49 protein-coding genes and 5 pseudogenes are annotated in these 57,671 nt (G+C 61.7%); 23 read left to right on the top strand and 31 right to left on the bottom strand.

Annotated features, from left to right (window positions below; genetic code table 11):
* Positions 1-60: 60 nt before the first annotated feature.
* The 5 genes from aroK to pilM form a co-directional block, all read right to left on the bottom strand.
* Positions 61-579, bottom strand: coding sequence for a shikimate kinase AroK (aroK, locus tag MUM_RS0109125; RefSeq protein WP_003209345.1), 519 nt, complete (start codon positions 577-579; stop codon positions 61-63).
* Between the two features lie 4 nt (positions 580-583).
* The gene (locus MUM_RS0109120; protein WP_010169207.1) at positions 584-1,921 is read right to left on the bottom strand and encodes a type IV pilus secretin PilQ; all 1,338 of its coding nucleotides are present in this window, start codon (positions 1,919-1,921) and stop codon (positions 584-586) included.
* A gap of 69 nt (positions 1,922-1,990) precedes the next feature.
* On the bottom strand, positions 1,991-3,007 hold the full coding sequence (locus MUM_RS0109115; RefSeq protein ID WP_029615818.1) for a pilus assembly protein PilP: 1,017 nt from the start codon (positions 3,005-3,007) through the stop codon (positions 1,991-1,993).
* The gene (locus tag MUM_RS0109110; RefSeq protein ID WP_010169205.1) at positions 3,004-3,555 is read right to left on the bottom strand and encodes a PilN domain-containing protein; all 552 of its coding nucleotides are present in this window, start codon (positions 3,553-3,555) and stop codon (positions 3,004-3,006) included. Before MUM_RS0109110 ends, MUM_RS0109115 begins: the two co-directional genes overlap by 4 nt.
* The gene (gene pilM, locus MUM_RS0109105; protein WP_010169204.1) at positions 3,555-4,208 is read right to left on the bottom strand and encodes a type IV pilus biogenesis protein PilM; all 654 of its coding nucleotides are present in this window, start codon (positions 4,206-4,208) and stop codon (positions 3,555-3,557) included. The genes MUM_RS0109110 and pilM overlap by 1 nt, the downstream gene beginning before the upstream one ends.
* A 220-nt stretch (positions 4,209-4,428) precedes the next feature.
* On the opposite strand from pilM, the gene MUM_RS0109100 reads away from it, so the two are divergent.
* The gene (locus tag MUM_RS0109100) at positions 4,429-6,885 is read left to right on the top strand and encodes a penicillin-binding protein 1A (RefSeq protein ID WP_442962334.1); all 2,457 of its coding nucleotides are present in this window, start codon (positions 4,429-4,431) and stop codon (positions 6,883-6,885) included.
* 71 nt (positions 6,886-6,956) lie between these two features.
* Here MUM_RS0109100 and MUM_RS0109095 read toward each other — a convergent pair whose 3' ends face one another.
* From MUM_RS0109095 to rpmE, 3 genes are all read right to left on the bottom strand, one after another.
* Positions 6,957-8,225: a malic enzyme-like NAD(P)-binding protein gene (locus tag MUM_RS0109095; protein WP_010169201.1), complete on the bottom strand. Its 1,269-nt coding sequence runs from the start codon at positions 8,223-8,225 to the stop codon at positions 6,957-6,959.
* 181 nt (positions 8,226-8,406) lie between these two features.
* A complete protein-coding gene (locus MUM_RS0109090) occupies positions 8,407-9,195 on the bottom strand; it encodes a thermonuclease family protein (RefSeq protein ID WP_032881857.1) in 789 nt (262 codons plus the stop codon).
* A 41-nt stretch (positions 9,196-9,236) separates the two neighbouring features.
* Positions 9,237-9,467: a 50S ribosomal protein L31 gene (gene rpmE / locus MUM_RS0109085; RefSeq protein WP_003209330.1), complete on the bottom strand. Its 231-nt coding sequence runs from the start codon at positions 9,465-9,467 to the stop codon at positions 9,237-9,239.
* Positions 9,468-9,764: 297 nt separating this feature from the next.
* On the opposite strand from rpmE, the gene MUM_RS0109080 reads away from it, so the two are divergent.
* The 10 genes from MUM_RS0109080 to MUM_RS0109035 all read left to right on the top strand — a co-directional run bounded on the left by MUM_RS0109080 (position 9,765) and on the right by MUM_RS0109035 (position 22,605).
* The gene (locus MUM_RS0109080) at positions 9,765-11,984 is read left to right on the top strand and encodes a primosomal protein N' (RefSeq protein WP_010169196.1); all 2,220 of its coding nucleotides are present in this window, start codon (positions 9,765-9,767) and stop codon (positions 11,982-11,984) included.
* A 215-nt stretch (positions 11,985-12,199) separates the two neighbouring features.
* On the top strand, positions 12,200-13,936 hold the full coding sequence (gene argS, locus MUM_RS0109075; RefSeq protein ID WP_010169195.1) for an arginine--tRNA ligase: 1,737 nt from the start codon (positions 12,200-12,202) through the stop codon (positions 13,934-13,936).
* A gap of 1 nt (position 13,937) precedes the next feature.
* Complete coding sequence (locus tag MUM_RS0109070; protein ID WP_010169192.1) at positions 13,938-14,642, top strand: SPOR domain-containing protein; 705 nt, start codon at positions 13,938-13,940, stop codon at positions 14,640-14,642.
* 275 nt (positions 14,643-14,917) lie between these two features.
* Entirely contained in the window at positions 14,918-15,448 is a 531-nt protein-coding gene (hslV, locus tag MUM_RS0109065; RefSeq protein ID WP_003209323.1) for an ATP-dependent protease subunit HslV, read from the top strand.
* A gap of 38 nt (positions 15,449-15,486) precedes the next feature.
* Positions 15,487-16,824: an ATP-dependent protease ATPase subunit HslU gene (gene hslU / locus MUM_RS0109060; RefSeq protein ID WP_010169189.1), complete on the top strand. Its 1,338-nt coding sequence runs from the start codon at positions 15,487-15,489 to the stop codon at positions 16,822-16,824.
* A 44-nt stretch (positions 16,825-16,868) separates the two neighbouring features.
* A complete protein-coding gene (locus MUM_RS0109055) occupies positions 16,869-17,246 on the top strand; it encodes a gamma-butyrobetaine hydroxylase-like domain-containing protein (protein ID WP_003209319.1) in 378 nt (125 codons plus the stop codon).
* A 249-nt stretch (positions 17,247-17,495) separates the two neighbouring features.
* A complete protein-coding gene (phaC, locus tag MUM_RS0109050; RefSeq protein WP_010169186.1) occupies positions 17,496-19,175 on the top strand; it encodes a class II poly(R)-hydroxyalkanoic acid synthase in 1,680 nt (559 codons plus the stop codon).
* Positions 19,176-19,327: 152 nt separating this feature from the next.
* On the top strand, positions 19,328-20,173 hold the full coding sequence (gene phaZ / locus MUM_RS0109045) for a poly(3-hydroxyalkanoate) depolymerase (protein WP_010169185.1): 846 nt from the start codon (positions 19,328-19,330) through the stop codon (positions 20,171-20,173).
* 101 nt (positions 20,174-20,274) lie between these two features.
* Positions 20,275-21,957 (top strand): class II poly(R)-hydroxyalkanoic acid synthase, encoded by a 1,683-nt coding sequence (gene phaC, locus MUM_RS0109040; protein WP_010169184.1) that lies wholly within the window; start codon positions 20,275-20,277, stop codon positions 21,955-21,957.
* A 27-nt stretch (positions 21,958-21,984) separates the two neighbouring features.
* Positions 21,985-22,605, top strand: a complete 621-nt coding sequence (locus MUM_RS0109035) for a TetR/AcrR family transcriptional regulator (RefSeq protein ID WP_010169183.1) — start codon at positions 21,985-21,987, stop codon at positions 22,603-22,605.
* Between the two features lie 243 nt (positions 22,606-22,848).
* On the opposite strand, the pseudogene MUM_RS0109030 reads toward MUM_RS0109035, so the two are convergent.
* The 3 genes and pseudogenes from MUM_RS0109030 to MUM_RS0109020 all read right to left on the bottom strand — a co-directional run.
* A pseudogene (locus MUM_RS0109030) lies at positions 22,849-23,724 on the bottom strand (phasin family protein); the annotation flags it as partial.
* A 12-nt stretch (positions 23,725-23,736) separates the two neighbouring features.
* Complete coding sequence (locus MUM_RS0109025) at positions 23,737-24,159, bottom strand: phasin family protein (protein ID WP_010169181.1); 423 nt, start codon at positions 24,157-24,159, stop codon at positions 23,737-23,739.
* A gap of 105 nt (positions 24,160-24,264) precedes the next feature.
* Positions 24,265-24,540, bottom strand: a complete 276-nt coding sequence (locus tag MUM_RS0109020; RefSeq protein ID WP_010169180.1) for a polyhydroxyalkanoic acid system family protein — start codon at positions 24,538-24,540, stop codon at positions 24,265-24,267.
* Between the two features lie 143 nt (positions 24,541-24,683).
* Here MUM_RS0109020 and ubiE point away from each other — a divergent pair, with 143 nt between their 5' ends.
* The 12 genes and pseudogenes from ubiE (at position 24,684) to MUM_RS0108965 (ending at position 34,792) form a co-directional block, all read left to right on the top strand.
* Positions 24,684-25,454, top strand: a complete 771-nt coding sequence (gene ubiE, locus MUM_RS0109015; protein WP_003209306.1) for a bifunctional demethylmenaquinone methyltransferase/2-methoxy-6-polyprenyl-1,4-benzoquinol methylase UbiE — start codon at positions 24,684-24,686, stop codon at positions 25,452-25,454.
* Complete coding sequence (locus MUM_RS0109010) at positions 25,454-26,077, top strand: ubiquinone biosynthesis accessory factor UbiJ (RefSeq protein WP_010169178.1); 624 nt, start codon at positions 25,454-25,456, stop codon at positions 26,075-26,077. The genes ubiE and MUM_RS0109010 overlap by 1 nt, the downstream gene beginning before the upstream one ends.
* The gene (gene ubiB / locus MUM_RS0109005; protein ID WP_010169175.1) at positions 26,074-27,678 is read left to right on the top strand and encodes a ubiquinone biosynthesis regulatory protein kinase UbiB; all 1,605 of its coding nucleotides are present in this window, start codon (positions 26,074-26,076) and stop codon (positions 27,676-27,678) included. Before MUM_RS0109010 ends, ubiB begins: the two co-directional genes overlap by 4 nt.
* 41 nt (positions 27,679-27,719) lie before the next feature.
* On the top strand, positions 27,720-28,112 hold the full coding sequence (gene hisI / locus MUM_RS0109000) for a phosphoribosyl-AMP cyclohydrolase (protein ID WP_010169173.1): 393 nt from the start codon (positions 27,720-27,722) through the stop codon (positions 28,110-28,112).
* A gap of 2 nt (positions 28,113-28,114) precedes the next feature.
* The gene (locus MUM_RS0108995) at positions 28,115-28,447 is read left to right on the top strand and encodes a phosphoribosyl-ATP diphosphatase (protein ID WP_003209299.1); all 333 of its coding nucleotides are present in this window, start codon (positions 28,115-28,117) and stop codon (positions 28,445-28,447) included.
* A 25-nt stretch (positions 28,448-28,472) separates the two neighbouring features.
* Positions 28,473-28,751, top strand: coding sequence for a twin-arginine translocase TatA/TatE family subunit (locus MUM_RS0108990; protein WP_003209298.1), 279 nt, complete (start codon positions 28,473-28,475; stop codon positions 28,749-28,751).
* A gap of 10 nt (positions 28,752-28,761) precedes the next feature.
* Positions 28,762-29,208: a Sec-independent protein translocase protein TatB gene (gene tatB, locus MUM_RS0108985; RefSeq protein WP_010169170.1), complete on the top strand. Its 447-nt coding sequence runs from the start codon at positions 28,762-28,764 to the stop codon at positions 29,206-29,208.
* Positions 29,205-29,996: a twin-arginine translocase subunit TatC gene (gene tatC / locus MUM_RS0108980; protein WP_003209295.1), complete on the top strand. Its 792-nt coding sequence runs from the start codon at positions 29,205-29,207 to the stop codon at positions 29,994-29,996. The genes tatB and tatC overlap by 4 nt, the downstream gene beginning before the upstream one ends.
* Positions 29,993-30,700, top strand: a complete 708-nt coding sequence (locus MUM_RS0108975; protein ID WP_010169166.1) for a 16S rRNA (uracil(1498)-N(3))-methyltransferase — start codon at positions 29,993-29,995, stop codon at positions 30,698-30,700. Before tatC ends, MUM_RS0108975 begins: the two co-directional genes overlap by 4 nt.
* A gap of 95 nt (positions 30,701-30,795) precedes the next feature.
* A pseudogene (locus MUM_RS1000000134955) lies at positions 30,796-31,854 on the top strand (methyl-accepting chemotaxis protein); the annotation flags it as partial.
* Positions 31,840-32,712, top strand: coding sequence for a methyl-accepting chemotaxis protein (locus MUM_RS1000000134950; protein WP_371317246.1), 873 nt, complete (start codon positions 31,840-31,842; stop codon positions 32,710-32,712). The pseudogene MUM_RS1000000134955 and the gene MUM_RS1000000134950, both read left to right, overlap by 15 nt.
* Positions 32,713-32,884: 172 nt before the next feature.
* Positions 32,885-34,792, top strand: a complete 1,908-nt coding sequence (locus tag MUM_RS0108965) for a methyl-accepting chemotaxis protein (RefSeq protein ID WP_010169162.1) — start codon at positions 32,885-32,887, stop codon at positions 34,790-34,792.
* Between the two features lie 155 nt (positions 34,793-34,947).
* On the opposite strand, the gene MUM_RS0108960 is transcribed toward MUM_RS0108965, so the two are convergent.
* The 20 genes and pseudogenes from MUM_RS0108960 to MUM_RS1000000133130 all read right to left on the bottom strand — a co-directional run.
* Positions 34,948-35,682 carry an amino acid ABC transporter ATP-binding protein gene (locus tag MUM_RS0108960; protein WP_010169160.1) on the bottom strand — a complete coding sequence of 245 codons (735 nt, stop codon included), beginning with the start codon at positions 35,680-35,682 and terminating at the stop codon, positions 34,948-34,950.
* Entirely contained in the window at positions 35,675-36,634 is a 960-nt protein-coding gene (locus MUM_RS0108955) for an amino acid ABC transporter permease (RefSeq protein WP_010169159.1), read from the bottom strand. The genes MUM_RS0108960 and MUM_RS0108955 overlap by 8 nt, the downstream gene beginning before the upstream one ends.
* Before the next feature lie 139 nt (positions 36,635-36,773).
* Entirely contained in the window at positions 36,774-37,571 is a 798-nt protein-coding gene (locus MUM_RS0108950; protein ID WP_010169158.1) for a transporter substrate-binding domain-containing protein, read from the bottom strand.
* A gap of 222 nt (positions 37,572-37,793) precedes the next feature.
* Positions 37,794-38,594 carry a transporter substrate-binding domain-containing protein gene (locus MUM_RS0108945; RefSeq protein ID WP_029615816.1) on the bottom strand — a complete coding sequence of 267 codons (801 nt, stop codon included), beginning with the start codon at positions 38,592-38,594 and terminating at the stop codon, positions 37,794-37,796.
* Positions 38,595-38,829: 235 nt separating this feature from the next.
* Positions 38,830-41,402 (bottom strand): annotated as a pseudogene (gene mdoH / locus MUM_RS0108940) (glucans biosynthesis glucosyltransferase MdoH); the annotation flags it as partial.
* Complete coding sequence (locus MUM_RS0108935; RefSeq protein WP_010169155.1) at positions 41,395-43,134, bottom strand: glucan biosynthesis protein G; 1,740 nt, start codon at positions 43,132-43,134, stop codon at positions 41,395-41,397. The gene MUM_RS0108935 and the pseudogene mdoH, both read right to left, overlap by 8 nt.
* Positions 43,135-43,401: 267 nt before the next feature.
* Positions 43,402-43,839: a D-aminoacyl-tRNA deacylase gene (gene dtd / locus MUM_RS0108930; protein WP_010169154.1), complete on the bottom strand. Its 438-nt coding sequence runs from the start codon at positions 43,837-43,839 to the stop codon at positions 43,402-43,404.
* A complete protein-coding gene (gene pip / locus MUM_RS0108925; RefSeq protein ID WP_010169152.1) occupies positions 43,836-44,807 on the bottom strand; it encodes a prolyl aminopeptidase in 972 nt (323 codons plus the stop codon). Before pip ends, dtd begins: the two co-directional genes overlap by 4 nt.
* A 103-nt stretch (positions 44,808-44,910) precedes the next feature.
* Positions 44,911-45,846, bottom strand: a complete 936-nt coding sequence (locus MUM_RS0108920) for an alpha/beta hydrolase (protein WP_010169149.1) — start codon at positions 45,844-45,846, stop codon at positions 44,911-44,913.
* Positions 45,847-46,019: 173 nt separating this feature from the next.
* Positions 46,020-46,967 (bottom strand): choline ABC transporter substrate-binding protein, encoded by a 948-nt coding sequence (locus MUM_RS0108915; protein ID WP_010169147.1) that lies wholly within the window; start codon positions 46,965-46,967, stop codon positions 46,020-46,022.
* Between the two features lie 249 nt (positions 46,968-47,216).
* Positions 47,217-48,017: an N-formylglutamate deformylase gene (hutG, locus tag MUM_RS0108910; RefSeq protein WP_010169145.1), complete on the bottom strand. Its 801-nt coding sequence runs from the start codon at positions 48,015-48,017 to the stop codon at positions 47,217-47,219.
* Between the two features lie 11 nt (positions 48,018-48,028).
* Entirely contained in the window at positions 48,029-49,234 is a 1,206-nt protein-coding gene (gene hutI / locus MUM_RS0108905) for an imidazolonepropionase (RefSeq protein ID WP_010169144.1), read from the bottom strand.
* A gap of 16 nt (positions 49,235-49,250) precedes the next feature.
* Positions 49,251-50,657 carry an amino acid permease gene (locus tag MUM_RS0108900; protein WP_010169142.1) on the bottom strand — a complete coding sequence of 469 codons (1,407 nt, stop codon included), beginning with the start codon at positions 50,655-50,657 and terminating at the stop codon, positions 49,251-49,253.
* 170 nt (positions 50,658-50,827) lie between these two features.
* Positions 50,828-52,366 carry a histidine ammonia-lyase gene (gene hutH / locus MUM_RS0108895; protein WP_085984627.1) on the bottom strand — a complete coding sequence of 513 codons (1,539 nt, stop codon included), beginning with the start codon at positions 52,364-52,366 and terminating at the stop codon, positions 50,828-50,830.
* 114 nt (positions 52,367-52,480) lie between these two features.
* Positions 52,481-54,004 (bottom strand): histidine ammonia-lyase, encoded by a 1,524-nt coding sequence (hutH, locus tag MUM_RS0108890; protein WP_010169140.1) that lies wholly within the window; start codon positions 54,002-54,004, stop codon positions 52,481-52,483.
* Positions 54,005-54,150: 146 nt separating this feature from the next.
* Positions 54,151-54,975, bottom strand: coding sequence for a quaternary amine ABC transporter ATP-binding protein (locus MUM_RS01000000132450; RefSeq protein WP_010169138.1), 825 nt, complete (start codon positions 54,973-54,975; stop codon positions 54,151-54,153).
* On the bottom strand, positions 54,972-55,823 hold the full coding sequence (locus MUM_RS0108880) for an ABC transporter permease (protein WP_003209260.1): 852 nt from the start codon (positions 55,821-55,823) through the stop codon (positions 54,972-54,974). The genes MUM_RS01000000132450 and MUM_RS0108880 overlap by 4 nt, the downstream gene beginning before the upstream one ends.
* A 71-nt stretch (positions 55,824-55,894) precedes the next feature.
* Positions 55,895-56,036, bottom strand: a pseudogene (locus MUM_RS1000000134045) (histidine ABC transporter substrate-binding protein); the annotation flags it as partial.
* On the bottom strand, positions 56,029-57,468 hold the full coding sequence (locus MUM_RS0108875) for a purine-cytosine permease family protein (protein WP_010169135.1): 1,440 nt from the start codon (positions 57,466-57,468) through the stop codon (positions 56,029-56,031). The gene MUM_RS0108875 and the pseudogene MUM_RS1000000134045, both read right to left, overlap by 8 nt.
* Before the next feature lie 43 nt (positions 57,469-57,511).
* Positions 57,512-57,658: pseudogene (locus MUM_RS1000000133130) on the bottom strand (hypothetical protein); the annotation flags it as partial.
* Between the last annotated feature and the right edge of the window lie 13 nt (positions 57,659-57,671).

Here is a 57,671-nt window from a genome sequence, read left to right as displayed (position 1 = left end):
TACGCCACAACTCGGACGGTCATGACGCGCCGCCGAGAATAGCGCATTTCGGCTCTGGCTTTAACGGGGTGGCAACTGCGCCAGGCGCTCAAGAATGTCGAGAACGACCATTCGTGGCGGCCGCTCATCGGTTTCCACCACCAGATCGGCGATTTCCCGATAAAGCGGGTCGCGCAGCGTCAGCAGGTCCCGCAGGGTTTTCGCCGGGTCGGCGGTGCGCAACAACGGGCGATTGCGATCGCGAGCGGTGCGGCCCACCTGCTGCTCGACAGAGGCATGCAGGTAAACCACGCGACCGCCGGCGTGCAGCGCCCGGCGATTCTCATCGCGCATCACCGCGCCGCCGCCGGTGGCCAATACCACGCCATCGCAGCCGCACAGCTCGGCAATCATCGCCTGCTCGCGGTCGCGAAAGCCCAGTTCGCCTTCCTTATCGAAGATCCACGGGATATTGGCGCCCGTGCGCAATTCAATTTCCTTGTCGGAATCTTTGAATGGCAGGCGCAGCTCTTTGGCCAGCAAACGGCCGATGGTGCTTTTTCCAGCCCCCATCGGTCCAACAAGAATCAAATTTCGCACAGAATCAACGACTCACAGCAATCGCCTGGTTATTCATAATACGCGGAGTCAGGAATACCAGCAGCTCGGATTTTTTCTCCGAAACCACATCCCGCCGGAAAAGGCGGCCAAGATACGGCACATCGCCCAAAAATGGCACTTTATCTACCACTCTGCTTTGAGTATTGGAGAAAACCCCGCCAATCACGATGGTCTCCCCGTCCTTGACCAACACCTTGGCGTTGACCTCGTTTTTCTTGATCGGCGGCACGTCGTTGAGCTTGTTCAGGTAGTCGGGCTCATCCTTGGTGACCTTGACCTCCATGATCACCCAACCATCCGGGGTAATTTGCGGGGTCACCTCCAGCGACAGCGAGGCCTCCTTGAACGACACCGAGGTGGCCCCGGTAGAACTGGACTCCTGATAGGGAATCTCGGTGCCCTTGAGGATTCGCGCGGTTTCCTTGTCGGAGGTGACCACCTTGGGCTGCGAGACAATTTCCCCGTTGCCGGTTTTTTCCATGGCAGTCAGTTCCAGGTCCAGCAGCAGGTTGTCGGTGATGAAGGCGACACCCAGGCCGGCGCTACCATTGACCGTACCCAGATCGACAAACGGTGAGCTGGGCGGACTTTCGGGCGGCTCGGCCCCGTCAGCCAGCGGCGCCCTGATCCCGCCGGCGCCCCAGTTCCCCCGGTTGGCCTGCCCGCCCCAGCGCACGCCGAGACTTTTGTCGTAATCCACGTTGGCCTCGACAATCCGCGCCTCGATCATCACCTGCCGCACCGGTATATCCAGCTGCGCCACTATCCGGCGCAGCTCCTCCAGGCGCTCCTGGGTCTGGTAGGCGATGATGTTGTTGGTGCGGTCATCCACCGCCACCGAGCCCCGCTCATCGGTTTCACCTTCCAGGCCCACGGCCGACTGGAACAGCTTGGCCAGGTCCGCCGCCTTGGCGTAGTTGACCTGCAGCAACTCGCGGCGCAGCGGTGCCAGCTCAGTCATTTGCTTGCGCGCCTCCAGCACCAGCAACTCCCGAGCGGCCAACTCCTCGGCCGGCGCGACCAGCAGCACGTTGGCCGTCACACGCTTATCCAACCCCTTGGTTTGCAGCACCAGGTCCAGAGCCTGGTCCCACGGTACGTCTTTGAGCCGCAAGGTGATCGAACCCTGCACCTCATCGCTGGCCACCAGATTGAGGCCGGCAACATCGGCAATCTGCTGCAGCACCGCACGCAGTTCGATGTTCTGGAAATTGAGGGACAGCTTGTCGCCAGTAAATGCAACCCGTGCGGTGCTCAGGGGCACGTTGCCAGGTGGCGGCAGGTGAATCAGGTCGATTCGATTGGGCACAGCCAGGACCATCGGTGCCGTGAACGCTATCCATAGCGCCACACCGAAGGACGAAAAAGTCCTTTTCATTGTTTGTTTCCGTTATGAGTTTACGTTCAGGGCAAGGGTTTGCGAGCGTTCCAGCCAAGCGCCCTGGCCATCCGGGAAAAGCTCGGCCAGCTCGACATGGGAGTCATGAATCGCGGTGATGCGCCCGTGGTCCGGGCCCAGGTAATCGCCGATTGCCAGGCGATGGATAGACGCGGCTCCACGCAGCAGCGCGAAGGTTTGCGTCTCCAGGGACAAGGTGCCGACCATCTCGAACTGCTCCACGGCGAGGCTTTCGAGCACGCCTCGGGGCCGGGCGAGATCCGGGCCCGCTACCGGTCGCCCAACGGGCCGCACACGCTGGCGAGAGGGCGACTGGAAAGGATCACGCAAGGACGCAAAATCGTAGGCAATTGGCGGCGGCGGACCGGATTCGACCAAAGCCTGCGATGACTCGCGCAAGTCATCACCCGCCTGCTGGTTGTGGCGATAAGTCTTGGCCACCAGGCTGAGGTGCAACAACGAGGGATTTGCGTGGCTTAGCGCCAGGTCATGCACCGTAACAATCCGGTGCAAGCCGGCCACACCGTTGATGAACGCCGCCAGATCAGGAAAAGCCCCGGTGACGCCAATCTGCATGGGCAGCTCGATATAGAGGGGCCGAGGCTGCTCATCCAGAAGTTCGATGCCCTCCAGTACCAGGCCATTGGCGGCACCCAGGCGGCTGATATCTTCAAGCAGGCCGGGCACTTCGGTATCGGCTGGCAACTGCCGCAACAGGTTGGCGAAACGGCCTTGCATCGTTTCCAGTGCGCGGGCCTGAGATTCCAGACCCGCCGCCTGGCTGGTCTTCAGCGCTACCTGCTGTTCAAGCCCCCCTTCCTGCACCTCTAGCTGGTGCAATTGCTCCCGTGACCCGCTCAAGTAGAAGGTGCTGCCCGCTATCCACAGCAGGCAAACAACCGCGCCACCCAGCAACGCCTTGGCAGGCAGGGGCCAGTTGGCGGCGTTTCGGTAGAGCTGGGCAATTTCAAGTTCCGTCAGCCTTGGCAAGCCTGACGCCCCTCTCATTGGCGCACCTCATCCGAATGACCATGGCGCACCGTCAGTTGAAAGCCGTTGTCCTCGCCGCCCTGCGCGCCCCGAACCCGTTGAAGCCTTGGCGCCTGCAAGTCATCCGCGGCCTCAAGGCCACGCATCAACTGAGCAATGTCCTGGTTCGACTCGGCAGTGCCACTGATCGAAACAGCACCACCGTCCACGCTCACCTCTCGCAACTGCACGCCGTCCGGCACGGCACGGGCCAACTGGTCCAGCAACTGGGCACCCTTCGAACGGTCGTCCTGCAAACCCTGCACGACCTTCATCCGCTCCATCAACTGCTGGCGCTGTTCATGCAACTCGTCGATGGCCTTGATCCGGGAGTCGAGCCCGGTGACACCCTGGCTCAACTGGCTGTTGCGAGCCATTTGCCGGTCAATCGCGCGATCGATCACCTGGTCTGCCAGCCATACCGCAGCCAGGGCCACAGCCGCAGCCCCCAACAAGAACACCAGGAAGTATTTGCGCCGCCGCTCATTCCGTTCTGCGCGCCAAGGCAGCAGGTTGATTCGTGTCATCAGTCGAAACTCCTCAGGGCCAACCCACAGGCCACTCCCATTCCCTGGGCATCCACGGCCCATCGCGCGCCATCGACACGACGGCCCGGCGTGATGCTGTCCGAAGCCTGCCTGCCCGCGCGAGCCAATGCAAATGCTTCGACATCCACTATCCGCGTCGCCAGCCCGGCCAGGGCCAAAACCGCCTCACGGGCCTCCACCTGCTCCTTGAGGCAGGCAACCAGCAGCACCTCGATTCGCTGCGGGTCATGGGCCGACGGGCCTTGCACCTGAAAGTCGATGGCCACATCTTCCAACGGATAAGGAATGTACTGGTCCGCTTCCACGTGGATTCGACGTGTCATTTCAGCCTCCGTGAGTCCCGCCTCCATCTCGATCACCCGGGTAATCACAGACGCCCCGGCCACCGCCACGGCGGCCTGCCTGAGTGATGTATGGGCCTGTGCCAGCGCCCGGGAAAGGGCCTGCGCGACGGCATCAAAATCGACCACGCTGCTGTCGACCACCGCATGGGCCGGCAACTGCTGCATGGCATAGGTCCGGACGCTGTAGCCGCCGCCTGAAACCTCCAGCTCCACCAACCTGACACCGGCGTCGTTGATATCGACGCCGAGCACGGCATCGGCTTTTCGCCTGAAAAATCCCTTTCGCATAAAACTCCCCAAAACTTTCCCTGTCTTACGGACTGATTGTTGCCAGGCTTCATGCATTCGGTCGGCTTGTACGAGCGGCGCGAATGACGCCCGAAGCCGAAAAATGCTTTAATGCCCAGCGTTTTTTCCCGCGTTTATCTGCTGGCCGGGTCGATCCACCGCTTGCCGTGCATGCCCCGACGCCTAACCCATTCTTTTCCTTGGAAATCCAAAAGCCTTGATTCGTCTGCTGAAGTTTTTCGGGTACTCCATTGTCGCGATCGTCTGCGGGCTGATGCTCGTGCTCAGCGGGGCCTATCTCTACCTTAGTCCGGGTTTGCCCTCCGTAGAGGCCCTGAGAAGTATCCAGTTGCAGATTCCTTTGCGGGTCTACAGCAGCGATGAAAAACTGATCGCGGAGTTCGGCGAAATGCGCCGCACCCCGATCCGTTTCGCCGACATTCCACCCAATTTCATCAACGCCCTGCTGTCGGCTGAAGACGATAACTTCGCCAATCACTATGGCGTCGACCCAAGCAGCCTGGTGCGGGCCGCCACGCAGTTGGTAAAAAGCGGACACATTCAGTCCGGTGGCAGCACCATCACCATGCAGGTGGCGAAAAACTTCTTCCTGACCAGCGAACGCAGCTTTTCCCGCAAGGCCACGGAAATCCTCCTGGCGTTGCAGATCGAACGTCAGCTGACCAAGGACGAGATCCTTGAGCTGTACGTCAACAAGATCTACCTCGGCAACCGTGCCTACGGCATCGAGGCGGCTTCCCAGGTTTACTACGGCAAGTCGATTCGTGACGCCAGCCTGGCGCAGATGGCGATGATTGCCGGCCTGCCAAAGGCGCCTTCACGCTTCAACCCGCTGGCCAACCCGGCGCGCAGTAAAGAGCGTCGCGACTGGATCCTGGGCCGCATGTACAAACTGGGCAAGATCGACCAGGCCGCGTACGAAAGTGCCGTGGCCGAGCCGTTGAACGCCAGCTACCACGTACCAACGCCGGAAGTGAATGCCCCGTATATCGCCGAAATGGCCCGTGCCGAGATGGTCGGCCGTTACGGCAGCGAGGCGTACACCGAAGGTTTCCGCGTGACCACGACGATTCCGAGCAACCTGCAGGAAATCGCCAACAAGTCGGTGCACGATGGCCTGGTCGCCTACGATCAGCGCCACGGTTACCGCGGCCCTGAGTCGCGCCTGCCGGGCAAGACCCTGAGCGCCTGGACCGTCGAGCTGGGCAAACAGCGCCCGATCAGCGGCCTTGAGCCCGCCATCGTCACCCAGGTGAAGAAAGATGGCGTGCAGGTACTGACCCGCACCGGCGAAGAGCATGTGTCGTGGGACAGCATGAAATGGGCTCGCCCGTTCCTGAACACCAACAGCATGGGCGCGATGCCCAAGCAGCCGTCGGACGTGGCGCAGGTCGGTGACCTGATCCGCGTGCAGCGCCAGAAAGACGACAGCCTCAAATTCAGCCAGGTGCCGGTGGCGCAGGGCGCCCTGGTATCGCTTGACCCGCAGAACGGTGCAATCCGCGCCCTGGTCGGTGGTTTTGCCTTCGAGCAGAGCAACTACAACCGCGCCACCCAAGCCAAGCGCCAGCCGGGTTCGAGCTTCAAGCCGTTCATCTACAGCGCTGCACTGGATAACGGCTACACCGCCGCCAGCCTGGTCAACGATGCACCGATCGTGTTTGTCGACGAGTACCTGGACAAGGTCTGGCGCCCGAAGAACGACACCAACACCTTCCTTGGCCCGATCCGCATCCGCGAGGCGCTGTACAAGTCGCGTAACCTGGTGTCGATCCGCCTGCTGCAAGCGATGGGTGTAGGCAAGACCATCGACTACATCACCCGCTTCGGCTTCAACAAGTCGGACCTGCCGCCCAACCTGTCCCTGGCACTGGGTACGGCCACGCTGACGCCGATGGAAATCGCCACCGGCTGGAGCACCTTTGCCAACGGCGGCTACAAGATCACACCGTACCTGATCGACAAGATCGAAAGCCGTAGCGGCGAAACCCTGTTCACCGCCAACCCGCCGCGGGTTCCGGGCGACGTGGTCAATGGCGTCGCAGCCACTGACGGCCAGGCAGCACCGACCAACGGCGGTATCACCATCGAACCGACGCCAGGCGAAGCCCCGGCCGCCGGTGCACCCGCCGCGCCACAAGCGCCGGCCGTGGCTGAGCGTGTGGTGGATGGCCGTACCACCTACATCCTCAACAGCATCCTGGAAGACGTGATCAAGAAGGGTACTGGCCGTCGCGCACTGGCCCTGGGCCGCGCTGACATCGCCGGTAAAACCGGTACCACCAACGACTCCAAAGATGCATGGTTCTCGGGCTACAACGCCGATTACGTGACCACCGTATGGACCGGTTACGACCAGCCGGAAAGCCTCGGGCGCCGCGAGTTCGGCGGTACCGTCGCACTGCCGATCTGGATGAGCTACATGGGCGCCGCGCTCAAGGATATGCCGCTGCATACCCAGCCAGAGCCGGAAGGCATTCTCAGCCTGCGGATCGACCCGGTCAGTGGTCGTGCGGCAGCACCGAGCACGCCAAATGCGTACTTCGAGCTGTTCAAGAGCGAAGACACGCCACCGTCGGTCAACGAACTGGGCAACGGTGTTGCACCGGGCAGCCCGCTGCCGGCGGATGAGGCGGCGCCGATCGACTTGTTCTGACGTAATCGCCACCCACAAAAAAGCCCCGACTCGCTAGAGCCGGGGCTTTTTTGTGGGTGCGTTACAACAGCTTAGCCGTTGAACACATCATCCACGCTTTGCAGCGGGTAGTGCTTCGGATACGGCAGGGTGGCCACACCGGTCTCGATCGCGGCTTTGGCCACGGCATCGGAGATCAGGGTGATCAGGCGCTTATCCATTGGTTTCGGGATGATGTACTCACGACCGAATTCCAGCTTGATGCCGCCGTAGGCGTCGCACACTTCCTGAGGCACCGGCAGCTTGGCCAGTTCACGCAGGGCATTGGCGGCAGCCACTTTCATTTCTTCGTTGATGCGCTTGGCGCGAACGTCCAGGGCACCACGGAAGATGAACGGGAAGCCCAGTACGTTGTTGACCTGGTTCGGGTAGTCCGAACGGCCGGTGGCCATGATCACGTCGCTACGGGTAGCGTGGGCCAGTTCCGGGGAGATCTCCGGGTCCGGGTTGGAGCACGCGAACACGATCGGATTGGCCGCCATGGACTTGAGGCCTTCGGCGCTCAGCAGGTTCGGGCCGGACAAGCCAACGAACACGTCTGCACCGTCGAGGGCGTCAGCCAAGGTACGCTTGGACGACGGATGCGCGAACATCGCCTTGTACTGGTTCAGGTCGGTACGCTCGGACTGCACGACGCCCTTGCTGTCGACCATGTAGATGTTTTCCAGCTTGGCGCCCATGCTCACCAGCAACTTCATGCAGGAGATGGCTGCAGCGCCGGCGCCCAGGCAAACGATCTTGGCTTCGCCGAGGGTTTTGCCAGCGATTTCCAGGGCGTTGATCATGCCGGCCGCCGTAACGATTGCGGTGCCGTGCTGGTCATCGTGGAAAACCGGGATGTCGCACTGTTCGATCAGGGCCTTTTCGATCTCGAAGCACTCAGGTGCCTTGATGTCTTCCAGGTTGATGCCACCGAACGTAATGGAGATACGTTTTACGGTGTCGATGAAAGCCTGTGGGCTCTCGGAATCGACTTCGATGTCGAATACGTCAATGCCGGCGAAGCGCTTGAACAGCACGCCTTTACCTTCCATGACTGGCTTGGAAGCCAATGGGCCGAGGTTACCCAGGCCCAGGATCGCGGTGCCATCAGAGATCACTGCAACCAGGTTGCCTTTGCCGGTGTACTTGTAGGCCAGTTCAGGATCGCGGGCGATTTCACGTACGGGCTCGGCAACGCCAGGGCTGTAGGCCAGCGACAGGTCGCGGGCGGTGGCAGTGGCTTTGGTGAGCTCTACACTCAGCTTTCCTGGACGAGGATGGGCATGATATTCGAGAGCGGCAGTTTTCAAATCAGACATATCGGCATTCCGCTTTTACTGTTGGTCGACGGACCGCCGAGGATACGCGTGTCGCAAAGTCCCCACAAGACTGGGCAGTCACAGGTGTCAAGGGCCCTGCCCTACGACTTTTGGCCAAGAGCCACGGGATACAAGGGCTCAACTGTTCACAATCATAAGAAAAAATGTCTACAATTTTTTCTTACGGCATCCGCTGAAGCATGCCGGGATCGGTCAGTGGCAACAGCCAGCGCGCCTGGCCATTTTTCAGGCCGCCGCGTCGGGAACGGTCCAGCACCCAGCCTCGGGCCTCGATGGACTGGCCCTGCAAACCGTTTAACAACGCGCTGTCGAACAGGTCCGCAAGATTGGGTGCAATGCGTAATACCAGTGAGTCCTGCAACTCAATCCAGATTCCGCCGCGATTGCGCTCGATGCTGCTCACCTGGCCACTGACCACGGCAAAGCCCGAGCGCTGGATCTTCGCCGCATCGACCACGGGTGACTGGCGCCACACCCCCAAACGGGCCTGCCGGGCGCTGCGTTCGGCGGCCTGCTGGCAAGTAACCAGCTCCACATTCGGCGCGACCGCCACCAGGAAACCGAGGCCTTCGGCGAGCAACTGCGCCTCCAGATTCGCCCCGTTGGCGCCGTAGAGATGGGCCAGCGTGCGCCCGTACCGGTCCTTGCTCTCCCGGCCGGGCACCACGCCCACTCGCCCGTTGCTCGCATCCACCAGGCTTTGCAGCCGCTCGCGAGCAGCCACGGCAAAAGGCTCGTCAGTGCGGCCCTTCTTGCCGGTTTCCGGGGCATTGACGCCGATCATGCGCACGCTGCGGCCGTCCTTGAGGCGCACGGTGTCGCCATCCACCACCCGTTGCACCTCGAACGTGGCCAAGGTCGAGGGCGCCGGGCAGAACACCTCGGCCTGGGCGGGCGCGAGCCAAATCGCAGACACAAAAAAGGCGCCCACAAGGGACGCCTTTTTCATCAGCGAGGACAAGCCATACAGGCCATCCAAGCGAACCAGCCTTACTCGGCTTTAGGAGCAGCTTTAGCGCCGAAAGCACCGAAGCGGGTCTTGAAGCGATCAACACGGCCGCCAACATCCAGAGTCTTCTGCTTGCCGGTGTAGAACGGGTGGCACTCGTTGCACACGTCGATTGGCAGAGCTTTGCCGAAAGTCGAACGGGTTTCGAACTTGTTACCGCAGCTGCAGGTAACGTCGATGGCAACATAGTTTGGATGGATATCGGCTTTCATGGTGTATTCCTCAGGCTAGCGTGCCGCCAATCAACACTATTGTTGAATACCGCACGTAATTAGGCCGCGGATTCTACCAGACCTTTTTAAACGCGCAAGAAGCACTACGGCCCCTTTCATCAGAAAAGCGCGGTATACACAAGGCCCTGTGGGAGCCGGGCTTGCCCGCGATGCAGGCGCCGCGGTGTCTCAGGTGCACCGTGTCAATACTGTCGCGGGCAAGCCCGGCTCCCACATCCACCGCTGGTCTGCTAGGCTCCCGCCCTTCTTCGCCGCCCGTCATATGAGAACCCCCGCGTGCCCGACGCCATTTTGCGCCTCGCCCTGCCCTCGCCCCTGCGCCGCCTGTTCGATTACCGGGCACCTGCCGGCGTATTGCGGTCGCAGTTGCAGCCCGGCATGCGCGTGCGGGTGCCGTTTGGCCGCCGGGAGATGATCGGCATCCTGGTAGAGGTCGCCGATCACAGCGAAGTGCCCGCCGAGAAGCTCAAGCCCGCCGTGGCCATCCTCGACACCACGGCCCCGCTGCCGCCCGCGCTGTTCAAGCTGTGCCTGTGGACCTCGCAGTATTACCAGCACAGCCTCGGCGACACCTTGAGCTGGGCGCTGCCGGTGCTGTTGCGCCAGGGCGAACTGGCCGAGGCGCGCCAGGAGCGTTTCTGGTCGATGGTGCCGGGCGCGCGCATGGACGACCCGCGCATCGCCCGCGCGCCGCGCCAGCGTGAAGCCCTGGCGACGCTGGCCCAGCATCCCCACGGCGTCGCCCATCAGCTATTAAGCAAGTTGATGCTGAGCAAGGACAGCCTGGACTTGCTGCTGGCCAAGGGCCTGGTGCAAGTGGAGATCCGCAAGCACGCGCCCGGTGAGCGCCACGAACACTGGCTGGCCCAACCCGAGCTGCCACTCAACCCGGAACAACGCGCCGCCTGCGAGGCGATTCGCGCCGGTTTCGACAGCTTCCACGCGTTCCTGCTGGCCGGCGTGACCGGCAGCGGCAAGACCGAAGTCTATTTGCAGTTGATCCGCGAAACCCTCGAGGCCGGCAAACAGGCACTGGTGCTGATCCCCGAGATCAACCTCGGCCCGCAAACCCTGGCGCGTTTCGAACAGCGCTTCAACGCGCGCATCGCCCTGGTGCACTCGGCGGTCAACGACCGCGAGCGCCTGGAATCCTGGCTCGCCGCCCGGGACGGCGAGGCCGACATTATTATCGGCACCCGTTCGGCGCTGTTCACCCCGATGAAAAATCCCGGGCTGATCATCATCGACGAAGAACACGACGGCTCCTATAAACAGCAGGAAGGCCTGCGCTACCACGCCCGCGACCTCGCGCTGGTGCGCGCCCGCCAGGAAAACATCCCGATTGTGCTGGGTTCGGCCACGCCCTCCCTGGAAAGCCTGCACAACGCCTACACCGGCCGCTACGGCCTGTTGCGCCTCAACGAGCGGGCCGGCGGTGCCAAGCAGCCACGCTTCCTGCGCCTGGATGTAAAAAGTCGCCCGCTGGACAGCGGCATTTCCGGGCCAATGCAACAAGCCATCGGGCAAACCCTCGCGGCGGGCCAGCAAGTGCTGGTGTTCCTCAACCGCCGGGGTTTTGCGCCGACGCTGCTGTGCCATGACTGTGGCTGGATGTCCGAGTGCAATCGCTGCGATGCGCGGATGACCGTGCACCAGCGCTCCGGCGAGCTGCGCTGCCATCACTGCGGCCATGTGGAACGGGTGCCGCGTCACTGCCCGCAGTGCGGCAAAGTGGACTTGCGGCCGGTGGGTGCCGGCACCGAGCGGGCCGAGGAGCGCTTGGGCATTCTGTTCCCGGATTACCCGGTATTGCGGGTCGACCGTGACAGCACCTCGCGCAAAGACGCGATGAATCAGCTGTTCGCCACGATCCAGAAAGGCCAGCCGTGCATCCTGGTGGGCACCCAGATGCTTGCCAAGGGGCATCACTTCCCACGGGTGACCCTGGTGTCGATCCTGGATGCCGACGGCGGGTTGTTCTCCGGAGATTTTCGCGCCAGCGAGCGCATGGCCCAGTTGATCGTGCAGGTCGCAGGCCGGGCCGGGCGGGCCGAAGAGCCGGGCAAGGTGATCATCCAGACGCACCTGGCCGACCATCCATTGCTGATTCAACTGACAGAACAAGGCTACTTTGCCTTCGCCGAACAAGCCTTGAGCGAACGCCGCTCCGCCGGTTTACCGCCGTTTGCGCACCTCGCGCTGCTGCGGGCCGAGGCGCACAAGCCCGGACAGGCCGAAGGTTTCCTCGATGAAGCGTGCAGCGAGGCTGAACGTTTGCTGGGGGAACTGGGTCTGACCGGCATCGAGCTATTGGGCCCAGTGCCCGCCCCAATGGAACGCCGCGCCGGCCGCTACCGCGCCCAGCTACTCTTGCAAGCCAGTGCCCGTGCCCCGCTGCATCGTTTATTAAGCAGCTGGTTACTTGCCCTGGAGCAAATGCCGAGCGGTCGCCAAGTGAGATGGTCGCTGGACGTAGACCCGGTAGATTTGTACTAACCCCCTGTGGCGAGGGAGCTTGCTCCCGCTGGAGTGCGAAGCGCTCCCAAAAGTGTGGGGCTGCTTCGCAGCCCAGCGGGAGCAAGCTCCCTCGCCACAGGTTAATCGTCCGTCAAGGTCCAGCGAAGGTTGGCAAGCCCGCCCGCGCCACGGATAATGCCCAGTTTTTCCACCTGCGCATCGCGCGCCACCGCTTGCGGTCGAAAGAGAACACGATGAAAGACACCATTCGCCAGCTGATCCAACAAGCCCTCACCCAACTCGTCAACGAAGGTGTGTTGCCTGAAGGCCTGACGCCGGCGATCCAGGTGGAAAATACCCGTGACAAGACCCACGGTGATTTCGCCAGCAACATTGCGATGATGCTGGCCAAGCCCGCCGGCCTGAAGCCACGCGACCTCGCGGAAAAAATCATCGCCGCGCTGCCGGCCGACCCGCAGGTCACCAAGGCGGAAATCGCCGGCCCTGGCTTTATCAACTTCTTCCAGAACACCCAGGCCCTGGCTTCGCGCCTGGACGCGGCCCTGGCCGACGCCAAAATCGGCGTGCGCAAGGCCGGCCCGGTACAGCGCGTAGCCATCGACCTGTCGGCACCGAACCTGGCCAAGGAAATGCACGTGGGCCACTTGCGCTCCACCATCATCGGCGACGGCGTGGCACGGGTCCTGGAGTTCCTCGGCGACGACGTGATCCGCCAGAACCACGTGGGCGACTGGGGCACCCAGTTCGGCATGTTGATGGCGTACCTGCAGGAAAACCCGATCACCAGCAACGAGCTGTCGGACCTGGAGAATTTCTACCGCGCCGCCAAGAAGCGTTTCGACGAATCTGAAGAATTCGCCGACCGCGCCCGTGGCCTGGTGGTCAAGCTGCAAGCCGGCGATGCCGAATGCCTTGAGCTGTGGGGCCGCTTCCGCGAGATCTCGCTGTCCCACTGCCAGGAAATCTACGAGCTGCTCAACGTCAAACTGACCATGGCCGACGTGATGGGCGAAAGCGCCTACAACGACGACCTGATCAACGTGGTCAACGACCTCAAGGCCAAGGGCCTGCTGGTTGAGAGCAATGGCGCCCAGTGCGTGTTCCTCGAAGAATTCAAGACCGCCGACGGCGACCCGCTGCCGGTGATCATCGTCAAGGCCGACGGCGGCTATCTCTACGCCACCACCGACCTGGCCGCCGTGCGCTACCGCAGCGGCGTGCTGAAAGCCGACCGCGCCCTGTATTTCGTTGACCAGCGCCAGGCCCTGCACTTCCAGCAAGTGTTCGAAGTGGCGCGCCGCGCCGGTTTCGTGACCCACCCGATGCAGATGGAGCACATGGGCTTCGGCACCATGAACGGCGCCGATGGCCGCCCGTTCAAGACCCGTGACGGCGGCACCGTGAAGCTGATCGACCTGCTGACCGAAGCCCAGGACCGCGCCTACAACCTGGTGAAGGAAAAGAACCCGGAGCTGGCCGAAGCCGACCTGCGCAATATCGCCCGCGTGGTGGGGATTGGCGCGGTGAAATATGCCGACCTGTCCAAGCACCGCACCAGCGACTACAGCTTCAACTTCGAATTGATGCTCAACTTCGAAGGCAACACCGCGCCCTACCTGCTGTATGCCTACACCCGGGTAGCCGGTGTGTTCCGCAAGCTGGGCAAGGATTTCAGCGAAGTGGAAGGGCAGATCAACCTTGAAGCGCCGCACGAGCAGGAACTGGCCGCCAAGCTGGCGCAATTCGGCGAAGTGCTGAACAGCGTCGGCGAAAAAGGCACGCCGCACATCCTTTGCACCTATTTGTACGAAGTCGCCGGTTTGTTCTCCAGCTTCTACGAGAACTGCCCGATCCTGACCGCAGACGACGAAGCCCAAAAGCAGAGCCGCCTGCGCCTCGCCGCACTGGCAGGACGGACCCTCAAGCAAGGCCTGGAGCTGTTGGGCCTGGAAACTCTGGAGCGTATGTAAGTTGGCTGCCAAGAAAAAACCTGCACCCAAGCGCGGCGCCAGCCGCTACCAGGCACCGGCGAAGAAACCTATCCCGGGCTGGATGTGGCTGGCGATCGGCCTGACGGTCGGCGCGTTTGTGGTGTTCCTGATGAAGCTGGACCCGGGCAAGGGCGATGACGTCAAACGGGTCAAGCAAGAGCAGCAGAAGGCCACGAAAATGGCCGAGGCGAACAAGACCGTCCCTAGCCCGACAGCGCCGGTGAAGCCGAAGTACGACTTCTACACGCTGCTGCCGGAATCGGAAGTGATCGTGCCGCCGGATGCCGTGCCGGAGAAAACCCTGCCGACGCCGCAGCCTGTGCCAACCACACCGGTGACGCCGGCGGAAGCGGCGAAAATCGACACTGCCCGGGCCCAGGCTGCGTTGGCCGGGATTACCCCGCCGCCACCGCCACCGGTTGCCACCACCAAGGCGGCGCCGGTGACCAAGTTCTTCCTGCAGGCGGGCTCGTTCCCGAAACAGGCAGATGCGGACCGTGTACGTGCGCAGATTATTCTGCTGGGGCAAGCGGTGACGGTTGAATCGGGCACCGTGAAGGATGCGACCTGGTATCGCGTGCTGGTGGGGCCGTTCAGCAACCGAGAACAGCTGACCGTGGCCCAGAAACAACTGGCGGGTGCAGGGTTTAGCAACCTGTTGTTACAACAACGCCAAAGCCGCTGATTCCGGAAACAGCATCGGGTTAATGTGGGAGCGGGCTTGCTGTGGTGAGCAGGCTTGCTGTGGTGAGCGGGCTTGCCCCGCGCTGGGCTGCGCAGCAGCCCCCAAAACCGGCCACACCACCCGTCTGAAAAGATACTGTGCTCTTGTTGGGGCTGCTGCGCAGCCCAGCGCGGGGCAGGCCAGCTCACCACACGTCCTACAGTTGAAATCCCCCCCGCCACCCCCATATGAGTTCCATCAGGGCATTTTCGCCCCGCAGCGTGGAGACTCTCCCCTTGACCACCATCGTTTCAGTTCGCCGCCACGGCAAAGTCGTCATGGGCGGCGACGGCCAGGTTTCACTTGGCAATACCGTGATGAAAGGCAACGCGAAAAAAGTCCGTCGCCTGTACCACGGCCAGGTCCTCGCCGGTTTTGCCGGCGCCACCGCTGACGCCTTTACCCTGTTCGAGCGCTTTGAAGGCCAACTTGAGAAGCACCAAGGCCACCTGGTCCGTGCCGCCGTCGAACTCGCCAAAGAATGGCGCACCGACCGCTCCCTCAGCCGCCTGGAAGCCATGCTGGCCGTTGCCAACAAAGACGCCTCCCTGATCATCACCGGCAACGGCGACGTGGTAGAACCCGAAGAAGGCTTGATCGCCATGGGTTCCGGCGGTGGTTATGCCCAGGCCGCAGCCAGCGCACTGCTGAAGAAAACCGACCTGTCGGCCCGGGAAATCGTCGAGACTGCCCTGGGTATCGCTGGCGACATCTGTGTCTTCACCAACCACAACCTGACCATTGAGGAGCAGGACCTCGCCGAATAAGCCGCAGGCTTATTCCCGCTTGAGGACCGCCAATTACTATGTCCATGACTCCCCGCGAAATCGTCCATGAACTCAATCGCCATATCATCGGCCAGGACGATGCCAAGCGCGCCGTTGCCATCGCCCTCCGTAACCGCTGGCGCCGGATGCAACTGCCCGAAGAATTGCGCGTTGAAGTAACTCCCAAGAACATTCTGATGATCGGCCCGACCGGTGTCGGTAAAACCGAAATCGCCCGACGCCTGGCCAAGCTGGCCAACGCGCCGTTCATCAAGGTCGAAGCCACCAAGTTCACCGAAGTCGGCTATGTAGGCCGTGACGTCGAGTCGATCATTCGTGACCTGGCCGACGCCGCCCTGAAACTGCTGCGCGAACAGGAAATGACCAAGGTCAGCCATCGTGCCGAAGACGCTGCCGAAGAACGCATCCTCGACGCCCTGCTGCCACCGGCACGCATGGGCTTCAACGAAGACGCCGCGCCGAGCTCGGATTCCAACACCCGTCAGCTGTTCCGCAAGCGCCTGCGTGAAGGCCAGCTGGATGACAAGGAAATCGAAATCGAAGTCGCCGAAGTCTCCGGTGTCGACATCTCCGCACCGCCTGGCATGGAAGAAATGACCAGCCAGTTGCAGAACCTGTTCGCCAACATGGGCAAGGGCAAAAAGAAAAGCCGCAAGCTCAAGGTCAAGGACGCGCTGAAACTGGTGCGTGACGAAGAGGCCGGGCGTCTGGTCAACGAGGAAGAACTCAAGGCCAAGGCCCTCGAGGCGGTCGAGCAACACGGCATCGTGTTTATCGACGAGATCGACAAGGTCGCCAAGCGCGGTAACTCCGGCGGGGTCGATGTGTCCCGCGAGGGCGTACAGCGCGACCTGCTGCCGCTGATCGAAGGCTGCACGGTGAACACCAAGCTGGGCATGGTCAAGACCGACCACATCCTGTTTATCGCCTCCGGTGCGTTCCACCTGAGCAAGCCAAGCGACCTGGTGCCGGAGCTGCAAGGCCGTCTGCCGATTCGGGTTGAGCTGAAAGCACTGACACCGGGCGATTTCGAACGCATCCTCAGCGAGCCGCATGCGTCGCTGACCGAGCAATACCGCGAGCTGCTGAAAACCGAAGGCCTGGGGATAGAGTTCCTGCCGGACGGTATCAAGCGTCTGGCGGAGATTGCCTGGCAGGTCAACGAGAAGACCGAAAACATCGGCGCCCGTCGCCTGCACACCCTGCTTGAGCGCCTGCTGGAGGAAGTGTCCTTCAGTGCCGGCGACATGGCGGGCGCGCAGAACGGCGAGGCGATCAAGATCGACGCCGACTACGTCAACAGCCACTTGGGCGAATTGGCGCAGAACGAAGATCTGTCTCGTTATATCCTGTAGGTCATGTGAAGCCGGGCTCCTGCATGATCTGCTCGGATCCCGTCATGACCAAACTACCTACCGCCATCAACCTGCACAAAGCCTCCAGGACCCTGGGCCTTACCTACGGTCCCGACGAGGTCTATCAGCTGCCCGCCGAATTCCTGCGGGTGCACTCCCCTTCCGCCGAGGTCCAGGGCCACGGCAAGCCGATCCTGCAATTCGGCAAGCTCAATGTCGGTTTGACCAAGATCGAACCCGCCGGCCAATACGCACTGAAATTGACCTTCGACGACGGCCATGACAGCGGATTGTTCACCTGGGACTACCTCTATCAACTTGCCGTGCGTCAGGACGCGCTGTGGGCTGACTATCTTGCCGAGCTGAAAGCCGCCGGAAAAACCCGCGACCCGAGCCAGTCGGTCGTGCGGCTGATGCTCTAGCTCAGGCCTTTTGCTCATTAGTGGGCATTTTCTAATTCCATCTGCTTGAATGCCCCTCTGTCGTGGCCAACGATTGGCCCGCTTGCGAAAAAAATTAAACTCGGGTAACCAATGGAACTGGCAAGTTCCCTGCATTTGACGATGCGGTATTAACGGTCACCCGAGCAGTAGTACCAGGCTGTGCTGTGTGGCAAGTAGTGGTACACAGCGGTACCCGGTACTCGTCTGTCGGACAATGGAGCGTCGTAGATGAGTAACAAGAACAACGATGACTTGAAACGCCAGGCCTCGGAAAACACCCTGGGGCTGAACCCGATCATCGCGTTACGGAAAAAGGATTTACTGGCATCCGCTCGGATGGTGCTGACCCAGGCCATCAAACAACCGTTGCACAGCGTCAAGCACGTCGCGCATTTTGGCGTCGAATTGAAAAACGTGGTGTTCGGCAAATCACAGCTGACACCCGAGAGCGACGACCGTCGTTTCAACGACCCGGCGTGGACCCAGAACCCGCTCTACAAACGTTACCTGCAAACCTACCTGGCGTGGCGCAAGGAGCTGCACGACTGGATCGCCGACAGCAACCTGTCGGAACACGACATCAGCCGCGGCCACTTCGTCATCAACCTGATGACCGAAGCCATGGCACCCACCAACAGCGCGGCCAACCCGGCGGCGGTCAAACGCTTCTTCGAGACCGGTGGCAAAAGCCTGCTGGATGGCCTGTCACACCTGGCCAAAGACATGGTGCACAACGGCGGCATGCCGAGCCAGGTCAACATGGGCGCCTTTGAAGTGGGCAAAAGCCTGGGCACCACCGAAGGCGCCGTGGTGTTTCGCAACGACGTGCTGGAGCTGATCCAGTACCGGCCGATCACCGAACAGGTGCACGAACGCCCGCTGCTGGTGGTACCGCCGCAGATCAACAAGTTCTATGTATTCGACCTGAGCCCGGACAAGAGCCTGGCGCGCTTCTGCCTGCGCAATAACCAGCAGACGTTTATCGTCAGCTGGCGCAACCCGACCAAGGCCCAGCGCGAGTGGGGCCTGTCGACTTATATCGAGGCGCTCAAAGAAGCGGTGGATGTGGTGACGGCGATCACCGGCAGTAAAGACATCAACATGCTCGGCGCCTGCTCCGGCGGCATCACCTGCACCGCGCTGCTGGGCCACTACGCGGCGCTGGGCGAGAAGAAGGTCAACGCCCTGACCCTGCTGGTGAGCGTGCTGGACACCACCCTGGACACCCAGGTGGCGCTGTTCGTCGACGAGCAGACCCTGGAGGCGGCCAAGCGCCACTCCTACCAGGCCGGCGTGCTGGAAGGCCGCGACATGGCCAAGGTGTTTGCCTGGATGCGCCCCAATGACCTGATCTGGAATTACTGGGTCAACAACTACCTGCTGGGCAACGAGCCGCCGGTGTTCGACATCCTGTTCTGGAACAACGACACCACCCGTCTGCCCGCCGCATTCCATGGCGACCTGATCGAGCTGTTCAAGAACAACCCGCTGGTGCGCGCCAATGCCCTGGAAGTGTGCGGCACGCCGATCGACCTGAAGCAGGTGACCGCCGATATCTACTCCCTGGCCGGCACCAACGACCACATCACGCCGTGGCAGTCCTGCTACAAGTCGGCACAGCTGTTTGGTGGCAAGGTGGAGTTCGTACTGTCCAGCAGCGGGCATATCCAGAGCATCCTGAATCCGCCGGGCAACCCCAAGTCGCGCTACCAGACCAGCGATACGATGCCGGGCAAAGCGCTGGATTGGCAGGAAAATGCCACCAAGCACACTGATTCATGGTGGCTGCACTGGCAGGCGTGGCAGGCGGAGCGGTCGGGCAAGCTGAAAAAGGCGCCGACCGCACTGGGCAATAAAGCGTACGCAGCGGCTGAAGCGGCGCCGGGCACTTACGTACACGAAAGGTAGGCTGGAACGGGATCTACTGTAGGAGCTGGCTTGCCTGCGATGGCATCAACTCGGCGTGCCAGATACACCGCGGTGTCTGCATCGCAGGCAAGCCAGCTCCCACACTGACCGTTTTCCGGCAGGGAAATAGCGCCATTTCACAGGGTACGAGCATGCCGCAACCGTTCATCTTCCGTACCATCGACCTGGATGGCCAAGCCATCCGCACGGCGGTACGCCCGGGCAAGCCTCACTTGACGCCGCTGCTGATTTTCAACGGCATCGGCGCCAACCTTGAGCTGGTGTTTCCGTTCGTCCAGGCCCTGGACCCGGACCTGGAAGTGATTGCCTTTGATGTGCCGGGGGTCGGCGGTTCGTCGACGCCCAGCCGGCCTTATCGTTTCCCTGGCCTGGCCAAGCTCACCGCACGCATGCTCGATTACTTGGACTATGGCCAGGTCAACGCGGTAGGCGTTTCCTGGGGCGGGGCACTGGCGCAGCAGTTTGCGTATGACTACCCGGAGCGCTGCAAGAAGCTGATTCTCGCCGCCACCGCCGCCGGTGCCTTCATGGTGCCGGGCAAACCCAAAGTCTTGTGGTTGATGGCCAGCCCCAGGCGCTATATCCAGCCGTCCCACGTGGTGCGCATTGCGCCGATGATCTACGGCGGCTCCTTCCGCCGGGATTCGAAACTGGCCGCCGAACACGCCAGCAAAGTGCGTTCGGCGGGCAAGCTGGGTTACTACTGGCAACTGTTCGCCGGGCTTGGCTGGACCAGCATCCACTGGCTGCACAAGATCAAGCAGCCGACCCTGGTGCTGGCCGGCGATGACGACCCGCTGATCCCGCTGGTCAACATGCGCATGCTGGCGTGGCGCATTCCCAACGCCCAACTGCACATCATCGACGACGGTCATCTGTTCCTGATTACCCGGGCCGAGGCCGTGGCGCCGATCATCATGAAGTTTCTCCAGGAGGAACGCCTGCGGGCGGTGATTCACCCGCAACCCGCGCTTTAGACGGTGGCGGTCAGGACGACCGCACCGCGCAACTTGGCCAGAACCGACTATGGTTCTGAATTGGCGTGCTTGTTGATGGCTTGACGAAGGAGTGTTGGCGCATGCGAGAAAGACCCGTATCGAACCCGGTGCCCACACCCGCCGCGTTCATCAATATTGAAAGTGCGATCACCGGCCTGCGCGGCCGGGATCTGCTGTCGACCCTGCGCAGCGTCGCCGCACACGGCCTGCGCAACCCGGTGCACACCGCCCGTCACGCCCTGAAGCTGGGCGGGCAATTGGGCCGCGTGTTGCTGGGGGAAACGGTGCACGAGCCGAACCCGGCCGACAGCCGCTTCGCCGACCCGACCTGGCAGCTCAACCCGTTTTATCGGCGCAGCCTGCAAGCCTACTTGAGCTGGCAAAAACAAACCCGCCACTGGATCGACGACAGCAACCTCAGCCCCGACGACCGGGCACGGGCGCACTTTGCCTTTGCCCTGCTCAACGATGCGGTGTCCCCGTCCAACACGTTGCTCAATCCGCTGGCAATCAAGGAGCTGCTCAACTCCGGCGGCAACAGCGTGGTGCGTGGCGTCAGCAACCTGTTCGACGACCTGCTGCACAACAATGGCCTGCCGCGCCAGGTCACCAAGCAAGCCTTTGAAGTCGGCAAGACGGTAGCCACCACGCCCGGCTCGGTGGTGTTTCGCAATGAGCTGCTGGAGTTGATCCAGTACAAGCCCATGAGCGAAAAACAGTACGCCAAGCCGCTGCTGGTGGTGCCGCCGCAAATCAACAAGTACTACATTTTCGACCTGAGCCCGAACAACAGCTTTGTCCAGTTCGCCCTGAAAAATGGCCTGCAGGTGTTTATGGTCAGCTGGCGCAACCCGGACGTACGGCATCGGGAGTGGGGCCTCTCCACCTACGTCGCCGCCCTGGAAGAAGCGCTGAACGTGTGCCGCGCAATCACCGGCGCCCGCGAGGTCAACCTGATGGGCGCCTGCGCCGGAGGCCTGACCATCGCCGCGCTGCAAGGCCATCTACAGGCCAAGCGTCAGCTGCGCCGCGTCTCGAGCGCCAGCTACCTGGTGAGCCTGCTGGACAGCCAGATCGACAGCCCCGCCACCCTCTTCGCCGACGAACAGACCCTGGAAGCCGCCAAGCGCCGCTCGTATCAGCAAGGCGTACTCGACGGCCGGGACATGGCCAAAGTGTTCGCCTGGATGCGCCCCAATGACCTGATCTGGAATTACTGGATCAACAACTACCTGCTGGGCAAGGAACCGCCGGCGTTCGACATCCTGTACTGGAACAACGACAACACCCGCCTGCCCGCCGCGCTGCATGGCGACTTGCTGGACTTCTTCAAACACAACCCGCTGAGCCACCCCGGTGGCCTGGAAGTCTGCGGCACACCCGTCGACTTGCAGAAGGTCACGGTGGACAGCTTCAGCGTGGGCGGGATCAACGACCACATCACGCCGTGGGATGCGGTGTACCGCTCCACCCAACTGCTGGGCGGCGACAAGCGCTTCATTCTGTCCAACAGCGGGCATATCCAGAGCATCCTCAACCCGCCGGGCAACCCCAAGGCCAACTACGTCGAAAACCTCAAGCTGAGCAGCGACCCGCGCGCCTGGTACTACGACGCCAATCACGTCGAAGGCAGCTGGTGGCCCAATTGGCTGGCGTGGATCCAGCAACGTTCCGGGGTGCAGCGCGAAACCCTGACCGCCCTGGGCAACCAGAATTACCCACCGATGGAAGCGGCGCCGGGCACGTATGTGCGGGTCCGCTGAGCCCAACGACGATTTTAAGAAGACTGGATGAAGACCCGCGACCGTATCCTTGAATGTGCCTTGCAGTTGTTCAACCACAAGGGCGAGCCGAACGTGTCGACCATGGAGGTGGCCAATGAAATGGGGATCAGCCCGGGCAATCTCTATTACCACTTCCATGGCAAGGAGCCGCTGGTGCTCGGGCTGTTCGAGCGTTTCCAGGCCGAGTTGGCGCCGTTGCTCGACCCGCCTGAAGACGCTCAACTGGCGGCCGAGGATTACTGGCTGTTCCTGCACCTGATCGTGGAGCGCATGGCGCACTATCGGTTTCTGTTCCAGGACTTGTCGAACCTGGCGGGACGCTTGCCGAAACTGGCCAAGGGCATTCGCAACCTGCTGACAGCGCTCAAGCGCACGCTGGCCTCGTTGCTGGCCCGGCTAAAGACGGATGGGCAATTGGTCAGTGATACCCAGGCATTGGGGCAGTTGGTGGAACAGATCACCATGACCCTGCTGTTTTCCCTGGACTACCAACGGATTCTAGACCGTGAAGGTGAAGTGCGGGTGGTGGTGTACCAGATCATGATGCTGGTGGCGCCGCACTTGCTGATGCCGGCGAGGCAGGCAACGGAGCGTTTGGCGCTCAGGTACCTGGACGACGCGGACTAAATGGCTATGTGTCGCTCTGTAGACCCCATCAATAAAAAAGCCCGACCTTCGCAGGCCGGGCTTTTTTGTGTCCCGTAAAAATCAGGACTGACTGGTAGGCGTCGGGGTTGCCGGCGTTGCAGTCGGGGTTGCAGCAGCAGGCGTCGGTGGAGTGACCGAGTTGGTCGCCGGTGCCGGGGTTGCAGGCTTGGCCGCGACCGCTGGCTTTGGCGCTGCTGGTTTTTTGGCTACGGCAGGCTTCTTCGCCGCGGCCGGTTTTGCAGCAGGCTTGGCCGCTACAGGTTTTGCAGCCGCAGGTTTGGCGGCAACCGGCTTGGCTGCAGGTTTCGCAGCAGCTGGCTTGGCAGCAGGCTTCGCTGCAGCAGGTTTAGCGGCTGCGGTTTTCGCCGCGGGCTTGGCTGCAGGCTTGGCGGCCGGTTTGGCTGCTGCTTTTGCTGCCGGCTTGGCTGCGGGTTTAGCCGCAGGTTTTGCAGCTGTTTTAGCGGCCACTGGTTTAGCGGCAGGCTTGGCGGCCGGTTTAGCCGCTGCGGTTTTAGCCGCTGGCTTGGCCGCCGGTTTTGCGGCAGCTTTGGCAGGCGCTTTGGCCGCTGGCTTGGCGGCCGGTTTGGCGGCGGCCTTGACCAGAGGTTTGGCGGCGGTTTTTGCAGCAGGCTTGGCAGCAGCCGTTTTCGCGGCTGGCTTGGCAGCCGGTTTGGCCGCTGCAGTTTTAGCCACAACGGGCGCCGCTTTAACGCCGGTGAGTTTTTCGATTTGCCGGGTCAATGTATCGACCTTGCTGTGCAGCGCTTTCACTTCAGTACGGCTAGGCACGCCCAGTCGCGAAATGGCACTGTTCAGGCGCTTGTCAAAAGCCCCTTCCAGTTCGCCCCACTTGTCGCTGATACGTGATTTGGCAGAACCGGCGGAAGCCTTTGCCGCATCGACTTGTTTACCCACTGTGCTCTTGGTCAACTTCTCGGCCTTCTCGCCGTCTTTAACCAAAGTCTCGAAGTATTTGCCGCCGTCACTGCTCACCTTCGAGTACACGCCTAAACCAGCCAGCCAGATCTTGCGGGAGTATTTTTCAACTTCCCCGATCCACGAGCTGCCTTCTTTATCAGTAGTCTTTTTAACAGCCATCCCGTTGTCTCCTTAGTGTTTACGCGCGACACGTTCGAGCAATGCCGTCAGCTCATCGAGCTTAGCAGAGAGTGTCTCCACGTCATGTTTAGACGGAATGCCGATCCGATTCAAGGCACTTCCAACACGACTATCAAAAGCTCTTTCAACTTTATCCAGTTGCACTTCGACTCTACCTTTGACGCCGAAGACTTCGCTCTTGACTTGATCAATCTGACTGTTGGCCGCATCAAGTTGTTCAATCACAACTTTTTTGCCTTTACTTTCAATATGTTGACCGGTCTTAACGAGTTCCTTGAAGTACTCGGCGCCCTCGCTGCCGACCTTGGCATAAGCCCCCAAACCGGCCAGCCAGATCTTGCGGGCATAGGATTTAACGTCGATCAGGGCGTTAGTTCCGGTAGCAATTTTTTTCTTCAAAATAACTTTGGCCATGGTGCACCTCACGCATAAAGGGGGGAGGAACTGCCCACAGAAGTTGAGGGCTTGGGCACAAAGTAGGCAGAAAAATTAGAATCGGCACCCTAAGAAGACCGGAAATCAGGCCAGGGCTTTATCCAGCGCCTTCTCGATTTCGGACTTGATGGTGCCACTCATGGCCGACATCAACAGTCCCAGTTCCACGTCGATGCGCAGGGAATCTTCAGCCACTTTCACGGTGCCTTTAACTCCCGAGCGTTTGAGATTCAGTGTGTCGCCGACCCACGAAGACTCCAGGCCATATTGCTCCTTGAGTTTGCTCGCCAACTTGTCGGCTTTTTCGCGGGCAGCGTCCTTGCCCAGTGTGTGGGCACGTTCAACCTGTATGCGGGCCATTTGAATGACTCCTCGTTATAGGGACTTGTCGACCCGCCATGCGGCAAAAGGTCTCGGTGGCCACCTATCTTACCTTCAGCCTTGCCAAGACAAAGCATGCCTTGGGGATTAGAATGCCCCCATTCTCTTTTGGTGACAGCGATATGACTGATCAGCGCAAAGGCAGCGATGCCGAACCCACCACTCACTTCGGCTTCAAGAACGTCCCGGAAAGCCAGAAAGCCGAAAAAGTCGCCGAGGTGTTCCACTCGGTAGCCGCCAAGTACGACTTGATGAACGACGTGCTGTCCGGCGGCATGCACCGCCTGTGGAAGCGCTTCACCATCGAGTTGTCGGGCGTACGTACCGGCAACCGCGTGCTGGATATTGCCGGCGGCACGGGCGACCTGGCCGCCAAGTTCTCCAAGCTGGTGGGCCCGACCGGCCAGGTGGTATTGGCCGACATCAACGGCTCGATGCTCAAGGTCGGTCGTGATCGCCTGCTGGACAAAGGCGTGGCGGGCAACATCGAGTTCGTCCAGGCCGACGCTGAAAAGCTGCCGTTCCCTGACAACCATTTCGACTGCGTGACCATCGCCTTCGGCCTGCGTAACGTGACCCACAAGGAAGACGCGCTGCGCTCCATGTTGCGCGTACTCAAGCCCGGCGGTCGCCTGCTGGTGCTGGAGTTCTCCAAGCCGACCAACGCGCTGATGTCCAAGGTCTACGACACCTACTCGTTCGCCTTCATGCCGTTGATGGGCAAGCTGATCACCAATGACGCCGAAAGCTACCGTTACCTGGCTGAATCGATCCGCATGCACCCCAACCAGGAAACCCTGAAGTCGATGATGGTGGAAGCCGGTTTCGACCGCGTGACCTACCACAACATGACCTCGGGCATCGTCGCCCTGCACCGCGGCATCAAGCCCTGATGTTGTTCGCAGGCCTTCTCGCCAGCGTTGAACACGGCCTCAACCGTGTTTTGCGCCTGGACAGCACCGCCCTGGCGCGGCTGGCACACCTGAACGGCAAGATCATCGCCGTGGATTGCACCAGCCCGGCCTTGCAGCTGTTTATCCTGTCCAGCGATGAAGGCCTGTTGCTGGCGACCCACTGGGCCGCCGACGCCGACTGCACCCTGCGTGCTTCCGGCTCCAGCCTGCTGCGCCTGGCCCTGAGCCGGGACAAAACAGCGATCCTCCACGGCCCGGACGTTACGCTCACAGGCGACAGCACAGTGCTGATGGACCTGGCGGCGGTGCTGCAAGACCTGGAACTGGATTGGGAATATGAGCTGTCCCGTTGGCTCGGCCCGGTGGCCACCCAACTGATCAGCGGTCACCTGCGCAGCCGGACGCGCTGGTACCAGCAGGGCTTCGCCAGCCTGAACCAGAACCTCGCCGAATACCTGAGCGAAGAATCGCGCACCCTGGTCGGACAACGGGAAGCGGAAGCGCGCTTTCGTGAACTCGACCAGGCCAAACTCGACCTGGAACGACTTGAGGCGCGCTTCGAGCGCCTGAGCCGCTCCCTGAATTCAAGCGATAACGCATGAAGCTGCTCGCCGTCCGCCGTTTGTTTCGTATCCAGCGCGTCGTAATCCGCTACCGCCTCGATGACCTGCTGTTCGCCCTGCCGCTGCCGTGGTTTCTGCTGGCGGTGCGCTATGTGCTGCCGTGGCGCTGGTTCCCGCGCAAAACCCTCGACCTGAGCCGTGGCGCCCGCTTGCGCCTGGCATTGCAGGACCTGGGGCCGATCTTCATCAAGTTCGGGCAGATCCTCTCCACCCGCCGCGACCTGTTGCCCGAAGACATCGCCGACGAACTGATGCTGTTGCAGGACCGCGTCCCGCCGTTTGACTCGCAACTGGCGGTCACGCTGATTGAAGAGCAGCTCGGCAAGAAGATCAGTGAAGTGTTCAGCCGCTTTGACATTGCGCCGTTGGCTTCGGCCTCGGTGGCCCAGGTGCATGCCGCGCAGCTCAAAAGCGGCGAAGAAGTGGTGGTGAAGGTCATCCGCCCGGGCCTCAAGCCGATCATCGGCCAGGACCTGGCGTGGCTGTTCATCCTCGCCCGCGCCGCCGAGCGTTTCTCGGCCGATGCGCGCCTGCTGCACCCGGTGGACGTGGTGCTGGACTACGAAAAAACCATCTACGACGAACTCGACCTGCTGCGCGAAGCGGCCAACGCCAGCCAGCTCAAGCGTAACTTCGAAGGCTCGCCGTTGCTGTATGTGCCGCAAGTCTATTGGGACTGGTGCCGCCCGAAAGTGCTGGTGATGGAGCGCATCTATGGCGTACAGGTCACCGACCTCGCGACCCTGGCCGACCAGCGCACCGACATGAAAATGCTCGCCGAGCGCGGTGTGGAAATCTTCTTCACCCAGGTGTTCCGCGACAGCTTCTTCCACGCCGACATGCACCCCGGCAATATCTTCGTCAGCACCGTGAACCCGTGGAGCCCGCAGTACATTGCGATCGACTGCGGCATCGTCGGCAGCCTGACCCCCGAAGACCAGGACTACCTGGCGCGCAATCTGTTCGCCTTCTTCAAGCGTGACTACCGCCGCGTGGCGCAGTTGCACATCGATTCGGGCTGGGTGCCGGCAGAAACCAAACTCAACGAATTCGAAGCGGCGATCCGCACCGTGTGCGAACCGATCTTTGAAAAACCGTTAAAAGATATTTCCTTCGGTCAGGTGCTGATGCGTCTGTTCCAGACGGCGCGGCGCTTCAATATGGAAGTGCAGCCACAATTAGTACTGTTGCAAAAGACCCTGCTGAACATCGAAGGCCTGGGCCGCCAGCTCTACCCGGACCTCGACCTGTGGAACACCGCCCAGCCATTCCTTGAGCGCTGGATGCGTGAACGCGTCAGCCCGAAAACCCTGCTGGGCAACCTGCAAAGCCAGGTCGAGCAACTGCCGCACCTGGCCAACATGACCCGCGACCTGCTGGAGCGCATGTCCCAGCCCCATGCCAAGGACCCCGCGCCGCCATGGCACAAGCGCAAGGACGACTGGTTCCTGCGCCTGCTGGGCGCCGCGCACCTGGTGGGCGGCACGATACTGGCCGCCGGCGGGCCGCTGAATGAACTGGGCCATTGGCCGGCCGGCATTATGGTCGCCGTGGGCGTGTATCTGATCGTGCGTCGATAGCCAATCCGGTTATACACTGTCGCAAATTGCCGGAGCCGAAAATGAAAGACTGGCTGGACGAGATCAAGTGGGACAGTGACGGCCTGGTGCCGGCCATTGCCCAGGACTACAAGACCGGGCGCGTGCTGATGATGGCCTGGATGAACCGCGAGGCCCTGAGCCTGACCGCCGCCGAGAACCGCGCCATTTACTGGTCACGTTCCCGTGGCAAACTGTGGCGCAAGGGCGAAGAGTCCGGGCACGTGCAAACCCTGCATGAGATGCGCATCGACTGCGACGCCGATGTGGTCATCCTCAAGGTCGAGCAGATCGGCGATATCGCCTGTCACACCGGCCGTCACAGCTGCTTCTACCGCGTGTTCGAAAACGGCGAGTGGAAGACCGTCGAGCCTGTGCTCAAAGACCCGCACGCCATTTACTCGGCAGGACACTGAACATGAGCGATACCCTCAACCGCGTGGCCCAGGTGCTGGAAGACCGCAAAGGCGCGGACGCCGACAGCTCCTATGTCGCCAGCCTGTACCACAAGGGTCTGAACAAGATTCTGGAAAAACTCGGCGAAGAATCCGTCGAGACGATTATTGCTGCCAAGGACGCGCAAATCAGCGGCGACTGCAGCGACGTGATCTACGAAACTGCCGACTTGTGGTTCCACAGTCTGGTCATGCTCGCCCAACTGGGGCAGCATCCACAGGCAGTGCTTGATGAACTGGACCGTCGCTTCGGCTTGTCCGGGCATGCCGAAAAGGCCTCGCGCCCGTCCGCCTGACCAACTATTACAGAGGAATTGCAGCATGGGCATTTTTGACTGGAAACACTGGATCGTCATTCTTGTGGTCGTTGTGCTGGTGTTCGGCACCAAGAAACTGAAAAACCTCGGCACCGACGTCGGTGAATCGATCAAGGGCTTTCGCAAGGCCATGAACGACGACGAGAAGCCTGCCGACCCTGCCGTCAACCCGGTGCCACCGGCGCAGCCTGTACACCCGCAGGCCACTCAGCCGATCACTGAACGTCGCACCTTCGACGTACAGGCCGAGCACGTCAAAGAGCAGAACCAAAAAGACTCGTGAGTACTGAATAATGTTTGGTATCAGCTTCTCTGAACTGCTGCTCGTCGGCCTCGTGGCCCTGCTGGTACTGGGGCCGGAACGCCTGCCCGGTGCCGCGCGCACGGCCGGCCTGTGGATCGGGCGCCTGAAACGCAGTTTCAACGCCATCAAACAGGAAGTTGAACGGGAAATCGGCGCCGACGAAATTCGCCGGCAACTGCACAACGAACACATTCTGTCGTTGGAGCAGGAGGCACGGAAGATTCTCTCGCCGGTGCAGGAAACGCCCAAGCCGGTCGAACCTGTGGCCGAGCACTCGATTGCACCGCCTGCCACGCCTGCGCCTGCACCGGTCGCCGAACCCGTGCACGCCGCCGAGCCTGCGCCCGCCGCGCCCGTGACCCCGACCGAACCCGCGCCGACGCCTGCCGTGTCGCCCGCTCCCCACGACCCTACATTGCCGCCGCGAGCCCCATGAGCGCTGATAAACCGGAAACCGACCAGCACATGCCACTGGTCTCGCACCTCACCGAGTTGCGCACCCGCCTGCTGCGTTGTGTCGCGGCGATCTTCATCATCTTTGCCGGGCTGTTTGCCTTCACCCAGCAGATCTACACCTTTGTCTCCACGCCGCTGCGCAACTACTTGCCGGCCGGCGCGACGATGATCGCCACCGACGTGTCGTCACCCTTCCTCACGCCGTTGAAGCTGACGATGATGGTTTCGCTGTTCCTGGCGATCCCGGTGATCCTGCACCAGATCTGGGGCTTTATCGCGCCGGGCCTGTACAAGCATGAGAAACGCATCGCCGTGCCGCTGCTGGTGTCGAGCATCCTGCTGTTCTACACCGGCATGGCCTTCGCCTACTTCCTGGTGTTCCCGCTGATCTTCAAATTCTTCGCCGCTGCTACGCCGGCCGGCGTGGAGATGATGACCGACATCACCAGCTACCTCGACTTCGTGATGACGCTGTTCTTCGCCTTTGGCGTAGCGTTCGAAATCCCGGTGGCCGTGGTGCTGCTGGTGTGGATCGGCGTGGTCGACGTCAAATACCTGAAGAAGATCCGCCCGTACGTGATCATCGGCTGCTTCGTGGTCGGCATGATCCTGACCCCGCCGGACATCTTCTCGCAGACGTTGCTGGCCGTGCCGATGTGGATGCTGTTCGAAATTGGCATCCTGTTTGGCAGCCTGGTGAGCAAGCGTGGTGATCACCCGGATGACCAGCCCGCCGACGACGACCAGCCGCCAGCGACCCAGCCGTGAACCTGCTGCTGCTTGAGGAGGCCGACTTTGTCGCGGCCGACCGGGTGGTGCTGCGTGACCGGCGCCTGGTGCATATGCAGGAAGTCCACCGTGCCGCGGTAGGCGACAGCCTGCGGGTCGGGCGTATTGGCGGCTTGATGGGCAACGCTCGGTTGCTGCGACTGGAGGCTCGGGAGGCCGAGCTCGAAGTGACCTTCGACCAGCCGCCGCCGGCCAAACTGCCCCTGACCCTGCTGCTGGCCCTGCCCCGCCCGAAGATGCTGCGCCGGGTGCTGCAGACGGTGGCGTCCATGGGTGTGCCACGGGTGGTGCTGGTGAACAGCTATCGCGTGGAAAAGAGTTTCTGGCAGACGCCCTTCCTGGAGCCGGAAGCGATTCGCGAGCAGTTGATCCTCGGTCTGGAACAGTCCCGGGACACGGTGCTTCCCGAGATCGTGATCGAAAAGCGCTTCAAGCCGTTCGTCGAAGACCGCCTGCCTGCCCTGGCGCAAGACACCCTCGGCCTGGTCGGCCACCCGGGTGACTACCCGCCCTGCCCTCGTGGCCTGGATGAGCCGGTCACGCTGGCCATCGGGCCGGAAGGCGGCTGGATTCCCTACGAGGTGGATCTGCTGGCCAAGGCCGGTTTGCAGCCGGTGCAACTCGGCGCGCGCATCCTGAGGGTCGAAACTGCCGTCACCGCGCTGCTCTCAAGACTCTTCTAAATCCCTCGCCACAAAAACACCCGTCCTACAGAAACATCCGAACCTGCCGATAGCTTCTGAATAAGTCCAAGCCTTGTTCCAGGGGAGTTCGCAGCATGTATCGTTGGTTAGCCGAGAAACTGGGGAATGTAAGCGTCAACCGCAAGCTGGGCATAGGCTTTGGCCTGGTATTGATACTGACCCTGCTGATCACCTTTACCGGCTGGACGGGCCTGAGTGGTGTGATCAGCCGCGGCGACAAGCTGGGCTATATTTCGAGCCTCAACGGGTTGTCCAAGGACTTGCGCCTGGCGCGCCTGGACTTCGAAATGCGGCGGGGCGAACAAGGTACGGGCGCCGTCAACGACCTGATCACACAACTGGACAGTGGCCTGAAAAACGCCGCAGAACTGATCGAGCAACCCGACGACAAGCTCGTCGTGGAACAACAACAGGACGCCCTGAACCAGTACAAGAAAGCCTTTGGCTCCATGGTGCAGGCCGGTCTCAAGCGTGAAGGCGCCCGCAGCAAACTGGGGGATACCGCCGACAACGCCGTGGCAAAAATCAACGAAGTGGAGAAATCCCTGCTGCAAGGCGACAGCGTCATCCTGTTCAACAGCGTGGTCGACTTGAGCAAGCTGATCCAGCAGGCGCGCTTCCAGGTGCGCGGCTACACCTACAGTGGCAAGGTCGAAGCCGAACAGCCGGCCCTGGACGCCATCGACAACGCCCTGAAAAAAATCACCGAGCTCAACGACACGTTGCCTGAGCAATACCGGGCCAACCTGCAAGAGGCCAGCGTTTCGTTGCAGGCCTACCGTGCCGCCGTCAGCCAGTACCGCGATTCCCAGGTGGCCAGCGCTGCCGCGACGAAAATCATGGCCGAGCAAGGCGATATCCTGCTCGACCGCAGCAACAAACTTACCACCTCGCAAACCGTGGTGCGTGACACCGACACCGCCCACGCCAAGAACCTGTTGCTGCTGGCCACGGCCCTGGCACTGGCCTTCGGCATCCTCGCCGCCTGGGCCATCACCCGGCAGATTGTCATCCCCCTGAACCAGACCCTCAAAGTCGCCGAGCGCGTGGCGTCCGGCGACCTGAGCCACAACCTGATCTCCCAGCGCCAGGACGAACTGGGCCAGTTGCAGCGGTCCATGCAGAGCATGACCGTAGGCCTGCGGGAACTGATCGGCGGTATCAGCGACGGCGTCACCCAGATCGCCAGTGCTGCCGAGCAACTGTCGGCCGTCACCGAGCAGACCAGCGCCGGGGTGAACAGCCAGAAGGTCGAGACCGACCAGGTGGCCACCGCCATGAACGAAATGGCCGCCACTGTGCAGGAAGTCGCCCGTAATGCCGAAGAAGCCTCCGAGGCCGCCGTAGCCGCCGACCAGCAGGCCCGTGAAGGCGACAAGGTGGTCGGTGAGGCCATCGCCCAGATCGAGCGCCTGGCCAGCGAGGTGGGCAACTCCACCGAGGCCATGGGCCACCTCAAGCGCGAGAGCGACAAGATTGGCAGTGTGCTGGACGTGATCAAGTCCGTGGCCCAGCAAACCAACCTGCTGGCCCTCAACGCAGCGATTGAAGCGGCGCGTGCCGGTGAAGCCGGGCGCGGTTTTGCGGTGGTCGCCGACGAAGTGCGCAGCCTGGCCCAGCGCACGCAAAAGTCCACCGAGGAAATCGAAGAGCTGATCGTCGGCCTGCAAAGCGGCACCCAGCAGGTGGCGACCATCATGGACAACAGCCGCAACCTCACCGACAGCAGCGTCGAGCTGACTCGCCGGGCCGGCAACGCCCTGGAGAACATCACCCGCACCGTTTCGACGATCCAGGCGATGAACCAGCAGATCGCCACCGCGGCCGAACAACAAAGTGCCGTGGCCGAAGAGATCAACCGCAGCGTGCTCAACGTGCGGGACGTTTCCGAACAAACCTCGGCGGCCAGCGAAGAGACCGCCGCTTCCAGCGCGGAACTGGCCCGACTGGGGATTTACCTGCAAACCCTGGTGGGCCGCTTCAAGGTCTGACCCTGTCGCGGCGGCCATCAGGGCCGCCGCCATGACAACTTGTGAAATTTCCTACGCGCTTTTCAGGTCGTGAATGACACACCTGGCGCCGAATAAAAGTAGCGTTTCAATTCCCCTGGCCGTTATCAGCCGGACGCTTGAGACGCTCCTTTTGATTCGTTGGAGGTTCACCATGTTTCGTCCACTGACCCGCGCATTAGGCAACATCAGCGTCACCCTCAAACTCTTCCTGGGCTTCGGCCTGGTGCTGCTGCTCAGCCTGGCCATTGCCCTGACAGGCTGGCAGGCATTGAACGCCTCGCTGTTCCGCTCGCAGTCACTGACCGTGCTCTCGCAACTGGCGGTGGTAGGCGAAGAACTGCGGGCCGACCGCATCGTGTACCGCACCCTGAACGACCCGAACAGCCTGACCCGAATCGGCCTGCACATAGAGAAAATCGACCGCTACCTGGCCGAGTTGGCGGCACGCCTGGTGCACCCGGCCAGCCTTCAACAAGTGCAAGACTCGAACCGCATAACCGCCAGCTTCAAAACCGCCCTGGGCGGGCTGGCCAACCTGATAGAGCAGCGCGAAAGCGCCCGTGAGCGGCTCAAGAAAAGCTCGGTCCAGGCCAGCGACACCCTCGCACAATTGGCCAGCGACCTGCCCAATCAGGACGATGAAAAGGCCCTGGACGCTGTAGAACAACTTCGCCAGGCCATGGAGAAAGCCGAGGACAGCGCCCAGACCGCCGCCTGGGCCGCCGCTTCACTGGAAGCCTATGGCCAGGCCGTCGCCGATGCATTGCACACCCTCGACAGCGCCCAGACCGCCGTGGCTACACTGCCCGTGGACGGGACGGCCCTCAAAAGCGCCCTGCTCGACTACCGCAACCAGCTGACGCGCCTCAAGGACGCCCAGCTCACCACTGAAACCACCCAAAACCAACTGGAACAGTGGCTGGATCAGTTACTCAAGCAAAGCGACCAACTGAGCCAATACCAGACTGAACAGCGTGATCGCGAAGCCGACCAGGCCCGTACCCTGCTGCTCAGTGTCACCGGCGCAGCGCTACTGCTGGGAGCCCTGGCGGCGTGGCTGATCGCCGGCCAAATCGTCACGCCGTTGCGTCAGGCGCTGGTCGTCGCAAACCGGATTGCCGAGGGCGACTTGAGCCACAATATCCAGGCCACCCGCGAGGATGAAGTGGGGCAGTTGCAGCGCAGCATCGGGCAGATGACCGTCAACCTGCGGGGCCTGATCGGTGGCATCGGCGACAGCGCCCGGCAGATCGCCCGCGCCGCCGAGCAACTGTCTGCCGTCACCGAACAGACCCGCGCCGGGGTCGATGGCCAGAAACAGGAAACCGAACAGGTGGCCACCGCCATGAATGAAATGCTCGCCACCTCCCAGGAAGTCGCGCGCCATGCCGAGCAAGCCTCACTGGCCGCCACCGAGGCCGACCGGCAGGCGAGCCAGGGTGATCAGGTGGTCGCCGAGGCGATTGTTCACATCGAGCACCTGGCCCAGGAAATGACGCGCTCGAGCCAGGCCATGCAAGGGTTGCAGCAGGAAAGCCGGAAAATCGGCAGCGTGCTGGAGGTGATCAAATCCGTATCGGAACAAACCAATTTACTGGCCCTCAACGCAGCGATCGAGGCGGCCCGGGCCGGTGAGGCCGGCAGAGGCTTTGCCGTGGTCGCCGATGAAGTACGCAGCCTGGCGCAACGCACCCAGCAATCGGCCGAGGAAATCGAGGAGCTGATCAGTGGCCTGCACCGGGGCACGCAGCAGGTCGCAGACATCATGGACAACAGCCGCAGCCTCACCGACAACAGCGTGCAACTGACCCGCCGCGCGGGTGAGGCCTTGGCCGGCATCACTCGGACGGTGTCGGTTATCCAGGAGATGAACCCGCAGATTGCCGCCGCTGCCGAGGAACAAACGGCAGTAGCGGAGGAGATCAATCGCAGTGTGCTGAAGGTCAAGGATGTGTCGGAACAAACCTCGGCCGCGAGTCAGGAAACTGCGGCGGCCAGCGTCGAACTTGCGCGCCTGGGCACGGATTTGCAGGTGTGGGTGGGCAAGTTCAAGGTCTGAAAAAACCCACGACCAACGCTAACCTGTGGCGAGGGAGCTTGCTCCCGCTGGAGTGCGCAGCGCTCCCAGTTTTTTGGGGCCGCTACGCAGCCCAGCGGGAGCAAGCTCCCTCGCCACAGCAAGCTCCCTCGCCAAAAGAAGCATTCTCAACGCATTTATAGAACCTGACGCAGAAAGGCTTGGGCCCGGGGATCCTTCGGCGCATCGAAGAATTGTGCCGGGGCGGCGTCCTCCAGCAGTTTGCCGTGATCGAAGAACAGCACCCGATCGGCCACTTCCCGGGCGAAGCCCATTTCATGGGTGACGCAGACCATGGTCATGCCTTCCAGGGCCAGGGTCTTCATTACATCAAGCACTTCGCCGACCATTTCCGGGTCGAGTGCCGAGGTAGGTTCGTCAAACAGCATCACTTTGGGCTCCATCGCCAGCGCGCGGGCAATCGCCACGCGTTGCTGCTGGCCGCCGGAAAGCCGCGACGGAAATTCGTTGGCTTTCTGGGCGATGCCGACTTTTTCCAGGAGTGCCAGGGCCTTGGCCTCGCGCTCTTTCTTGCCACGCTTGCGCACGACTTTCTGCGCCAGGCAGAGGTTTTCCAGCACGGTCATGTGGGGGAACAGGTTGAAATGCTGGAACACCATGCCGACTTCACGGCGGTAGGCGTTCACATCGGTTTTCGGGTCTGCCAGTTGCAGGCCGTCGATGCTCACCGAGCCGGAATCAAATGCTTCCAGGCCGTTGAGGCAACGCAGGAACGTCGACTTGCCGGACCCGGACGGGCCGATCACCACCAGCACTTCACCCTTGGCCACCTGGGTGGTCACGTTATCCACCGCGCGGACTACGTGGCCGCGGGTGTCGAAGACTTTTACCAGATCGCGGACTTCAATCACTTTGCGCGAGCCTCCGCTCAAGCCGGCTGGCGATTTTCGACAGCGGCAGGTTGATCAGCAGGTACAGGCCTGCGACGCAGAACAGGATTTCGAACGGCGAAAACGAGGTAGTGATGACTTCACGGCCGCTTTTCAGCAGTTCGGTAATGGCGATCACCGACACCAGGGAAGTGTCCTTGACCAGGCTGATAAATTGCCCGGCCAGTGGCGGCAACACGCGCTTGAAGGCCTGCGGCAACACCACATGGCGCATCGACTGGCCAGCACTGAGCCCCAGGGAGCGAGCTGCTTCATTTTGCCCACGGGCAATCGACTGCACGCCGGCGCGAATGATTTCCGCCACATAGGCGCCGGTGAACAGCGACAGTGCCGCGATCCCGGCGAATTCCCGGGACAGGTTGAGCACGGTGCCGATAAAGAAATAGAAAATGAAGATCTGCACCAATAGCGGCGTGCCGCGCACCAGTTCGACGTAGATCGTCGAAAGATCGCGCAGGGTCGGGTTATTCGACAGACGACACAACCCGGTCGCCAGGCCGATCAACAACCCGAGCACCCCGGACACCACCGACAACCACAACGTGGTCCACAAGCCCCACAACAACGGGCCAGCGGCCCAATGCCGGGTGACGCCGACCACGTCGCCCTCGGCCACGTCATCGCCCTGAGCCACTTGCAGGCTGTTCTCGGCGACGGTCAGGTGCTGTTCGTTGCCCTCGTCATTGCGCAGGGTGACTTCAGCCACATCGCCCTTGCGCACCAACTCGCTGACGGTGGAAATATCCGACGCCCGCTGGGACTCTTCAGCCTGGTAGACGAAGTACTGCGGCACACGGTTCCAGCGCCATTCGTAGGACATCAGCGAGGTGGCGTAATACAACGCGCCGGCCAGGCCGACCAGCACCAGCACCGTCAGCAGGTGCCAGGGCCATTGGGCTTTTTTCTGTTTCATTTCAGGTTCCGGGATGTGTATCGCCTGGCAAGCCCTCATCGCGGGCAAGCCCGGCTCCCACATTTGAAGGCATTGTCAGGACTGACATCGATCAATGTGGGAGCTGGCTTGCCTGCGATGAAGTCGACGCGGTATCGCGTTATTCCATGTCCTTGAGCCACTCGGAGCTCTTGAACCACTTGTCATGGATACGATCGTAGGTGCCGTCGTTGCGGATCTGGTGCAGGAAGTTGTTGATGAAGTTGATGCTGTCGTAGTCGCCCTTCTTCAGGCCGAACGCTAGGGGCTCAAAGGTGAACGGCTGGTCGAGGAATACCAGCTTGCCGTTGCCGACCTTGTTCACCGCCACCACGTTGTAAGGCGCGTCATACACAAAGGCGTCGGCCTTGCCGTTGACCACGTCGAGCACGGCTTCCTGCTCGTTGTCGTAGCCATGGTACTTGGCCTTGGAGATCAGCTTCTTGGCCACCATCTCGCCGGTGGTGCCGAGCTTGGAGGTCAGGCGGTACTTCTCGTCGTTCAGGTCTTTGTAGGACTTGATGGTACCTTCCAGCTCCTTGCGGATCAGCAGGGTCTGGCCGACCACGATGAACGGTTCGCTGAAGTTCAGGCGCAGGTTGCGTTCCTGGGTCAGGGTCATGCCGCTGCCGATCATGTCGAACTTGTTGGTCAGCAGGGCCGGGATGATGCCGTCGTAGCCGGTGGAGATCGGCTCGAACTTGACGCCCATGGACTTGGCCATGGCCTTGAGGATGTCGACTTCAAAGCCGATGATTTCACCGCGCTTGTTGGTCATCTGGAACGGCATGTAGGTCGGGTCCATGCCGACTTTCAGCGTGCCGCGCTTGACCGCATCATCGATGGCGCCGGCGTGGGCCGCATTGACAGCCACCAGTGCGGTGACGCCTAGCAGCAGCATCGAAAGATACTTTTTCATCATCAAGTCCCCTGAACTCATTTTCTTGTGAGGTCGGCGCGCAAAAGGGCTGCACCATTTCGGGGTGCGATCCTAACTCACTCCCCGCCCGGTACAAAGGTTTCACGGGGATTTGTTGCCAAGGTATGACAGAAAAGCCCCACAACCGTGCAGAGAAGGTCACGGCTAGACACCTCGACCCACAGGCCCGCCAATTGCTTGATGTGTAAGCAGTTATGACTATCAGTCCATCTCCCCCATCCAGTCCGAGTCCTTGAACCACTTGTCATGCAGCCGATCGTAAGTGCCATCCTGGGCCACTTGGTTGAGGAAATGATTGATCCAGTTGAGGCTGTCGTAATCGCCTTTTTTCAGCCCGAACGCCAGGGGCTCATAGGTAAAGGGTTGCTCCAGTGCCAACAACCCACTGTTCTGGGGTTTGGCGATTGCGATCAGGTTATACGGCGCATCGTGGATAAAAGCGTCCGCCTTGCCCTCCACCACCTGGCGCACGCCTTCTTCCGGCGTAGGAAAACTGCGCAGCCGGGCCACACCGAGAAACCTTTTCGCCGCAGCCTCGCCCGTGGTGCCCTCGGCAGCCACGATGCGGTAACCGGCTTCGTTCAAGTCTTCGATGCTGTGGACCTGGTTGGCCAACCGCGGATGCAGCAGCACGGTCTGGCCGACGATGATGAACGAGTCGCTGAAGTTGAGTGTCAGGTTGCGTTCCTGCGTGACCGTCATGCCACTGCCGATCAGGTCGAACCGACTGGCCAGCAAGCCGGGGATCAGGTCGGTATAGGGCACCGAAACCAGCTCCAACTTCACCCCCAGCGCCTTGCTCATCTCCCGCAACAGGTCAATTTCAAACCCGACGATACGGCCCTTTTTGTCGGTCATCTCGAAGGGCACGTAGGTCGGATTGGTGCCGACTTTCAGCACACCCCGCCGCACGGCTTCGTCTATGGCCCCGGCGTGTGCCAGGTAACCGCAGGAAAATGTGACGATGCCGAGCCACAGCATCGATAAATACCTTTTGATCATGAAACGCCCCTGTTCCGTTAAACACTCCCACACCCAGCCACGCACAAGTTCGCGTAAACCAGGGGCTTCGAGTCAGATTTTGGGGGCGATGCTAACCCACTCGCAGGCACGGCAATACGCCTCGGAGAAGGGTCTTTTGTTTCGAAATAACAAGGCGTTAGCGTAATGAAGCAGAAGGGAAAAACGGCGTAGGACGGTTGCCGAACACGCCCCCGAGGCGATACCTCGGGGGCGTCGGAATCAGGCTGGTTGAGCCTGGGACGACAGTGGTTTCAATGGCAGCAACGGCGCATGCGGATCGGCCTTGACCGATTCGCGCCAGGCATTGAGCCACTCGGCGTGCCCTTCGCTCCAGACCTGCTCGTGCAAGCGTGCCAGGGCGACCGGGTCGCTGAGCAAGGCCAGGCGTTCGCTGTTGTTGAGGCCGGCAGGGCCGACTTTCAACGCATGGCGAACACGCTCGACACGCAGCCATTCAATCGGCTCCGCCTGCCCGTGACGGGAAGTCGCCAAGGCGCACGCGAGGGCATTCTGCTGTGGATCGACCACCGACCGCACAAAGCCGTCATTGAGCGCATGCCAACGGTTTTCGTGGGTGTACTTGTCGGTCGACAACAGCGCCTGGGGCGGGTTGTATTCCTCCGGGATCAAAAACAGGCTCTCGTCGCGAGACTTGAGGCCCAGCTTGACCCGGCTGGAAATCACCGACACCGGGATCGACAGCATCAGCGAACCGACGATTGGCACCAGCCACCACAAGAAGCTTGGGTTCAGCCACACCACCAGCAGTGCCCAGAAGAAACCAAGCAAGGTCTGCGGACCGTGGCGCTTGACCGCTTCGCTCCAGGGCGTGGAGTCATCGTCACGCTGTGGCGAGTTCCAGGTCGCGGCCCAGCCGAGGAACGCAGCCAGTACGAAACGGGTGTGGAAGATCATCCGCACCGGCGCCAGCAACATGGAGAACAGCATCTCCAGCAGCATCGACAAGGTCACCTTGAACTTGCCGCCGAACTCTTTCGCGCCCTTGGCCCAGATCAGGATGATGCTCAGCAGTTTAGGCAGGAACAGCAGCACGATGGTCGTGGAGAACAGCGCCACCGCCTTGTCCGGGTGCCATTGCGGCCACAGCGGGTACAACTGGCGTGGCGCCATGAAGTACTGCGGCTCCATCAGCGTGTTGACCGCCAGCAAGGCCGTCGACAGCACCAGGAAGAAGAACCACAACGGTGCCGACAGGTAAGACATCACGCCGGTCAGGAACACCGCACGGTGCACCGGGTGCATGCCTTTTACCAGGAACAGGCGGAAGTTCATCAGGTTGCCGTGGCACCAGCGACGGTCACGCTTGAGTTCGTCCAGCAGGTTCGGCGGCAGTTCTTCGTAGCTGCCCGGCAAGTCGTAGGCAATCCACACGCCCCAGCCGGCACGGCGCATCAGCGCCGCTTCAACGAAGTCGTGGGAGAGGATCGCACCGGCAAACGCGCCTTTACCCGGCAACGGCGCCAGGGCGCAGTGCTCGATGAACGGCTTCATGCGGATGATCGCGTTGTGCCCCCAGTAGTGGGATTCACCCAGCTGCCAGAAGTGCAGGCCGGCGGTAAACAGCGGGCCGTACACGCGGGTGGCGAACTGCTGCATGCGCGCATACAGGGTATCCATGCCCGACGCACGCGGCGCGGTCTGGATAATCCCGGCATCCGGCGTAGCTTCCATCAGGCGTACCAGGCTGGTCAGGCATTCGCCGCTCATCACGCTGTCGGCGTCGAGGACCACCATGTACTTGTAGTCACCGCCCCAGCGACGGCAGAAGTCATCGAGGTTGCCGCTCTTGCGTTTGACGCGACGGCGACGGCGGCGATAGAAGATCTTGCCGAAGCCACCGGCTTCGCGGCACACGTCGAGCCAGGCTTGCTGCTCGGCGATGCAGATGTCGGCCTCGTTACTGTCGCTGAGGACGAAGAAGTCGAAACGGTCCAGGTCACCGGTGGCGGCAACCGATTCGAACGTTGCGCGCAGGCCGGCAAATACCCGGGGCACGTCTTCGTTGCAGATCGGCATTACCAGGGCGGTGCGGGCATCTTTCGGAATCGGCTCGTTACCGGCACTTTTACCGGAGATACGGTATTTATCGTGACCGGTCAGCAGTTCCAGGAAGCCCATCAGCGCGGTCCAGAAACCGGCCGAGACCCAGCAGAACAGAATCCCGAACAGTACGAGGATGCTGGTTTGCAGGGCGTAAGGCATCACTTGGGTCGCGGTTTGCAGCAGGGTCTGGTTGCGGATCTCGTCAAAGTCGACGAAGGACCAGCCCTGGTACGGCATGATGCCTTTCATGTACCAGCCGGCGACGATCGTCTGGCCGAGCATCAGCACCAGCAGGATATAGCGACGGATCGAACCGACGGTGCGCCAGCGGGCAGCCGGCAACACGCGTTCATCCTTCGGCGGTGCCGGAGGGTTGGTACGACCGGTCAGGCGACGCCAGCCACGCACCAGGATATTGGTGCGCCATGGCTCAGGCACGACCTTGGTCCGACGGATCGGCGGCGTGGCCTTGAGGCAAACCCGGCCGCTGGCGTCGAGCGCCAGCATTTCGGCGTCTTGCAGCTCTTCGGCGGTGTTGAGGGTCAGCCGGGCGCCCACCGACGCCTGGGCGTCGGCAGGTGCGTCGAACGTGGACGATGACAGGCGCTTGTGCAATTCACTGAAGGAATCGCAGCCCGCCAGTTCGGCGCGCTGCTCATCGGTCATCGGTAGATGCGCCAGGTACTCGGCAAGAGTTTCTGGCTGGACTTGAGAATTACTCATCGGCAGGCAACTGATAGCTCCAGGTTTCGGTCAGGACTTGCTCTGTCTTGGCCGGCTCCGGTGTGGCTGGGGCCGCAGCTTCCGGCTGCTTGGCGTCCTTGTCCTTGGCGTCTTTCTTGGCCGCTTTCTCGTGTTGCTTAGCCAGGACCTTATCGGCTTTCAGCACTTGGGTCGAAACCTTCTCCGGTTCAGGCGTCACGATATCCTGGACCAGGGCGGCACGCATTTCGGTCGGCTTGCCTGCGTCCTTGATCTTCATGCGCAGGGTCAGGCGCCAGCCTTGGGTGTGCGGGTTGTAGCGCACGCTGTTTTCAACGATTTCGGCGTTGTCGCCCACGCTGACCTGGCTGCGAACCGGTGCGTCAGCTGGCAGTTTCTTCAGGGACGGGCCCTCGAAGTCCACCAGGTAGGCCACGCTGCCGTCTGGCTGACGGATCAGGTTGGACTGCTTGACGTCGCCGGTGGAACGCAGGGTCTGCTTGACCCAGGCGCTTTCAGGCGAATGGAACTCGGCGTCTTTCAGTGTCCAGTGCAGGCGATAGGCAACGTCCAGCGGTTTGCCGGGCTCCGGCAGTTTTTCCGGGCTCCAGAAGGCAACGATGTTGTCGTTGGTCTCATCGGCGGTCGGAATCTCTACCAGGTCGACGGAGCCCTTGCCCCAGTCGCCATCAGGCTCGATCCAGGCGCTTGGGCGCTTGTCGTAGTTGTCGTCGAGGTCTTCGTAGTGGCTGAAGTTGCGACCGCGTTGCAGCAGGCCGAAACCACGCGGGTTTTCCACGGTGAAGTTGCTGACCGACAGGTGTTTGGGGTTGTTCAGTGGGCGCCAGATCCACTCGCCGTTGCCGGCATGGATCGACAGGCCGCTGGAATCGTGCAGCTCGCGACGGTAATTGAGGACCTTGGACGGCTGGTTGGCGCCGAACAGGAACATGCTGGTCAGCGGGGCGATGCCCAGCTTGGTGACCTTGTCACGCAGGTACATCTGGGATTTGACGTCGACGATGGTGTCGGTGCCAGGGCGCAGGATCAGGCGATAAGCGCCCGTCGCCCGTGGCGAATCCAGCAGGGCGTAGATCACCAGCTGTTTCTCGCCCGGCTTTGGACGCTCGATCCAGAACTCGGTGAAACGCGGGAATTCTTCGCCGGACGGCAACGCAGTATCGATCGCCATACCGCGGGCAGACAGGCCGTAGACCTGGTCTTTACCCACGACGCGGAAATAGCTCGCGCCGAGCATGGTCATGATTTCGTCTTGTTTGTCGCCCTTGTTGATCGGGTACAGCACACGGAAACCGGCATAACCCAGCTGTTCGGTGGCTTTAGGATCAAACTTGACGTCGCCGAAATCGAAACGAGCCGGGTCGTACTTGATTTCCTGGACGCTGTCGGCGGTGACTTCGTTGATTTTCACCGGTGTATCGAAGTGCATACCCTGGTGATAGAAGGACAGCTTGAACGGGGTGTTCTGATCGGCCCACTCGGCTTTTTCGTTGCGGAAACGAATTTTCTGGTAATCAGCGAATTTCATTTCGCGGAATTCGTTCGGCAAATTGCTGCGCGGAGCTTCGTATTTCTGCCCGGCCAGCTCTTTTGCCTTGGCCGACACATCATCCAGACTGAATGCCCACAGTTGACCCGCGCCGAACAGGCAAAACAGGGCAGAGCCCGTTACCAGTGCGTTTCGTAACCGTTTGGCAGACAATTTTGGTGCATTACAGGGACTAACAATCACGAGCAACCCTCGCCGAAAACAGATCAAAAAACCAACGGCCAGCTATCTATATGCCAGGTTGGCGAGCATTGTTCCGACTCCCATGGGGCTAAATGATTCCCCAATAGCTATCGGACAAGTCTCTACCTAAGTCAAAAATGGACCAATTAACGCTGATCCCCGTAGCGCGCGATTATCTAGTAGCCCGCGAGACAACGCATCAGGGTCAGCGAAGTATTTGTAGCGAAAACCCGGTTTTTTGGGCATCACAAGTCGTTTTCAGTACATTCACGTCTGTAACAGGAAGGTGACCGGCCCGTCATTGACCAAATGCACCTGCATATCCGCGCCAAAACGCCCTGCCGCTACCGTGCCATGCAATTGTTGCGCTTGTAACAGCAGGTAGTCGAAAAGTGCCTCGCCCAACTCCGGCGGTGCCGCCGTGGAGAAGCTGGGACGCAAGCCGCTCTTGGTATCTGCCGCCAGGGTGAACTGCGACACCAGCAGCAAACCGCCGCCAATGTCTTTCAAGGACAGGTTCATCTTGCCCTCGTCGTCGCTGAACACCCGATAGTTAAGCAGCTTATGCAGCAGCTTGTCGGCGCAGGCTGGGGTATCTGACGGCTCGACGGCCACCAGCACCAGCAAACCCTGGTCTATCGCACCGACCACCTGCCCTTCTACCTCGACCCGGGCGCCGCGCACCCGTTGCAAAAGCCCCTTCATGCTTCTTCAGGCGGCAAATCAAGCAGGCGCCGTGCCATTTCACTCGCCGCACGCACCAGCGCATCGGTGATTCCGGGCTCGGAAGCCGCATGACCGGCCTCGCGAATGATCTGCAGCTCACTGTTGGGCCACGCCTGATGCAGCTCCCAGGCGTTGTCCAGCGGGCAGATCATATCGTAGCGGCCATGCACGATTACGCCAGGCAGATGGGCGATCTTGTGCATGTCGCGAATCAGCTGGTTGGGTTCAAGGAATGAATTGTTGGTGAAGTAGTGGCATTCGATACGGGCGATCGACAACGCGCGCTGAGGTTCGGAGAAGCGCTCGATCAACTGCGGGTTCGGGCACAGGCCCAGCATGCGCCCCTCCCAAGTGGACCAGGCCTTGGCGGCGTGCATCTGGGCGATCTGGTCATTTCCGGTCAGGCGCTTGTGGTAGGCGCTGAGCAGGTCGTGGCGCTCCTCCGCAGGGATCGGCGCAAGGTAATCCTGCCAGTAATCCGGGAACAGGCGGCTGGCGCCCGCCTGGTAGAACCATTGGATGTCCTGGGGACGGGCCAGGAAGATGCCCCGCACGATCAGGCCATGCACCCGTTCCGGGTGGGTTTGCGCGTAGGCCAGGGCCAGGGTCGAACCCCAGGAACCGCCGAACAGCACCCATTTTTCGATGCCCAGGTGCTCGCGAATCCGCTCAAGGTCGGCCACCAGGTCCCAGGTGGTGTTGTTTTCCAGGCTGGCCCGTGGGGTGGAGCGCCCGCAGCCGCGCTGATCAAAAGTAACAATTCGGTACAGATTCGGATCGAAATAGCAGCGGCTATTGACGTCACACCCGGCGCCAGGGCCGCCGTGGATGAATACGACGGGCAAGCCTTCCGGGGAACCACTTTCGTCGACGTACAGTACGTGGGTTTCATCGACGGCCAGATCGTGCCGGGCGTAGGGTTTGATCTGCGGGTACAAAGTCTGCATTGCGCGCTCCGTAAGGGGTCGAGTTCATCCCTGGGGGGACGTCTATTATTTTGCCGTCTGGCATCATAAACCCGAATTGTGCAATGAGCATGTCCTGACGGACTTAGACCTGTGTCAGCAGAACTCCACGCAGGTAATCCAGCAGATAAGCGTACAGCCGGTCGACCTCCGGCACCTGGCCCCGGGCCCGCAGGCAGCCGTGAACCAGGCCTTTGCCGGGATACAGCAGGGCCGCCACCCCGGCAGCTTGCAGCCGCTCGGCATAGAGCATGCCGTCGTCCCGCAGCGGGTCGAACTGGGCGACGGCGATCAAAGCCTGCGGCAACCCGCTGAAATCCGCAGCCAGCAATGGCATGGCGTAGGGCGACGGTTTGCCCGGCCCCCGCAGGTAGAGCGCCAGGTAGCACTCGGTGTCGGCAGCGCTGAGCAGCGGCGCGTCGACGCAGTCGCGGCGGGACGGCAAGTCGGCGGGGCCGCCCAGGCCCGGGTAGATCAGGATTTGCGCCAGGGGCTGCGGCTGGTGGTCGTCCCGCAGGCCCAGGCACACGGCGGCAGCGAGGTTACCGCCGGCGCTGTCACCGGCCACCACCAGACGTTGAAGGTTGATGTGGCAAGGCGCTTCACCCGCCTGGATCGCCCGCCAGACCGCACGGCAATCGTCGAAAGCCGCCGGAAACGGGTGTTCGGGGGCTAGCCGGTAATCGATGGCGATCACCAGCACCTGCAGAGCGTCGGCCAGCTCACAGCAGATAAAGTCGTGGGAATCCAGGCCACCCACCACCCAGCCGCCACCGTGCATATAAAGGATGCACGGCCAGCCGCCATCAGGTGTCGGCGTCACCGGTTGATAACTGCGTACGCCCACGCCACCCAGGGAAACGTCCGACACCTGCAACCCTTCCGGCCGCGCCGGGGTGAACGCCTGGCACATGCGGTCATAGCCCCGGCGCAACCCAGCCAGCGAGGTGTCGTCGCTGGTGAAAGATTCGGTTTTTTCGACAAAGGCGCACATCGGCGCGGAAATCGGGTAGTGGGACATGAAGGTGATCGTCCTGATATGAAGACTCAAAGCACACCACAAGACAAATGTGGGAGCTGGCTTGCCTGCGATAGCGGCGTTTCAACCAACGCCATCGTCGACTGATACACCGCTATCGCGGGCAAGCCCGGCTCCCACATGGGCTCTCTGTTGTTTGATCTATCGTGTTCGCATCAAGGCTTCAGGCTGGCCTGCACCGCCGCCACGCCGTCCTTGCCATCCAGGGTTGTCACACCCGCCAGCCAGCGCTGCAAGTCCTCGGGATTGTCACGCAGCCATTGTTTGGCAACCTCCTGCGGCGTCTTGCGGTCCATGATCGGCACCATCAGCTGGCTTTCCTGGGCGGCGGTGTAGGTCAGGTTCTCCAGCAGCCGGGTCACGTTGGGGCAACGCTCGGCATAATCCGGCGCCGTCACCGTGGAGACTGTAGCCATGCCCTCGTTGGCACCGAACACATCTTCGCTGCCGGTCAGGTAAGCCATTTTCATGTTGATGTTCATCGGGTGCGGGGTCCAGCCGACAAACACCACGAACTCCTTGCGGTTCACCGCCCGCTGCACCGCGGCCAGCATGCCCGCTTCACCGGACGCCACCAGCTTGAATCCGCCCAAGCCAAAGCGGTTGCTGTCGATCATTTTCTGGATGTCGGTATTGGCACCACTGCCCGGCTCGATGCCGTAGATCTTGCCGCCCAGCTTGTCCTTGAAGCGGGCAATGTCGGCAAAGGTTTTCAGGCCCGCATCGGCGACGTACTGCGGCACTGCCAGGGTAGCCTGGGCGTCGGACAGGCTTGGCTTGTCGAACACCTTGACCTGCTTGGCAGCGAGAAACGGCGCGATGTTGTTGTCCATTGCCGGCTTCCAGTAGCCCAGGAAGATATCCAGGCGTTTGTCGCGGATACCGGCAAAGATGATTTGCTGCACGGCGCTGGTTTGCTTGCTGTCATAGCCCAGGCCGTTGAGCAGCACATCGGCCATGCCACTGGTGGCGATCACGTCGGTCCAACTGACCACGCCCATGCGTACGACCTTGCACGAGGCCGGGTCGGCGGCCATCGCGTTGGCGCTCAGGAGGGCGGCGCCGGTGAGAATCAACAGACAACGGTTGAACAGTCTTTTCATCGATGCGGTCTCACTCGGCAGTTTTTATTGTGGGGATGGCGTCTGACGCGCCGTGCCCAACACCTTACCCAGCGAGACTTCGATCAAAGCGACCTGTGGCGACTGTGAGTTGCACTCAGGCGACTTGAGAGGTGTGTGGCTGTTGAGGGCCTCATCGCAGGCAAGCCAGCTCCCACATTTGAATATGTTTGCCATTCAAAAGGTGGGAGCCGGGCTTGCCCGCGATGGCTATCTCAACTGCGCAACCGATCACCGATAGTGCTTTTGCCCCCAGGCCAGGAACCCTTCCAGCAATTCCTTCAACACCACCCGCGTCGGCTCGGCCAGGTCGGCGCGATAACGGAAGGGCTCAAACTCTTCCATGTAGGTGCACTGCCCCAACTCCAGTTGCACCGCGTGGATGTTCTCGGCCGGGTTGCCGTAGTGCCGGGTGATATGCCCGCCCTTGAAACGCCCGTTGAGCACATGACTGTACTGCGGATGCCCGGCGCAGATGGCTTCCAGCTGGCTGGCCAGTTGCGGGTCGCAGGCGGCACCATTGAAGGTGCCGAGGTTGAAGTCCGGCAGCTTGCCTTCGAACAGGTGCGGGATCACCGAGCGGATCGAGTGCGCATCAAACAGCAGTGCATAACCGAACTCGGCCTTGAGCCGGGCCAGCTCGTTTTGCAGGGTGCGGTGATACGGCGTCCACACCTGCTCCAGGTACGTGGCGCGTTCGGCCTTGGACGGTTCCAGGCCTTCGCGGAACAGCGGCACACCGTCGAACAGCGTCGCCGGGTACAGGCCGGTGGTGGCGCCGACGTACAGCGGCTTGTCGTCTGATGGCCGGTTCAGGTCGATGACAAAGCGCGAATACTCGGCGGCCAGGGTGCTGGCGCCCAGCGCTTCGGCGAAGTCATACAGCGTGGGGATGTGCCAGTCGGTGTCCGGCAGGCTTTGCGCCTCGGGGATCAGCCCGGCTTGCACCGCCGGCGTCAGGCGCAGGCCCGCGTGGGGCATGCTGATCAGCAGCGGTACGCGGCCTTGTTTGAAATTCAGAACCTTATCCACAGCGCTACTCCTCAAACGGTGACATCGGTGCCATGGCGCACGACGCGTTTATCCAGCTCGCCGCCCAGCCAGTAGGCCAGGTCGGCAGGGCGATCGATCTGCCAGGCCACAAAGTCCGCGACCTTGCCCACTTCCAGCGAGCCGTGGCTGTCACCCAGGCCCAGGGCGGTGGCCGCGTGCTGCGTGGCGCCGGCCAGGGCTTCTTCCGGGGTCATGCGGAACAGGGTGCAGGCCATGTTCAGCATGAGGCGCACCGACAACGCCGGCGAGGTGCCCGGGTTGAGGTCGCTGGCAATGGCGATCTTCACGCCGTGCTTGCGCAGGGCGTCCATCGGCGGCAGCTGGGTTTCCCGCAGGAAGTAGAACGCCCCCGGCAGCAACACTGCGACGGTGCCGGAAGCGGCCATGGCGATGGCGTCTTCCTCGGTCATGAATTCCAGGTGGTCCGCCGACAGCGCCTGGTAACGCGCCGCCAGGCTGGAGCCGTGCAGGGACGACAACTGTTCGGCGTGCAGTTTTACCGGCAAACCGAGTTTTTGGGCGGCAATGAACACACGCTCCACCTGCTCCGGCGAAAACGCCAGGTATTCACAGAAGGCGTCGACCGCATCCACCAGGCCTTCCGCCGCCAGTGCCGGCAGCATCTCGGCGCAGATGTGGTCGATGTAGGCGTCGGCGCGGTCCACGTACTCCGGCGGCAACGCATGGGCCGCCAGGCAGGTGCTGCGCACACTGACGGGCAGCTCGGCGCCGAGGCGGCGGATCACCCGCAGAATCTTGCGCTCGCTGGCCAGGTCCAGGCCGTAGCCGGACTTGATCTCGACGGTCGTCACGCCGTCGCGCAGCAAACTGCGCAGGCGCTTGTGGCCGCTGGCAAACAGCTCATCTTCGGACGCCGCGCGTGTGGCGCGCACGGTGCTGGCAATACCGCCACCGGCGGCTGCGATCTCGGCGTAGCTCACGCCTTGCAACCGCTGCTCGAACTCACCGCTGCGATTGCCACCGAACACTGTGTGGGTGTGGCAGTCGATCAGCCCGGGCGTGACCCACGCCCCTTGCAGGTCGTGGGTGGTCGCGTAGTCAGCCATCGGCAGATCGGCGCGCGGGCCGATCCACTCGATGAGCGTGCCCGAGGTAACGATGGCGGCATCCTCGATGATCGAGTAGTTGCCCTGGGCCATGGTTGCAACGTGGCAGTGTTGCCAAAGCGTTTTCATCAACGCCTCCGTTAGGTTATCGATGAGACAAAGCCGGGTCGTAGTGGACCTTGGCCGTTTGCCCGGCGGCGGGCTTGACCCACAGCAGATAGGCAACGATCAGCAGGACGATCCACACGGCGCCGACCATAAGGGCAGCCTGGGTGTCCGGGAAGTAACCCAGCACGCCGAAGATAAACAGCATGAACACGATGGCGGCCGCTGGCGCATAAGGCCAGAACGGCACCGGGAATTTCAGCTCGGCGATCTGCTCCTTGGTCATCGCGCGACGCATCGCAACCTGAGTCACCAGGATCATCAGCCACACCCACACCGTGGCGAAGGTCGCAATCGAGGCGATCACCAGGAACACGTTTTCCGGGATCAGGTAGTTGAGCACCACGCCGCCGAGCAACGCGGCGCCCATCACCACCACCGTCATCCACGGCACGCCCTGTTTCGACAGCTGGGCAAAGCCCTTGGGCGCCTGCCCCTGCTGGGCCAGGCCGTACATCATGCGGCCGGCGCCGAAGATGTCGCTGTTGATGGCCGAGACGGCAGCGGAGATCACCACGATGTTGAGGATGGTCGCCGCCGAGCCTATCCCCAGGTTGCTGAAAATCTGCACGAACGGGCTGCCCTGGCTGCCGATCTGCGGCCACGGGTAGATCGCCATCAGCACAAACAACGTCAGCACGTAGAACAGCAGGATACGCAGCGGCACCGCGTTGATCGCCTTGGGGATCACGCGCTGCGGGTCCTTGGCTTCGCCAGCGGTGATGCCGATGATTTCGATGCCGCCAAAGGCGAACATCACCACCGCGAAGGACGCAATCAGGCCGCCCACGCCGTTAGGCATGAAACCGCCGTGGGCCCACAGGTTGCTGAGACCGGTGGCCGGTGCTTCGCCCGCCGAGTGAATACCGAACAGCATGATGCCGAAGCCACCGAGGATCATCGCGACGATGGCGCCGACCTTGAGCAGCGACAGCCAGAACTCCATTTCGCCAAAGACTTTGACGTTGCACAGGTTCAAGCCGCCGATCAGCAACACGATGCCCAGCACCCAGACCCAGCGCGCGACTTCGGGAAACCAGAAGCCCATGTAGATGCCAAAGGCGGTGACGTCGGCGAGGCAGACGATGATCATTTCAAAGGCGTAGGTCCAACCGAGGATAAAGCCGGCCATCGGGCCCAGGTAGGTGCTGGCGTACTGGCCGAAGGAGCCGGACACCGGGTTGTGCACGGCCATCTCGCCCAGGGCGCGCATCACCATGAACACGGCGGCGCCGCCGATCAGGTAGGCCAGGAGTACGGCAGGACCGGCCATCTGGATCGCGGAGGCAGAGCCGTAAAAGAGCCCGGTGCCAATCGCGGAACCGAGCGCCATGAAGCGAATATGTCGGGCGGAGAGCCCGCGTTTCAAACCTGTTTCCGGGTGCATTTCTCGTCCTTAATTATTTTTATCCTGAGAAAATTCGAAGCGGTGTGGACAAGCTTTTTGTGGTGAGGGAGCTTGCTCCCGCTCGGGTGCGCAGCGCCCGCAAGTTTTTGGGGCCGCTACGCAGCCCAGCGGGAGCAAGCTCCCTCGCCACAAAAAGGGGTTCGATGTCCTTAGAGGCTCGGCAACAACTTCGCCGGCACCAGCTCATTCAAACAACGCGTCGCCAACAGTTCACTGGCGGCATTGATGTCTGGCGCAAAGAACCGGTCCTTCTCATAAAACGCCACTTTGCTGCGCAGGATCCCGCGCGCCTTTTCCAGCGCAGGCGAGGTTTTCAAGCCGTTGCGCAGGTCCAGGCCCTGGCACGCGGCCAACCATTCCACCGCCAACACACCGCGGGTGTTCTCGGCCATTTCCCACAGGCGTTTGCCCGCAGCCGGCGCCATCGACACGTGGTCTTCCTGGTTCGCCGACGTGGGCAGGCTGTCGACGCTATGGGGATGGGCCAGCGCTTTGTTCTCGCTGGCCAATGCCGCCGCCGTCACCTGGGCGATCATGAAGCCGGAGTTCACACCGCCATTGCCCACCAGGAAGGGCGGCAGTTGCGACATGTGCTTGTCCATCATCAGCGAGATGCGGCGTTCGCTCAGGGAGCCGATTTCCGCGATGGCCAGCGCCATGTTGTCTGCCGCCATGGCCACCGGTTCAGCGTGGAAGTTGCCGCCGGAAATCACGTCACCTTCTGCCGCAAACACCAGCGGGTTATCCGACACGGCGTTGGCTTCCACCACCAGCACTTCGGCCGCCTGGCGGAACTGGGTCAGGCAGGCGCCCATGACTTGCGGCTGGCAGCGCAGGGAGTACGGGTCCTGAACCTTGTCGCAGTTTTCGTGGGACTGGGACACTTCACTGCTTTCACCCAGCAGGGCGCGATACGCGGCGGCGGAGTCGATCTGGCCACGCTGGCCACGGGCGGCGTGGATACGCGCGTCGAACGGCGAGCGCGAACCCAGCACGGCTTCCACCGTCAGGGCGCCACACGCCAGGGCACCGGCGAACAGGTCTTCGCCTTCAAACAGGCCACGCAGCGCGTAGGCAGTGGAGACCTGAGTGCCGTTGAGCAGCGCCAGGCCTTCCTTGGCCGCCAGGGTCAGCGGCGTCAAGCCGGCAACTTTCAGCGCTTCGGTGGCTTCCAGCCATTCGCCCTTGTAGCGGGCCTTGCCTTCGCCCAGCAGCACCAGCGACATGTGGGCCAATGGCGCCAGGTCACCGGAGGCACCCACCGAACCCTTCAGCGGAATGTGCGGGTAAACCTCGGCGTTGATCAGGGCGATCAGCGCGTCGATCACCTGCCGGCGAATCCCGGAAAAACCACGGCTCAGGCTGTTGACCTTGAGCACCATGACCAGCCGCACCAGCGCATCGCTGATGGGCTCACCGACGCCGGCGGCGTGGGACAGCACCAGGGAACGCTGGAGATTTTCCAGGTCTTCACTGGCGATGCGGGTCGAGGCCAGCAGGCCGAAACCGGTGTTGATGCCATAGGCGGTGCGGTTCTCGGCGAGAATCTGCTCCACGCAGGCGACACTGGCTTCGATCTGGGCCGAGGCGCTGTCATCCAGACTGAGGGTTACCGGCTGCTGGTAGATGGCCCGCAGTTGGGCAAGGCTCAGTTGGCCTGGAATCAGGTTTAGCGCAGTCACATTCATGCTCCTTTTGAGAGTGTTGTTAACTACCAGTCGCTCCGGATGCTTCCGTTATCCGCCGCTGTGCTCTTTTAGAGGATCAGTCGGCTTGGCACGCTGGTTATTGTTGGGAAAAGATCAGTGCAAATTCGGTAGCGTGCGTTGCAGTAAATCGGCGTCCTTGAGCAGCGCGGCGGTGGCTGCGATGTCTGGCGCCAGCCAGCGGTCCTGGTCGTAGGCCGGGACGTGTTCGCGCAGCAAACGCCAGGCGGCATCGGTGCCGGCGCCGAAGCGTTGCTCCTGGAGGAACTCGAACGCCTGGGCCGCCAGCAAGTACTCGATGGCGAGGATCTGGGTGACGTTTTCCAGCACCGAATACAGCTTCAGCGCGGCGTTGGTGCCCATGCTCAGGTGGTCTTCCTGCAGGCCCGAGGTGACGAAGTTGTCGAGCACCGCCGGTTGCGCCAACTGGCGGTTTTGCCCGCACAGCGAGGCGGCGACGTACTGCACGATCATCATCCCGGAGTTGACCCCGGGGTTGCTCACCAGAAACGCCGGCAAACCACTGACGTGCGGGTTGATCAGACGGTCCAGGCGACGCTCGGCGATGGAGCCGATTTCTGCCATGGCGATGGCCAGCATGTCTGCCGCCAGGGCCACAGACTGCCCGTGGGGATTGGCCTGGGACACCACGCGGTAGTTGTCCGGAGTGCCGAGCACCAGCGGGTTATCGGTGGCGCCGTTGAGTTCGGTTTCGATCTGCCGGGTGGCGTGTTCCAGTTGGTCGCGGGCCGCACCGTGCACCTGGGGAATCGAACGGATGCTCAGGGCGTCCTGGGTGCGAATGCCTTTGCTGCTGGCGATCACTTCGCTGCCGTCCAGCAACGCGCGCAGGTTGACGCCCACTTGCTGCATGCCCGGGTGCGGCTTGAGCGCGATGATCTCTTCATCAAAGGCGTCGATCTGGCCGCGCTGGCCTTCGAAGCTCATGGCACCGATCACGTCGGCCCATTGCAGCAGGCGATGCGCATCGGCCAGGGCCAGGCTGCTGAGGCCGGTCATGCACGGCGTGCCGTTGACCAGGCACAGCCCGTCCTTGGCGCCGAGCACTACCGGCTGCAAACCTTCTTCAGCCAGCGCCTGGTGTGCGGGAACGATACGGCCCCGATAGCTGACGTTGCCGACGCCGAGCAAGGCGACGCCAATGTGCGCCATGTGGGTCAGGTACCCTACGGAACCCTGGGACGGCACTTGCGGCGTGATGCCATGGTTGAGCAGCCCCAGCAGCGAATGCACCACCTGCGGATGCAAGCCGGATTTGCCGTGGCTGTAGTTAATGATTGCCGCACAAATGATCGCGCGGGTTTGCTCCACACTCAGTGGCGCACCGACGCCGCAGGCATGGCTGAGCAGGGTATTGCGTGACAGCCGGCTCAGTTGTTCGTCCTTGAGCGACACGTTGCACAAGGCGCCCAGGCCGGTGTTGATGCCGTAGGCGCGCTCGCCGCTGGTGACGATGCGCTGGACGATGGCCTGGGCATTGTCGATGCGAGCCCAGGCCTGGCCCGAGAGTTCGAGGATCGCACCGTGGCGAGCCACGGCGACCACGTCCTGCCAACGCATCGGGGCGTCGGCGATGATGATTTTTTCAGCCTGGGACATCGTTGACCTCTTCATCAAATTCGTAATTGTTGTGCAGCTTCACTGGCCTCATCGCAGGCAAGCCAGCTCCCACAGGGGAAACGCATTCCAAATGTGAGAGCTGGCTTGCCTGCGATAGCGCCAGCCAACTCACCACAAGTATCGGATCAAACCACCGCCACCCGCCGCTGAACAAACCGGTTCACATACTCATCCGCCGGTGAATGCAAAATCTCGCGGGGCGTACCGACCTGGATCAGCTTGCCGTCCTTGAGGATCGCAATGCGGTTGCCGATGCGCACCGCCTCGTCGAGGTCGTGGGTAATGAACACGATGGTCTTGTGCAGGGTCTTTTGCAGCTCCAGCAACTGGTCTTGCATCTCGGCACGGATCAGCGGGTCGAGCGCACTGAACGCCTCGTCCATCAGGATGATGTCGGTGTCGGCCGCCAGCGCCCGGGCCAGGCCTACACGCTGGCGCATGCCGCCGGACAGCTGGTGCGGGTATTTGTTTTCGTAGCCCTTGAGGCCCACGGTTTCGATCCAGTGCAACGCACGCTCGGCGCACACTTGCCTGGTTTCGCCACGCACTTTCAGGCCGTAGGAAACGTTGTCCAGCACACTCTTGTGAGGCAGCAGGCCAAAGCTCTGGAACACCATGCTGATCTTGTGCCGGCGGAATTGGCGCAAGGCTTCCATGTCCAGTTGCAGGATGTCTTCACCGTCCACCAGGATCGCACCGCTGGTAGGGTCGATCAGCCGGTTGAAGTGGCGCACCAGGGTCGACTTGCCTGAACCCGACAGGCCCATGATCACGAAGATCTCACCGGTGTCGACGCTCAGGGACAGGTCGTTCACGCCCACCACGCAACCGGTCTCGGCCAGCACCTCGTCCTTGGTCTTGCCCTGGCCAATCAACGCCAGTGCATCCCTGGAGCGGTTGCCGAAAATCTTGAATACGTTTTTGACTTCAATTTTGCTGACAGTAGTCATTTGCTCGCCTCATGCCGTGGACGACCATAGGCTTGCGTAATGCGGTCGATGACCACGGCAAGAATCACGATCGCCAGGCCGGCTTCAAGGCCGCGCCCGACGTTAAGCGTCTGGATGCCGACGAGTACATCTTCACCCAGGCCACGGGCGCCGATCATCGAGGCGATCACCACCATCGACAGGGCCATCATGGTGGTCTGGTTGATCCCGGCCATGATGCTCGGCAGGGCCAGCGGCAGTTGCACGCCGAACAGTTGCTGCCAGCGGTTGGCACCGAAGGCGTTGATTGCTTCCATGACTTCACCGTCTACCTGGCGAATGCCCAGGTCGGTCAGGCGAATCAGCGGCGGTGCGGCGTAGATCACCGTGGCGAAAATCGCCGGGACCTTGCCCAGGCCGAACAGCATCAACACCGGGATCAGGTACACGAAGCTGGGCATGGTCTGCATGATGTCCAGCAGCGGCATCAGCACCGAACGCAGGCGGTTGCTGCGGGCCGACAGAATCCCCAGGGGAATGCCGATCAGCACCGAGATCACCGTGGCCACCATCATCAGCGCCAGGGTTTGCATCAGCTTGTCCCACAGCCCGACCGCGCCCACCAGAAACAGCAGGCCGACGATCACGACGGTGGTGAACCACTTGCGAGTGGCATGCCAGGCAATACCGCCAACAATCAGCAGCATCAACCACCAGGGCGCTGCGCGCAGCAAACCTTCCAGGTTAACGATGGCCCACAGCAACGTATCGGAGATGTGCCGGAACACATCGCCGTAGTTGGTCACCAGCGCATCGACCCAACTGTTAACCCAGTCGGCGATGGAAAACGTAAAACTCTCAGGAAACATAGTGTGCTCTCGATCCAGTGGATTGTGGCCGGGCGCCCGGTTGCCTGTGGCGGCAACTGGAAACGCTCAACCTACAAGGCCGCGTCGATTTTCTTGGCTGCGTTGTCGCTCACCATGCGTGCCAGAGTTCAGGATGTCCCTTGAGGAAAGTTTTCGCCAGTTTTGCTGTTTCAATTCGCTGTTTGTCATGCGTACCGGGTTCTGGTTAAACAGGTAGAGCAGTAGTGCCCTGCACGTCTGGCAACACCAGACGCTCGGGAGTCGGGCTGTGCCATTTTTTCGCGGCCCAGTAGTACAACGCCGCCGGCACCACCAGCCCGATGATCCACGAGATATCGGTGTCGCCAAGGCTGGCCACCAGTGGGCCGGTGTAGAAATGCGTCGAGATAAACGGCATCTGGATCAGCACGCCGAACACGTAGATGCTGATGCCCATCAGGTTCCAGCGGCCGTAGCGACCGTTAGGGTTGGACAGGGCCGGGATGTCGTAGCGCTCTTTGGTGATGCAGTAGAAGTCCACCAGGTTGATCGCACTCCACGGCGTGAAAAACGCCAGCAGGAACAGGATGAACGCCGAGAAATCCTTGAGGAACGAGTCCTTGCCCAGCAACGCCAGGCCAGCGGCAATCGACACCATGATGAAGATGTACAGCAGGCGCACCGCACTCGAGATATGCCGGCTGCCACGAAAGCCGCTGATGATCGTCGCAACCGACATAAAGCTGCCGTAGGCGTTGAGCGTGGTCACGGTGACCTTGCCGAAGGCAACGCTGAAATACAGCAGCGCTGCAACGATCCCGGTGCCGCCGAGGCCGACGATAAACGACACTTCGTGGTGGGCGAATTGCGAGCCGGCCAAGGCAGCCGCAAACACACCAAACACCATCGAAGCCTGCGCGCCGATCACTGAACCCAGGCCCACGGCCCAGAAGGTTTTCGAGGCCGACGTGCTGCGCGGCAAGTAGCGTGAGTAGTCCGCCACATAAGGGCCAAACGCAATCTGCCAGGACGCCGACAGGGAAATCGCCAGCAGGAAACTGCTGAGGGAAAAATGCTTGTTGCCCAGCAACGCACCGATGTCGTTACCGGCCAGCAACTTGTAGAACAGGTAGACGAAGGCGATCACCCCCAGCACGCTGGCGATGCGACCGATACCGTGAATCACCCGGTAGCCGAAGATCGTAAACACCATGATCAGCCCGGCGAACAGCACGATGCCGACCCAGTCTTCAACGTGGAGCAACTGCGCCACCGCCTGCCCCGCCAGCAACGAACCGCTGGCAGAAAAGCCGATGTACATCAGGCACACCAGCACCAGCGGGATCACCGCGCCGTACACGCCAAACTGCACGCGGCTGGAGATCATCTGCGGCAAGCCCAGTTGCGGGCCTTGCGCAGCATGCAGCGCCATGACGCCGCCGCCCAGCAGTTGACCGATCAACAGGCCGATCAACGACCAGAACACATCACCGCCCAGCACCACGGCCAGGGCCCCGGTGACAATCGCGGTGATTTGCAGGTTGGCACCCAACCACAGGGTGAACTGACTCAATAGACGGCCGTGTCTTTCCGCTTCCGGGATGTAGTCGATCGAACGCCTTTCGATCAACGGGGTGGTGCTTGCACGAACGTCATTTACAGCCATTGTTGTTCAACCTCTGATGGATTGTTTTTTGGGTGGTGCTGGCTTACTTGATCATCGGCAGGTTCAGGCCCTGCTCTTTGGCGCAGTCGATCGCGATCTGGTAGCCGGCATCGGCATGACGCATCACGCCGGTCGCCGGGTCATTGTGCAGCACGCGGGCGATACGCTCGGCGGCTTCGTCGGTACCGTCGACAGACAATCAC

The sequence above is a fragment of the Pseudomonas sp. PAMC 25886 genome (genome assembly GCF_000242655.1).
Classification (GTDB): domain Bacteria; phylum Pseudomonadota; class Gammaproteobacteria; order Pseudomonadales; family Pseudomonadaceae; genus Aquipseudomonas.
Note: the sequence above shows the minus strand (reverse complement) of the source record. Positions and strands in the feature narration are given on the sequence as shown.

Coding starts and splice junctions, on each gene's coding strand:
- MUM_RS0109120 (WP_010169207.1), bottom strand. CDS start 1,921: ATGGTCCTGGCTGTGCCCAATCGAATCGACCTGATTCACCTGCCGCCA.
- MUM_RS0109115 (WP_029615818.1), bottom strand. CDS start 3,007: ATGAGAGGGGCGTCAGGCTTGCCAAGGCTGACGGAACTTGAAATTGCC.
- MUM_RS0109110 (WP_010169205.1), bottom strand. CDS start 3,555: ATGACACGAATCAACCTGCTGCCTTGGCGCGCAGAACGGAATGAGCGG.
- pilM (WP_010169204.1), bottom strand. CDS start 4,208: ATGCGAAAGGGATTTTTCAGGCGAAAAGCCGATGCCGTGCTCGGCGTC.
- MUM_RS0109095 (WP_010169201.1), bottom strand. CDS start 8,225: ATGTCTGATTTGAAAACTGCCGCTCTCGAATATCATGCCCATCCTCGT.
- MUM_RS0109090 (WP_032881857.1), bottom strand. CDS start 9,195: ATGAAAAAGGCGTCCCTTGTGGGCGCCTTTTTTGTGTCTGCGATTTGG.
- rpmE (WP_003209330.1), bottom strand. CDS start 9,467: ATGAAAGCCGATATCCATCCAAACTATGTTGCCATCGACGTTACCTGC.
- argS (WP_010169195.1), top strand. CDS start 12,200: ATGAAAGACACCATTCGCCAGCTGATCCAACAAGCCCTCACCCAACTC.
- hslU (WP_010169189.1), top strand. CDS start 15,487: ATGTCCATGACTCCCCGCGAAATCGTCCATGAACTCAATCGCCATATC.
- MUM_RS0109055 (WP_003209319.1), top strand. CDS start 16,869: ATGACCAAACTACCTACCGCCATCAACCTGCACAAAGCCTCCAGGACC.
- phaC (WP_010169186.1), top strand. CDS start 17,496: ATGAGTAACAAGAACAACGATGACTTGAAACGCCAGGCCTCGGAAAAC.
- phaZ (WP_010169185.1), top strand. CDS start 19,328: ATGCCGCAACCGTTCATCTTCCGTACCATCGACCTGGATGGCCAAGCC.
- phaC (WP_010169184.1), top strand. CDS start 20,275: ATGCGAGAAAGACCCGTATCGAACCCGGTGCCCACACCCGCCGCGTTC.
- MUM_RS0109035 (WP_010169183.1), top strand. CDS start 21,985: ATGAAGACCCGCGACCGTATCCTTGAATGTGCCTTGCAGTTGTTCAAC.
- MUM_RS0109025 (WP_010169181.1), bottom strand. CDS start 24,159: ATGGCCAAAGTTATTTTGAAGAAAAAAATTGCTACCGGAACTAACGCC.
- MUM_RS0109020 (WP_010169180.1), bottom strand. CDS start 24,540: ATGGCCCGCATACAGGTTGAACGTGCCCACACACTGGGCAAGGACGCT.
- ubiE (WP_003209306.1), top strand. CDS start 24,684: ATGACTGATCAGCGCAAAGGCAGCGATGCCGAACCCACCACTCACTTC.
- MUM_RS0109010 (WP_010169178.1), top strand. CDS start 25,454: ATGTTGTTCGCAGGCCTTCTCGCCAGCGTTGAACACGGCCTCAACCGT.
- ubiB (WP_010169175.1), top strand. CDS start 26,074: ATGAAGCTGCTCGCCGTCCGCCGTTTGTTTCGTATCCAGCGCGTCGTA.
- hisI (WP_010169173.1), top strand. CDS start 27,720: ATGAAAGACTGGCTGGACGAGATCAAGTGGGACAGTGACGGCCTGGTG.
- MUM_RS0108995 (WP_003209299.1), top strand. CDS start 28,115: ATGAGCGATACCCTCAACCGCGTGGCCCAGGTGCTGGAAGACCGCAAA.
- MUM_RS0108990 (WP_003209298.1), top strand. CDS start 28,473: ATGGGCATTTTTGACTGGAAACACTGGATCGTCATTCTTGTGGTCGTT.
- tatB (WP_010169170.1), top strand. CDS start 28,762: ATGTTTGGTATCAGCTTCTCTGAACTGCTGCTCGTCGGCCTCGTGGCC.
- tatC (WP_003209295.1), top strand. CDS start 29,205: ATGAGCGCTGATAAACCGGAAACCGACCAGCACATGCCACTGGTCTCG.
- MUM_RS1000000134950 (WP_371317246.1), top strand. CDS start 31,840: ATGCAGAGCATGACCGTAGGCCTGCGGGAACTGATCGGCGGTATCAGC.
- MUM_RS0108965 (WP_010169162.1), top strand. CDS start 32,885: ATGTTTCGTCCACTGACCCGCGCATTAGGCAACATCAGCGTCACCCTC.
- MUM_RS0108955 (WP_010169159.1), bottom strand. CDS start 36,634: ATGAAACAGAAAAAAGCCCAATGGCCCTGGCACCTGCTGACGGTGCTG.
- MUM_RS0108950 (WP_010169158.1), bottom strand. CDS start 37,571: ATGAAAAAGTATCTTTCGATGCTGCTGCTAGGCGTCACCGCACTGGTG.
- MUM_RS0108945 (WP_029615816.1), bottom strand. CDS start 38,594: ATGATCAAAAGGTATTTATCGATGCTGTGGCTCGGCATCGTCACATTT.
- dtd (WP_010169154.1), bottom strand. CDS start 43,839: ATGAAGGGGCTTTTGCAACGGGTGCGCGGCGCCCGGGTCGAGGTAGAA.
- pip (WP_010169152.1), bottom strand. CDS start 44,807: ATGCAGACTTTGTACCCGCAGATCAAACCCTACGCCCGGCACGATCTG.
- MUM_RS0108920 (WP_010169149.1), bottom strand. CDS start 45,846: ATGTCCCACTACCCGATTTCCGCGCCGATGTGCGCCTTTGTCGAAAAA.
- MUM_RS0108915 (WP_010169147.1), bottom strand. CDS start 46,967: ATGAAAAGACTGTTCAACCGTTGTCTGTTGATTCTCACCGGCGCCGCC.
- hutI (WP_010169144.1), bottom strand. CDS start 49,234: ATGAAAACGCTTTGGCAACACTGCCACGTTGCAACCATGGCCCAGGGC.
- MUM_RS0108900 (WP_010169142.1), bottom strand. CDS start 50,657: ATGCACCCGGAAACAGGTTTGAAACGCGGGCTCTCCGCCCGACATATT.
- hutH (WP_085984627.1), bottom strand. CDS start 52,366: ATGAATGTGACTGCGCTAAACCTGATTCCAGGCCAACTGAGCCTTGCC.
- hutH (WP_010169140.1), bottom strand. CDS start 54,004: ATGTCCCAGGCTGAAAAAATCATCATCGCCGACGCCCCGATGCGTTGG.
- MUM_RS01000000132450 (WP_010169138.1), bottom strand. CDS start 54,975: ATGACTACTGTCAGCAAAATTGAAGTCAAAAACGTATTCAAGATTTTC.
- MUM_RS0108880 (WP_003209260.1), bottom strand. CDS start 55,823: ATGTTTCCTGAGAGTTTTACGTTTTCCATCGCCGACTGGGTTAACAGT.
- MUM_RS0108875 (WP_010169135.1), bottom strand. CDS start 57,468: ATGGCTGTAAATGACGTTCGTGCAAGCACCACCCCGTTGATCGAAAGG.